The organism is Duganella sp. GW821-FHT07G03 (assembly GCF_059418605.1).
In genome coordinates, this window is the sequence record NZ_JBWKQE010000007.1 from 223453 (window position 1) to 264690 (window position 41238).

44 protein-coding genes (1 of these 44 only partly in view) are annotated in these 41238 nt (G+C 64.8%); 22 read left to right on the forward strand and 22 right to left on the reverse strand.

Translation table 11 applies throughout. The features are described from left to right. The 4 genes in view from modA to AC07OK_RS12240 are tightly spaced (at most 3 nt apart) and all read left to right on the forward strand, a layout consistent with a single transcriptional unit that may run on beyond the window. Positions 1-81 carry the 3' end of a molybdate ABC transporter substrate-binding protein gene (gene modA, locus AC07OK_RS12225; RefSeq protein WP_494690556.1) on the forward strand. 669 nt of this gene lie to the left of the window's left edge, so 81 of the gene's 750 nt are visible here — the last part of the coding sequence; its start codon lies beyond the left edge, outside the window; it ends in the stop codon at positions 79-81. 3 nt (positions 82-84) lie between these two features. Beyond that, positions 85-771 (forward strand): molybdate ABC transporter permease subunit, encoded by a 687-nt coding sequence (gene modB, locus AC07OK_RS12230; RefSeq protein ID WP_494690557.1) that lies wholly within the window; start codon positions 85-87, stop codon positions 769-771. A 2-nt stretch (positions 772-773) separates the two neighbouring features. Continuing rightward, positions 774-1475, forward strand: coding sequence for an ABC transporter ATP-binding protein (locus tag AC07OK_RS12235; RefSeq protein WP_494690558.1), 702 nt, complete (start codon positions 774-776; stop codon positions 1473-1475). Further along, the gene (locus tag AC07OK_RS12240; RefSeq protein ID WP_494690559.1) at positions 1465-2277 is read left to right on the forward strand and encodes a TOBE domain-containing protein; all 813 of its coding nucleotides are present in this window, start codon (positions 1465-1467) and stop codon (positions 2275-2277) included. The genes AC07OK_RS12235 and AC07OK_RS12240 overlap by 11 nt, the downstream gene beginning before the upstream one ends. Here the strand turns inward: AC07OK_RS12240 and AC07OK_RS12245 are convergent, their stop codons facing one another. Further along, the gene (locus AC07OK_RS12245; RefSeq protein ID WP_494690560.1) at positions 2278-3075 is read right to left on the reverse strand and encodes a helix-turn-helix domain-containing protein; all 798 of its coding nucleotides are present in this window, start codon (positions 3073-3075) and stop codon (positions 2278-2280) included. Between the two features lie 97 nt (positions 3076-3172). Between AC07OK_RS12245 and AC07OK_RS12250 the strand changes: the two genes are divergently transcribed. Then, positions 3173-3997: an inositol monophosphatase family protein gene (locus tag AC07OK_RS12250; RefSeq protein WP_494690561.1), complete on the forward strand. Its 825-nt coding sequence runs from the start codon at positions 3173-3175 to the stop codon at positions 3995-3997. A 48-nt stretch (positions 3998-4045) separates the two neighbouring features. On the opposite strand, the gene AC07OK_RS12255 is transcribed toward AC07OK_RS12250, so the two are convergent. From AC07OK_RS12255 to AC07OK_RS12265, 3 genes are all read right to left on the reverse strand, one after another. Further along, positions 4046-4408, reverse strand: a complete 363-nt coding sequence (locus AC07OK_RS12255; protein ID WP_494690562.1) for a KGG domain-containing protein — start codon at positions 4406-4408, stop codon at positions 4046-4048. Positions 4409-4527: 119 nt separating this feature from the next. After that, the gene (phaP, locus tag AC07OK_RS12260) at positions 4528-4971 is read right to left on the reverse strand and encodes a TIGR01841 family phasin (RefSeq protein ID WP_494690563.1); all 444 of its coding nucleotides are present in this window, start codon (positions 4969-4971) and stop codon (positions 4528-4530) included. Between the two features lie 106 nt (positions 4972-5077). After that, complete coding sequence (locus tag AC07OK_RS12265) at positions 5078-6106, reverse strand: NADP-dependent oxidoreductase (protein ID WP_494690564.1); 1029 nt, start codon at positions 6104-6106, stop codon at positions 5078-5080. A 125-nt stretch (positions 6107-6231) separates the two neighbouring features. On the opposite strand from AC07OK_RS12265, the gene purU reads away from it, so the two are divergent. From purU to AC07OK_RS12285, 4 genes are read left to right on the forward strand one after another with little or no spacing between them, the layout of a single operon-like run. Beyond that, entirely contained in the window at positions 6232-7101 is an 870-nt protein-coding gene (gene purU / locus AC07OK_RS12270) for a formyltetrahydrofolate deformylase (RefSeq protein ID WP_494690565.1), read from the forward strand. A gap of 31 nt (positions 7102-7132) precedes the next feature. Then, positions 7133-7675, forward strand: coding sequence for a YaeQ family protein (locus AC07OK_RS12275; protein ID WP_020705887.1), 543 nt, complete (start codon positions 7133-7135; stop codon positions 7673-7675). Between the two features lie 12 nt (positions 7676-7687). After that, on the forward strand, positions 7688-8134 hold the full coding sequence (locus tag AC07OK_RS12280; RefSeq protein ID WP_494690566.1) for a copper chaperone PCu(A)C: 447 nt from the start codon (positions 7688-7690) through the stop codon (positions 8132-8134). Then, entirely contained in the window at positions 8134-8625 is a 492-nt protein-coding gene (locus AC07OK_RS12285) for a YcnI family copper-binding membrane protein (protein ID WP_494690567.1), read from the forward strand. Before AC07OK_RS12280 ends, AC07OK_RS12285 begins: the two co-directional genes overlap by 1 nt. Positions 8626-8642: 17 nt before the next feature. Here the strand turns inward: AC07OK_RS12285 and AC07OK_RS12290 are convergent, their stop codons facing one another. Beyond that, the gene (locus AC07OK_RS12290; RefSeq protein ID WP_494690568.1) at positions 8643-9929 is read right to left on the reverse strand and encodes a Xaa-Pro dipeptidase; all 1287 of its coding nucleotides are present in this window, start codon (positions 9927-9929) and stop codon (positions 8643-8645) included. 217 nt (positions 9930-10146) lie between these two features. On the opposite strand from AC07OK_RS12290, the gene AC07OK_RS12295 reads away from it, so the two are divergent. Next, entirely contained in the window at positions 10147-10530 is a 384-nt protein-coding gene (locus tag AC07OK_RS12295; protein WP_494690569.1) for a hypothetical protein, read from the forward strand. Between the two features lie 14 nt (positions 10531-10544). Here AC07OK_RS12295 and AC07OK_RS12300 read toward each other — a convergent pair whose 3' ends face one another. Next, positions 10545-11324 carry a head GIN domain-containing protein gene (locus tag AC07OK_RS12300; RefSeq protein WP_494690570.1) on the reverse strand — a complete coding sequence of 260 codons (780 nt, stop codon included), beginning with the start codon at positions 11322-11324 and terminating at the stop codon, positions 10545-10547. A gap of 220 nt (positions 11325-11544) precedes the next feature. Between AC07OK_RS12300 and AC07OK_RS12305 the strand changes: the two genes are divergently transcribed. From AC07OK_RS12305 to AC07OK_RS12325, 5 genes are all read left to right on the forward strand, one after another. Then, a complete protein-coding gene (locus AC07OK_RS12305; RefSeq protein WP_494690571.1) occupies positions 11545-12189 on the forward strand; it encodes a class I SAM-dependent rRNA methyltransferase in 645 nt (214 codons plus the stop codon). Positions 12190-12265: 76 nt separating this feature from the next. Then, positions 12266-13387, forward strand: a complete 1122-nt coding sequence (locus AC07OK_RS12310; protein WP_494690572.1) for a type IV pilus twitching motility protein PilT — start codon at positions 12266-12268, stop codon at positions 13385-13387. A gap of 20 nt (positions 13388-13407) precedes the next feature. Then, entirely contained in the window at positions 13408-13797 is a 390-nt protein-coding gene (locus AC07OK_RS12315; RefSeq protein WP_494690573.1) for a VOC family protein, read from the forward strand. Between the two features lie 22 nt (positions 13798-13819). Beyond that, a complete protein-coding gene (locus AC07OK_RS12320) occupies positions 13820-14533 on the forward strand; it encodes a YjjG family noncanonical pyrimidine nucleotidase (protein WP_494690574.1) in 714 nt (237 codons plus the stop codon). Further along, positions 14530-15270 (forward strand): hypothetical protein, encoded by a 741-nt coding sequence (locus AC07OK_RS12325; protein ID WP_494690575.1) that lies wholly within the window; start codon positions 14530-14532, stop codon positions 15268-15270. The genes AC07OK_RS12320 and AC07OK_RS12325 overlap by 4 nt, the downstream gene beginning before the upstream one ends. Positions 15271-15338: 68 nt before the next feature. Here AC07OK_RS12325 and arr read toward each other — a convergent pair whose 3' ends face one another. Genes arr through AC07OK_RS12350 form a run of 5 tightly spaced genes read right to left on the reverse strand, consistent with a single transcriptional unit; the run spans position 15339 to position 18983 of the window. Next, the gene (gene arr, locus AC07OK_RS12330) at positions 15339-15755 is read right to left on the reverse strand and encodes an NAD(+)--rifampin ADP-ribosyltransferase (RefSeq protein WP_494690576.1); all 417 of its coding nucleotides are present in this window, start codon (positions 15753-15755) and stop codon (positions 15339-15341) included. Positions 15756-15770: 15 nt separating this feature from the next. Continuing rightward, entirely contained in the window at positions 15771-17045 is a 1275-nt protein-coding gene (locus AC07OK_RS12335; protein ID WP_494690577.1) for a cytochrome c, read from the reverse strand. 10 nt (positions 17046-17055) lie between these two features. After that, positions 17056-17778: a c-type cytochrome gene (locus AC07OK_RS12340; protein ID WP_494690578.1), complete on the reverse strand. Its 723-nt coding sequence runs from the start codon at positions 17776-17778 to the stop codon at positions 17056-17058. A gap of 49 nt (positions 17779-17827) precedes the next feature. Next, the gene (locus AC07OK_RS12345) at positions 17828-18484 is read right to left on the reverse strand and encodes a 3'-5' exonuclease (RefSeq protein ID WP_494690579.1); all 657 of its coding nucleotides are present in this window, start codon (positions 18482-18484) and stop codon (positions 17828-17830) included. Between the two features lie 19 nt (positions 18485-18503). Further along, positions 18504-18983 (reverse strand): ProQ/FINO family protein, encoded by a 480-nt coding sequence (locus tag AC07OK_RS12350; protein WP_494690580.1) that lies wholly within the window; start codon positions 18981-18983, stop codon positions 18504-18506. 471 nt (positions 18984-19454) lie between these two features. Here AC07OK_RS12350 and rpoD point away from each other — a divergent pair, with 471 nt between their 5' ends. Both rpoD and AC07OK_RS12360 read left to right on the forward strand, forming a co-directional pair. Further along, on the forward strand, positions 19455-21947 hold the full coding sequence (rpoD, locus tag AC07OK_RS12355; RefSeq protein ID WP_494690581.1) for an RNA polymerase sigma factor RpoD: 2493 nt from the start codon (positions 19455-19457) through the stop codon (positions 21945-21947). A gap of 118 nt (positions 21948-22065) precedes the next feature. After that, positions 22066-22542, forward strand: a complete 477-nt coding sequence (locus AC07OK_RS12360; protein ID WP_494690582.1) for a hypothetical protein — start codon at positions 22066-22068, stop codon at positions 22540-22542. 14 nt (positions 22543-22556) lie between these two features. Here AC07OK_RS12360 and AC07OK_RS12365 read toward each other — a convergent pair whose 3' ends face one another. Further along, positions 22557-23336: a 3-hydroxybutyrate dehydrogenase gene (locus tag AC07OK_RS12365; protein WP_494690583.1), complete on the reverse strand. Its 780-nt coding sequence runs from the start codon at positions 23334-23336 to the stop codon at positions 22557-22559. A 119-nt stretch (positions 23337-23455) separates the two neighbouring features. Between AC07OK_RS12365 and AC07OK_RS12370 the strand changes: the two genes are divergently transcribed. Then, positions 23456-24502 carry an RNA-guided endonuclease InsQ/TnpB family protein gene (locus AC07OK_RS12370; protein ID WP_494690584.1) on the forward strand — a complete coding sequence of 349 codons (1047 nt, stop codon included), beginning with the start codon at positions 23456-23458 and terminating at the stop codon, positions 24500-24502. 81 nt (positions 24503-24583) lie between these two features. On the opposite strand, the gene AC07OK_RS12375 is transcribed toward AC07OK_RS12370, so the two are convergent. The 7 genes from AC07OK_RS12375 to ppc all read right to left on the reverse strand — a co-directional run bounded on the left by AC07OK_RS12375 (position 24584) and on the right by ppc (position 35427). Then, entirely contained in the window at positions 24584-27544 is a 2961-nt protein-coding gene (locus tag AC07OK_RS12375) for a sensor histidine kinase (RefSeq protein ID WP_494690585.1), read from the reverse strand. Between the two features lie 39 nt (positions 27545-27583). Continuing rightward, complete coding sequence (locus AC07OK_RS12380; protein ID WP_494690586.1) at positions 27584-28660, reverse strand: PAS domain-containing sensor histidine kinase; 1077 nt, start codon at positions 28658-28660, stop codon at positions 27584-27586. Positions 28661-28809: 149 nt separating this feature from the next. Continuing rightward, on the reverse strand, positions 28810-29535 hold the full coding sequence (locus AC07OK_RS12385; RefSeq protein WP_494690587.1) for a DsbC family protein: 726 nt from the start codon (positions 29533-29535) through the stop codon (positions 28810-28812). Positions 29536-29559: 24 nt separating this feature from the next. Continuing rightward, positions 29560-30513, reverse strand: coding sequence for a hypothetical protein (locus AC07OK_RS12390; protein WP_494690588.1), 954 nt, complete (start codon positions 30511-30513; stop codon positions 29560-29562). Positions 30514-30521: 8 nt separating this feature from the next. Next, entirely contained in the window at positions 30522-31037 is a 516-nt protein-coding gene (locus tag AC07OK_RS12395; protein WP_494690589.1) for a nuclear transport factor 2 family protein, read from the reverse strand. Between the two features lie 78 nt (positions 31038-31115). Then, complete coding sequence (locus AC07OK_RS12400) at positions 31116-32048, reverse strand: hypothetical protein (RefSeq protein ID WP_494690590.1); 933 nt, start codon at positions 32046-32048, stop codon at positions 31116-31118. A 562-nt stretch (positions 32049-32610) separates the two neighbouring features. Next, entirely contained in the window at positions 32611-35427 is a 2817-nt protein-coding gene (gene ppc, locus AC07OK_RS12405; protein WP_494690591.1) for a phosphoenolpyruvate carboxylase, read from the reverse strand. Between the two features lie 148 nt (positions 35428-35575). On the opposite strand from ppc, the gene hemC reads away from it, so the two are divergent. Genes hemC through AC07OK_RS12425 form a run of 4 tightly spaced genes read left to right on the forward strand, consistent with a single transcriptional unit; the run spans position 35576 to position 39765 of the window. After that, positions 35576-36613, forward strand: a complete 1038-nt coding sequence (hemC, locus tag AC07OK_RS12410; RefSeq protein ID WP_494690592.1) for a hydroxymethylbilane synthase — start codon at positions 35576-35578, stop codon at positions 36611-36613. A gap of 7 nt (positions 36614-36620) precedes the next feature. Beyond that, entirely contained in the window at positions 36621-37424 is an 804-nt protein-coding gene (locus tag AC07OK_RS12415; protein ID WP_494690593.1) for a uroporphyrinogen-III synthase, read from the forward strand. Beyond that, positions 37421-38566: a uroporphyrinogen-III C-methyltransferase gene (locus AC07OK_RS12420; RefSeq protein WP_494690594.1), complete on the forward strand. Its 1146-nt coding sequence runs from the start codon at positions 37421-37423 to the stop codon at positions 38564-38566. The genes AC07OK_RS12415 and AC07OK_RS12420 overlap by 4 nt, the downstream gene beginning before the upstream one ends. Positions 38567-38568: 2 nt before the next feature. Then, positions 38569-39765 carry a heme biosynthesis protein HemY gene (locus AC07OK_RS12425; protein WP_494690595.1) on the forward strand — a complete coding sequence of 399 codons (1197 nt, stop codon included), beginning with the start codon at positions 38569-38571 and terminating at the stop codon, positions 39763-39765. Between the two features lie 28 nt (positions 39766-39793). Here AC07OK_RS12425 and AC07OK_RS12430 read toward each other — a convergent pair whose 3' ends face one another. The 3 genes from AC07OK_RS12430 to AC07OK_RS12440 all read right to left on the reverse strand — a co-directional run. Further along, positions 39794-40063, reverse strand: coding sequence for a hypothetical protein (locus AC07OK_RS12430; protein WP_494690596.1), 270 nt, complete (start codon positions 40061-40063; stop codon positions 39794-39796). Then, complete coding sequence (locus AC07OK_RS12435; RefSeq protein WP_494690597.1) at positions 40050-40814, reverse strand: DUF899 domain-containing protein; 765 nt, start codon at positions 40812-40814, stop codon at positions 40050-40052. Before AC07OK_RS12435 ends, AC07OK_RS12430 begins: the two co-directional genes overlap by 14 nt. Before the next feature lie 217 nt (positions 40815-41031). Further along, positions 41032-41238: hypothetical protein (locus AC07OK_RS12440; protein ID WP_494690598.1), on the reverse strand; the 207-nt coding region annotated here is incomplete at its 5' end.

Sequence of the window (41238 nt, forward strand, 5' to 3'; positions counted from 1 at the left end):
GCCGGCCAGCAGTTCGCCGATTACGTGCGCTCGTCCAGCGGCCAGGCGATTTTGGCCAAGTACGGTTTCGGCCGTCCGTAAGCGGTGGACGTGCTGCTCGCCGAGCCGGCCTGGATCGCGCTGCGACTGTCGCTGAAGGTGGCGTGCTGGGCGACCTTGGTGGACCTGGTGTTCGGCGTGGCGCTGGGCTATCTGCTGGCGCGCAAGCGCTTTCCGGGGCGCGAGCTGCTGGATGCGCTGCTGACCTTGCCGATGGTGATGCCGCCCACCGTGCTCGGCTATTACCTGCTGGTGCTGATCGGCCGCCACGGCGTGCTCGGCGCGTGGTTGCAGCAGGCGTTCGGCATCAACCTGATTTTCACCTGGCAGGCGGCGGTGATCGCGGCGGCCGTGGTGGCGTTTCCGCTGGTGCTCAAGGGCGCGCGGGCGGCGTTTGAAACGGTCGACACGCAGCTGGAGCAGGCCGCCAGGGTGCTGGGCATAGCGCCGTTCGGCGTGTTCCTGCGCGTGACCTTGCCGCTGGCCTGGCGCGGCGTGCTGGGCGGCACCTTGCTGGCGTTCGCGCGCTCGATGGGCGAGTTCGGCGCGACGCTGATGGTGGCCGGCAGCATCCCCGGCAAGACGCAGACGCTGTCGATCGCCGTGTACGAAGCCGTGCAGGCCGGACAGGACGACAGCGCCAACCTGCTGGTGATCATCACTTCCGTGGTCTGCATCGTGGTGCTGATCGCGGCGAACAAACTGACGCCCAACCGCAATCCGCAGGCCTGACCATGCAAATCAATATCGACATCGCCAAGACCCTGCGTTCCGGCGCGCGCACGTTCGAGTTGCGCGCGCGGCTGGCGTCGGACAGCCGGCGCATCGTCGTCTACGGCCCGTCGGGCGCGGGCAAGAGCTTGCTGCTGAAGGCGGTGGCCGGATTGATGACGCCAGACAGCGGCCACATCGAGGTGGCCGGCCGCAGCCTGTTCGACAGCGGCAACGGTATCGACCTGCCGGCGCAGCGGCGGCAGCTGGCCTATCTGTTCCAGGATTACGCGCTGTTCCCGCATCTGAATGTGCGGCAGAACATCGCCTTCGGCTTGCAGCGCGGCTGGCGCAATCCGCTGGCCGGCGTGGATGGCGCGGCGGTCCGCTACTGGCTGCAGGCGTTCGAGCTGGAGCATGTGGCGCAGCAGTTTCCGCATCAACTGTCCGGCGGCCAGCGGCAGCGGGTGGCGCTGGCGCGCGCGCTGGCGCCGGAGCCGGCGGCGTTGCTGCTGGACGAGCCGTTCGCCGCGCTCGACCCCGGCCTGCGCGAGCGCATGCGCGCCGAATTGGACGCGCTGCAACGCCGCCTCGACATTCCGATGATACTGATCACCCATGATCCCGAGGATGTGCGCGCTTTCGGCGAGCATGTGCTGCGCATGGAAAATGGTAGCATGGCCGACGTCAAGGACCTGGAGCTAGTGGAGCGCGATGAAGCCTGAAGAACACGCAATGGCATTGCAGGGCAATGTATGGCTGACCGTCGGCGGCCAGAAGCTGGGCGGGCAGGACCGGATGGCGCTGCTGGCGGCCATCGCCGAACAGGGCTCGATCACGGCCGCGGCCAAGGTGGTCGGCATGAGCTACAAGGGCGCATGGGACGCCATCGAGGCGATGAACAACCTGGCCGGCGAGCCGCTGCTGGAACGCGTGGCGGGCGGCAAGGGCGGCGGCGGCACACGGCTGACCACGCGCGGCGCGCAGCTGGTGCAGAATTTCCGTAAAATCGACGAGGAGCACCGCAAGTTCGTGGCGCATCTGAGCAGCCAGTCGCACGCGCTGGCCGACGATTTTTTGCTGTTACAAAGGATGAAGATGAAGACCAGCGCGCGCAATCAGTTCAGCGGCATAGTGGTGGCGTTGAAGGAGGGCGCGGTGAACGACGAGGTGACGCTGGAAATCGTCGGCGGCGAGCACATCGTCGCCACCATCACGCGCGACAGTTGCGACAGCCTGAGCCTGGTCATCGGCGCCGAAGCCTTCGCGCTGATCAAGGCCTCGGCGGTGATCGTGGTGACGGACATGGGCGGGGCCAAATTCTCCGCGCGCAACCGCCTGAGCGGCAAGATCACGCGGGTGCAGGTGGGCGCCGTCAACACCGAGGTCAGCATCGAGCTGCCGGGCGGCGGCGCGATCGCCGCCATCGTCACCCGCGACAGCGGCGAAACGCTGGCGCTGGAGGTCGGCATGGCCGCCACCGCCATCTTCAAGGCCTCCAGCGTCATCCTCGGCACGCCGGCCTGATCACGTATCGAACTGGGCGAAGCGCGCCGGCGTGACGCCCAGGATGCGGCGGAACAGCGCGATGAAGCTGCTGACGCTGTCGTAACCCAGGCTGAGCGCCACCGTCGTCACCGAGGCGCCGCTGTTCAGCAACTCCATGCCCTTTTGCAGCCGCGCCACCTGGCGCCACTCGACCAGCGACATGCCGGTCTGGTGGCGGAAGTGGCGCGTCAGGCTGCGGCGCGACCAGCCCAGTTTGGCGGCCCATTCGTCGAGGTCGGTCTCGTCGGCCGGATTGTCGGCGATCGCCGCCGCCATCGCCTGCAGGCGCGGATGGCTGGGCATGGTCAGGTGCAGCGGCTCTTCGTCGGCCGCGCGGACTTCGTCCAGGAACACCGTCATCAGCCGCCGTCCGGCGGCGTCGGCCGGCATGCCGCCGGGCCAGGCGACCATGCGCTCCAACAGCGACGCCGCCAGCGGCGACATGCGCATCACCCGCGATCGCGGCGGCAGCTCGGCGCACAGCGAGGGCGCCAGATGGATGGTGTAGCCGGCCAGGCCCGGCTTGAAGGTGCTGGCGTAGGCGGTGGCGCCGTGCGGCATGTTCGGCGGTATCCAGCCCAGCCGGCCGCGCGGCAGCACTTGCCGCACGTCGCCGGCCTCGACCACGATCACGCCTTGCAGCGGAATGTAGAGCTGGCCTTCCGGGTGGTGATGCGCATGCTTGATGTTGCTGGTGGCGTGGTCGGCGTGCTGCGCGGCCACCATGATCGGCATCTCGTCCGTCAGCCGCTTGTCGCCATAGTAGTTGCTACCCATATTTTGGCCCGATTGCGATATTACTTGTCTGTCGCCAGTTAGTCAGGAGTTGAGTTCTCTGGCAATCTAGGACTTTAGTTTATAGCAAGGAATCGGCATGACTGCAATCGATACGGAAGAAGTGCTGGCGCTGCTGCGCGAGGCTGGCGCCGGTCTGTGCGCAACCTTTTGGCGCCATGAGCCGCTGATGGAAGTGGACGAGATGATGACGGCGTTCCGGCGCATAGCCGGCGCCGCCAACGCCGGGCTGAAGCGGGCCCTGGGCCGGCGCTATCCCGCCATCGGCTGGCTGGAGGACGAGCTGGGCGACACCGTGGCCGAGGATGCGGAAACGGCCGCCCTGGCCGAACGCGGCGAGTACTGGATTTGCGACGCCATCGACGGCGCGGCGCAGTTCCTGCGCGCGATACCGAGCTGGTCCATGTCACTGACGCTGATGCGCGAGGGCGTGCCGGTATTCTGCGCCATCTTCGACGCCGTGCATGACGAGCTGTTCCATGCGGTCTGGGGCCACGGCGCCTATCGCAACGGCGAGCGCATCCGCGTGAACGGCCGCGCCAGCCATTACCAGGGCATCGTCGCCACCAGCCAGCCGCCGTTTGCCGGCCGCGACCGGCGCGCGGTGCGCCAGGCCGGCGCCGCGCTGAGCGTCATGTTGCCCGACGTGGCGGCGGTGCGCAGCCCGGGCGCGAGCTCGCTGCAACTGGCTTATGTCGCATGCGGCCGCCTCGACGGCTACTGGCAATTCGGCGATGACGGCTTCCATTGCATCGGCGGCGCGCTGCTGGTGCGCGAGGCCGGCGGCCAGACGACCCAGGTCGATGGCAAACCCTACGGCCTGGGTGCGCTCAGCATGGCCGCCGCGGCGCCCGGTGCCCATGCCTCCATGCTGCTGCGCTTGCAGCAAGCGCTGGAGGCCTAGGCGGAAGGGCGCCGCCGCGCCCGCCTGCCTGCCGTCGCGCCATTTGGTTTAGCGCTCGGCGACTTTGCCGCCTTGCTGGCTGCCTCCCTTGGAAGATTGTTCGGACGCGGCGCCGCGCGTGCCGTTGGCGGCGTTTTTCTCGGCGTTGGCGCGGGCCGCGGACTGCCGGCTTTCCCCACCTTTGCGGCCGATCTGCGCCATGTGTTCGCGGTCGCGGCTGACCGCCTCGCCGCCTTTCTGGCCGGCCCGGCGCGCTTCTTCCGAATCGAATTCATGGGCCGTGCCTTTTTGGTGGGCCGCCTGTCCGCCCTTGCTGGCAATGGCGCGTTGGGTTGCTTCGTCCATTGCCGCAAAGCCGCGTTTGGCCGTGCCTTTCGGCTTGGTTTGATCGTTACCTGAATTACTGGCCATAAGACCTCCTCATGAGTGTTATGAAATGTCGTCAGGGTTCCCCGAGCCGCCAGCCCTGAAGCCGGCTGCTCTGCATGGTTAGAGATTCAACGTTGACGAAAGTTCCATAAAGAAGGCGATTAATGGCGCAGTTCGCTGGCCATCTGGTATTTGGACATCTGCTCGGCGGTGCGCGCGGTCTGTTCCGAGGCCTGGTGCATGATTTCCTCGGCGACGTCGGTGGCGGCGCGGCGTACGGCCGGCATGTGGGTGGCGGCGGTTTGCGCCAGGCTGGAATTGGCACGGCTGAGGATCTCGACCAAATGTTGCTGGTAGTTTTGCAGCGCGCCCCAGCCTGGCGTCAGCTGGGCGCCGACGGCGGCACCCAGTTGCGCCGCGTCCTTGCTGGCCATCACCCGTTGGGTGTTGGCGCCGAACTCGGTGATCAGGTCGCGGTTCAGCTGCATGTTCAGTTCGCTCAGGCTTTGCAGGGCTTCCAGCGTGCGCTGGGTCATGTCGGTGGTCAGCGTGATCAGGATGTCGATGTGCGATTTGATCGCGGGTGGGATGGTTTGGGGGAACATGATGCGTCCTCGTCGTGGTCCTTCAATGAAAAACGCCGGGCTTGCGGCCCGGCGGTGTGTGCAGCCGAAGGATAGACGCGGCCAACGCTAATAAAGTTCCCCGAATTTATTCGGCGGCCACTTGCAGCACCAGCTTGCCGAAGTTCTTCCCTTCGAACAGCATGTTCAGTGCTTGCGGGAAGTGCTCCAGGCCTTGCACGATGTCTTCCTTGCTCTTGACCTTGCCTTCCTTCATCCACTGGCCCAGCGCGGCGATGCCCAGGTGGTAGCGCTCGGCGTAGTCGAACACGACGATGCCTTCCATGCGCGCGCGGTTCACCAGCAATGACATGTAGTTGGCCGGGCCTTTGACGGGCGTGGTGTTGTTGTACTGCGAGATGGCGCCGCAGATGACGATGCGCGCCTTCATGTTGATGCGGGTCAGCACGGTGTCGAGGATGTCGCCGCCGACGTTGTCGAAGTAAACGTCGACGCCGTTCGGGCAGTGTTCCTTCAGGCCGTCCTTGACCGAGCCGCCCTTGTAGTCGATGCAGGCGTCGAAGCCCAGTTGATTGACCACGAAATCGCACTTGTCCTTGCCGCCGGCGATGCCGACCACGCGGCAGCCCAGCTGCTTGGCCACCTGGCCGACGGTCTGGCCGACCGCGCCGGCCGCGCCCGACACCACCACCGTCTCGCCGGCCTTGGGCTGGCCCGATTCGATCAGGCCGAAGTAGGCCGTCATGCCGGGCATGCCCAGTGTGTTGAGGTAGGTGGGCAACGGCGCCAGCTTGGCGTCGACCTTGCGGAAGCCGTGGCGCTTGTCGCCGGCCGGGCCGACCCAGTAGCGCTGCACGCCGGTGCCGCCCTGCACATGGTCGCCGACCGCGAAGTCGGGCGATTTCGACGCCACCACCACGCCGACGCCGCCGGCGCGCATCACCTCGCCGATGCCGACCGGCGGGATGTAGGATTTGCCTTCGTTCATCCAGCCGCGCATGGCCGGATCGAGCGACAGGTACAGCACTTTGACCACGACTTCGCCGTCGGCCGGCTCGCGCACCGGTTCGCTGACTTGCTGCCAGTCGCTGTCCTTGACCATGCCGACCGGACGGGCCGCCAGGCGGAATTGAAGATTTGTCTCGTTGATAGTCATTTTTGTATCCTCAAAGTGGAGTGTGACGATGAATATACCGCAAATTGAACGATCGTGCTATTTTTACGGTCTGCGCCCAGCCGTGCGACAATACCGGCCTTGTTAGACCTATAACGATGGTGGATATGAGCAATCCCGAATACATTTTGACACTCTCTTGCCTGGACCAGCGCGGTATTGTTCATCGCGTGTCGGGCTTCCTGGCCGACCACGGCTGCAACATCATCGACTCGGCCCAGTTCGGCGATAGCGAGTCGAAGCTGTTCTTCATGCGCGTGCACTTCGCGCTGGAAGACCGCAACGTCAACGACGACCTGCTGCGCGCCGATTTCGGCTTGCTGGGCGCGGAGATGAAGCTGGACTGGGAACTGCGCGACGCCCACTACAAGCCGCGCGTGATGCTGATGGTGTCGAAGATCGGCCATTGCCTCAACGATTTGCTGTTCCGCTACAAGAGCGGCTTGCTGCCGGTGGAAATTCCTGCCATCGTGTCCAACCACATGGACTTTTACCAGCTGGCGGCCAGCTACAATATTCCGTTCCACCACCTGCCGCTGGCGGCCGGTGCGTCGCAGGAAGCCAAGCTGGCGCAAGAGTCCAAGATCATCGAACTGATGAACTCGCACAGCGTCGACCTGGTGGTGCTGGCGCGCTACATGCAGATCCTGTCGCCCGGCCTGTGCACGGCGTTGAAGGGGAAGGCGATCAATATTCACCATTCCTTCCTGCCGAGCTTCAAGGGCGCCAAGCCGTATGCGCAGGCGCACCACCGCGGCGTCAAGCTGATCGGCGCGACCGCGCACTTCGTCACCGGCGACCTGGACGAAGGTCCGATCATCGAGCAGGACGTCGAGCGCGTCGACCATTCGATGGACGCGGACACGCTGTCGGCCATCGGCCGCGACGTCGAGTGTGTGGTGCTGGCGCGCGCCGTCAAATGGTTTGTCGAACACCGCATTTTGCAGAACGGCGACAAGACTGTCGTGTTCAAATAACTGAATAAAATAGAAACGAAGAGATTCACCGATGGCCCTCAAAGCAACAATTTACAAAGCCGACTTGCAGATCGCGGACATGGACCGCAATTTCTACGAGACCCAGTCGCTGACCCTGGCGCGCCACCCGTCCGAAACCGACGAGCGCATGATGGTGCGCCTGATCGCCTTCGCGATCCATGCCAACGAAGCGCTGACCTTCACCAAGGGCCTGTTCGACGTCGAAGAGCCGGACCTGTGGCAGAAGGACCTGACCGGCGCGATCCAGTTGTGGATCGAAGTGGGGCAGCCGGACGAGAAGGTGATCCTGAAGGCCAGCGGCCGTTCGGAGCACGTTGTCGTCTACAGCTACGCCGCCACCAGCCACATCTGGTGGAAGGCGCTGGCCAACAAGGTCGAGCGCTGCAAGAACCTGACCGTGATCAACCTCGACGCCGACGCCGCCGAGCAGCTGTCCAAGATGGCCCAGCGCAGCATGCAGCTGCAATGCACGATCCAGGACGGCCAGATCTGGCTGACCGACGGCGTCACCACGGTTGAAGTCGGCCGCGAGACCTTCAAGGGCGAGCGTTGATATAATCGCTAGATGAAAAAAATCCTCACCGCATTGCTGCTGGCGGCCGCCAGCCCGCTGGCCCTGGCCCAGGTCGAAGTACGCGACGCTTGGATACGCGCCACCGTGCCGTCGGCCAAGTCGACCGGCGTGTTCATGCAGCTCAAGTCCAAACAGGGCGGGCAGCTGGTGGAAGTGCGCTCCGACGTGGCGGGCGTGGCGGAGATCCATCACATGGAGATGGACGGCCAGATGATGAAGATGCACGCCGTGCCGTCGCTGGACTTGCCGGCCGGGCAGAACGTCGACCTGGCGTCCGGCGGCTATCATGTGATGCTGATGGATTTGAAGCGGCAATTGAAGCAAGGCGAGACCGTGCCGGTCACGCTGGTGATCCGTAAGAAGGGCAAGCCGACCGAAACCGTCGTCGTCGACGTGACGGTCAAACCGCTGACGTACACACCACCGAAAGGGCAGTGATGAAAACGACTTCCACCATGCTGGCGCTGGCTTTCTCTGCTGCGATGCTGGCGCCTGCGGCGCAGGCGCACGTAACGCTGGAACAAACCACCGGCCTGGCCGGCAGTTTCCAGAAGCTGACCTTTCGCGTCGGCCACGGTTGCGACGGCAGCGCCACCACGGGCTTGACCGTGTCGCTGCCCGAAGGCGCCACCAGTGCCAAGCCGATGCCCAAGGCGGGCTGGAAGATCAACGTCGGCGCCAACGGCGGCGTGCAGGAGATCAGCTGGAAGGGCGGCCCGCTGCCGGACGCTTATTTCGACGAGTTCGTGGTGCAGGTCAAGCTGAGCGCGCAGCCGGGCAAGCTGTACTTCCGCATCGTGCAGCAGTGCGACAAGGTCAACGTGGCCTGGGATGAGATTCCAGCCGACAGCACCGTCAAACTGAAGGCGCCGGCGCCGGTGCTGGAAGTGTTGCCGGCGCCGGCCGGCACGGCGCAGCACCAGCATTGACCTGGGGCCGCGCGGTTTTACTTCACCACCGCGCCGCCCTTCATCACCCACTGGACGCTTTCCAGCGTCTTCACATCTTTCAGCGGCTCGCCGTCGACCGCGATCAGGTCGGCGAACTTGCCGGCTTCGATCGTGCCCACCTTGTCGGTCCAGCCCAGCAGCTCGCTGGCGTTGAGCGTGGCCGCGCGGATCGCCTGGATCGGCGTCATGCCCAGCTTGACCAGCGTGCCGAACTCGCGCGCGTTCAGGCCGTGCGGATAAACGCCGGCGTCGGTGCCGAAGGCGACCGGCACGCCGGCCTTGATGGCGCGGGCGATGTTCAGGCGCGCGGTCGGCAACACCACCTTGGCTTTTTCCAGCAGCGGCGGCGGCAGCTTGATGGCCTCGGCGTTGTCGATCAGCCAGTCGCCCAGGTAGACCGTCGGCACCAGCCAGGTCTTGTGTTCCTTCATCAGCTTGATGCCTTCATCGTCGATGTAGGAACCGTGCTCGATCGAGTCGATGCCGGCCAGCACCGCCAGCTTGATGCCGTCGCCGCCGTGCGCGTGGGCGGCGGCTTTGCGGCCGAGGCGGTGGGCGTCGCTGACGATGGCCTTCAATTCTTCCAGCGTGTATTGCGAGGTGCGCGGATCGTCGCCGAAGGACAGCACGCCGCCGGTGGCGCAGATCTTGATGACGTCGGCGCCGTACTTGATGTTGCGGCGCGTGACCTTGAGCGCTTCGGCGACGCCGTCGGCCACGCCGAGGCTGGTGATCTTGTATTCGGGGGCGTGCATGGTGTCGTCGCAGTGGCCGCCGGTGATGCTCAGCGCCGGGCCGGAGGCGGCCATGCGCGGGCCGGGCACGTCGCCGTCGTTGATGGCGTCGCGCAGGCCGATGTCGGTATAGGCGTCGGCGCCGACGTCGCGCACGGTGGTGAAGCCGGCCTGCAGCGTCAGTCGGGCGTTCTTGGCGCCGGTCAGCGTCACGCGCGGCACCGATTTGGCGACGATGGCGTAGCCGGAATCCTGCGGATCCATGGACAGGTGGGTATGCATGTCGATCAGGCCGGGCAGCAGGGTCTTGTTGCCGAGGTCGATGACCTGGGCGCCGTCCGGGATCGCCAGCTTGCTGCCGGCGGCGGTGATGCGTTCGCCGCTGACCAGCACCACGGCGTTGTCGACCAGCGCGCCGCTGCGCACGTCGAGCATGTGGGCGGCCTTGATGGCGGTGACGGCGGGCGGGGCGGCGGAGGCGGCGGAGCAGGCCAGCAGCAACAGCGGCAGCGCAAAGGCGCGGCGGACGGACATGGCGATAACGTTCAAGCGGATCTCCTTATGTGAGTTTCTTAGACGCGTAGGATTGATGCGGGCCAAACGGCGCCCGCCTAGCGTACCCGCGTCTTCAAGCGGGCGCTACAATTTTTTGGGTGAATACCCGTAGCGACGCGTTGGTTTGACGCGTTGGAATCTGTCGACCTTGCAGTCGGAATTCCCTGCGACTAGGATGGATTTTGGGAGCCGCTTCGAGGAGGTAAGAGTCATGCCGTCTGACAAACAATTTAAAACGGTGGAAGAACTCTGGGATCACGAGGAAAACGAGCGCATTAGAGAAAGCAGCGAAAAGATCGCCAAGAAGTTTGGGCTTCAGGATAGAGAGAAAAAGATACTGCACGAGGAGTTGAGGAGCGCCCGATACAGCGGAATGCATGATGCGCTATACACTGGCCGGATGAAGGGATATTACGAAGGCAGTCTGGAGGGCCGACAAGTGCTGGTAGAGATGCTGTACTGGCTACTTGAGAAATCCGGTGTAGATCTTCCACGGGAAACCTATAAAACGATTGCCCTAGCCGAACTTTTCGAATTGAGTGACTGGGTCCGGCAATTGATGACAGGCGCCGAACCCAACGAGATATTTGACTGAGCTAGAATGAGCTGTTACTGCGGCGAGCCACCGAGCCGCTTGATGGTGCCCGAACCCATCACGCTCTTGCTCAGCTGCGGATCGCCGTAGTAGGTGATGTCGCCCGAACCGGCCACGCTCAGGTTCAGCGTCTGCTTGGCCCACACCGTCGCCTGGCCCGAGCCGCCGATGCTGACCGTGACGTCGCGCGCCGCCAGCTGCCCGGCCTGCACCCTTCCCGAGCCGCCGATCGACACCTGCAAACGCTCGACGTTGCCGCTGGCCTTCAGGTTGCCGCTGCCGCCCAGCGCGATCGCCACCGATTCGCTCTCCAGGTTGCGCACATTGATCGAGCCGGAACCGCCCACATCAAACGTCAGGCTCTCGCCGTGCAGCTTCTCGGCCTCGACCGAGCCGGAACCGGCCACGGCGATTTTCTCGATCGAACGCGCCTGCACCACGATCTTCATCGTATGCGACTCCAGATTGACGTCCTTGCGCGTCGGTCGGATGCGCAGCGTGCCGTTGTCGACCACGGTCTCGATCAGCGCCTGCAGATTGTCGTCGGTCTCGATGCTGATGCCTTCGGTGTTGCCGATGCGGAGCTCGACATTGCCGCCGAGACTGGTCGCCAGCGAGGTGAAATGGCCGATCTCGCGGTTCTGCTTGACGATCTTGCCGCTGCCCTGCACGCGCTCGCCATGGAACCAGCTGAGCGGACCGGCCACGGCCACGCCGACCGGCGCGGCGACGGCCAGCAGGCCGGCGGCCAGGAACAGGGTGCGCAGCGCGCTACGGACGGATGGATTTGCCATGATGATCTCCTCTTGATTGTGGGTACGGCTCTTGAGGTTGGATACTACGGACTCGCTCCCGCGCACGAAACCCGGCTGCGACAGAGTGCAGCCAGCGCGGCACAGAATGCAGCAGCCGGGGAACAGACCGCGTCCGGCGGCGGTGGCGGGGCCGGCATGAGGTATCATTCGGGCTATCCCGCAACACCGTACGCTGCAACGCAGCACTTATTGGACTTACATGCTTATCATCACCATCAAACAGGGCAAGGAAAAGAGCCTGCTGGCCGGCGACCCCTGGATCTATGCCTCCGCGGTAGAAAAAATCGAGGGCAAGCCGCAGGAAAAGAACAAGCCGGGCGCCACCGCCACGGTGCAGACCTCGTCGCGCCAGTTCATCGGCCGCGCCGCCTACAACGCCAAGTCGCAGATCTGCGCCCGCATCTGGACCTACAAGGAAGACGAGCCGGTCGACCACGCGCTGATCAAGCGCCGCGTCAAGGCCGCCATCGCCAAGCGCGCCGCCAGCGTGCGCGCGGCCGGCCCCAACGACCTGGTGCCGGTGGTGCGCGGCGACGAGGACGGCCTGTCCGGCCTGCTGGTCGACAGCTGGGGCGGCGTCAAGGGCTATTTGATCTGCCAGTTCCAGTCGGCCGGCGTCGAAGCCTGGAAAATAGCCATCGTGCAGGCGCTGCTGGCGGAAACCGGTTGTCCGAATGTCTACGAACGCTGCGACGACCTGATCCGCAAGGGCGAGGGCTTGCCGATCTTCTACCGCGCGCTGGCCGGCGAGGAACCGCCCGACCACGTGGTGGTCACCGAGGGCAAACAACGCTACAGCATGGACTTGCGCACCGGCTTCAAATATCCGAAGGTCCGCAGCTGAAAAAATTTCGATGCTGCAATTTTTCTCTTATAATCGTTCGCGGAGCAACACCGACCCCACGGAGATCAGAGTACAGATGGAAAATTACCAGTCGTCGCAAATTCGCACCCTGACTTACATCGAAAACGAAGACCACCCGGTCTTCGGCACGCTAGTCGAGCAGATCCTGCATCTGCTGAATTCCAAGCTGATCTTCAGCGACATCCTGATCCATCAGAACAGTCCGCTGTTGCTGCGCCAGCCGAAAGGGCTGGTGGCGGTGACCGATTCGCCGATCACGCGCGAGGAACTGCAAGAGTTCTTCGAGGTGGTCGAGCCGAACTGGTCCGAACGCATCCAGGACCGCGCCTTCGACCGCGCGGTGGACCTGCATACGGCGCGCATCCGCGCCAACTGCTTCAGCTTCCAGGGCAAGAAGCGGCTGGGCTGTGTGATCCGCCGCTTCCCGAAGGAGCCGATGGTGCTCAGCCAGCTGGGCCTGCGCCAGGCCGAGCAGAACTTCGCCAAGCTCACCAGCGGGCTGGTGCTGATCATCGGCGACACCTGCCAGGGCAAGTCGACCACCATCGCCGCCATGCTCGACGAGATCAACAAGCACCGTTCCGGCCACATCATCACGATTGAAGATCCGGTGGAGACGCTGATCCCGCAGCGCCAGTGCGTCATCACCCAGCGCGAAGTGGGCTTCGACGGCGACGTCGAGAGCTTCTACCTGGGCGCGCTGGACGCGCTGCGCGAGCGGCCGGACGTGATCGTCATCGGCGAGATCCGCGACGCCCAGACGGCGCAGGAAGCGCTGGCGCTGGCCGAATCGGGCCCGCTGGTGCTGGCCTCGCTGCACGCGCGCTCGACCGAGCTGGGCTTGCAGAAGATGGTGCGCCTGCTGGGCAACGCCGAGCCGCAGTCGCAGGCGCTGGCGCATGCGCTGCGCGGCGTGCTGTGCCAGGCGCTGCTGCCGTCGGTGGAAGGCGACCGCTACCACCTGGCGACCGAGTGCCTGACCTCGAACCCGGACGTGGTGGCCATGATCGCCACCGGCCAGGTGTCGGCGCTGCGCAACTGGATGGAAAACAAGCCGGGCGAGGGCTGCCACACGATGAACGCCTCGCTGCGCGCGCTGCTGGCCGCAGGCAAGGTCAGCGTGGAAGACGCGCGCAACGCGACGACCGACCGCATCGGTTTCGCTGAACACTACTAGCAGATTCTTGGGAGGGCGACATGAAACGGACATGGACCATCATTGGCGTTGCCGATGTCGCCCGAAGTTTTCAGTGGTACCAGTCGCTGTTTGGTCAAGCGGCGACAGCTCCCGCGCACGAGTATTTCGGGCAGCTGGTGGATGTTGATGGAACGGTCCTGCTATGCCTTCATCAGTGGGGCGCCCACGATCATCCGACACTGACCAGTCCTGAACATGCGCAGCCTGGCAATGGCTTGCTGCTGTTCTTCCGGGTGGATGACTTCGATGAGGCGCTGCTGCGCGCACGCGGGCTGGCCGCCGGGCTGGCGGAGGAGCCGCATCTGAACCCGGCCACAGGTACCAGGGAATTCGCGCTGCGCGACCTTGATGGCTATTACGTGATGGTCAGCGAGCTCGCCTCGGCTTGACGCACAATTTTACTGAGAAGTTATGAAGCACAAATTATTCCTTTTTGACTTGGACGATACGCTGTTGGATTTTAAAGCGTCCGAAAAGCTTTCTTTCGTCCGCACCATGCGGGAACTGGGGTTGCACGATGGCGTGGATGGGATTTTCCACCAATACCAGGCGATCAATGTGGAACTGTGGCGGCGCTTCGAGACGGGCGCTGTCACCAAGGATTTTTTGAAGGTGGAGCGCTTTCGCAAGACCTTCGAGGCGAACGGTATCGAGCTCGACCCGGAGCTGGCAAGCAGCCTTTATCTTGAGTCGCTGCCGGATACCGTGGTCCTCATCGATGGCGCCAAACTGATTTGCGAGACGCTATCCGCGATTGGCGAGGTGGGCATCATCACCAACGGCGTTGAATCTATCCAGAATCGTCGCATCGCCAGCTCGGGGCTGGCCGAGCACATTTCCTTCGTCGCCACGTCCGAGGCGTGCGGCTACGCCAAGCCGGATGTGCGTTTCTTCGAATATGCCGCCAGGATGGCCACCGCCTCCGTCGCCAAGGACGCGACGATCATCGTCGGCGACCGGCTGGATGCGGATATTCTCGGCGCGAATCGATACGGCATCGAAAGCTGCTGGTTCAATCCTGCTCGGCTGCTCAATGAATCAGCGGCAATGCCAACCTATGAGGTCGCAAGCCTGAGCGAAGTCGCGCCATCACTGAGTGGGCTGGCGATCGGTGAGTTTCGTTGAAATCCCTACTGTTCAGACTATTTTTAAATTTTCTCCTGCTGACTTTGCCGGGAAATGCTGCATTCGCAGCGGAAAATGCACATCTCGAAACACGATATGGCAACATAGACACACACTCGACATCTGACGCCACGGTCATTCGCTATCGAGGCGAAGGTATTCTGACGCTGAAGGCGGACTGGGCGTCACTTCATCGAATTGCCACAAGCGCAGGGCATGAATATGTCATAGTAAGGGCGTGGCATCCAGCGTTGAACTGTCACTACTTTTTCCACCTTATAGACTTGGCGGAAAATGGTGCTGCTCGTGTATCCAAAGACTTCGGCGAATGTTCAGAGCTGAGCGGCGCCAGCGTCGCCGGGGGAAATCCCGTAGTTCACCTCATCAGTTCGGTTACTGCTACGGCTCCCGTGGCAGCGAGCTATGTCTGGCGGAATGGCGAAATACGCCAGCTTGAAGCCGCCGACATATGTGGTTCATTAGCTTTGGCTGTTAAAACAAAATCGAAGAAAATTCGTCTTCAGAATCTGGAAAGATTCGTCATAGGGGAGGGGCGATTGCAGTTCTTCACGGCTCCTAGCGAAGCGTGTGCGAACAAGGGGGTATTTGTAGTTCCTGGCGACAAACTCGTCCCATCGTTGATGCACGAGAATTTCATTTTTGTTACTTATACCAATCCTCAAAATGGTCATCGTGTCGATGGTTGGGTAATTGGCGGACGCCTTTCTGACCAGTAGTCCGCGCGACAATGCGGATAGGAGTTAGCTAAGCTGCGCAGGAAGCGGCAAGCAGGCACCGCACCAACTCAATCGTCGACCGCCTCAATCCCTTGCAGCCTGAGTTTTTCGATGTGGTCCTTCATCGCCTGGAGCACTTCGGGCGCGTGGCCTTGCCAATCCTTGACTTCGCCGATGACCCGCAGCGCCTCGCGCGAGCGGTATGACTTGGTTGGATTGCCGGGGAATTTTTTATCGGTCAGGTTCGGGTCATCCGCAATCGTGCCGGTCGGCTCCACGATGTAGATCCTGCCGGGCGCGTCGCCGAGCGCCAGTTCCGCGCCCCATGTCGCAGCCTCCAGGGTCGCGCTCAGGTAGACGTGGTTGGCCTTGCGCCGGCTGCCGTAGTTGGAGGAATAGCCAGGCTCGATCAAGTCGCCTGTTGTCAGGTCGGCCCGCGTGCCGTGATAGAGCTGTTGAGCGGTCAAATCTTTTTCAGTCGTCATGCCTGCCTCTTTTCATCAATCCAACGGAATCGCGCGGTAACGATTGACGTCGTTGCCGTTGACCGGTGGCGCGTTGTTGCCCCAGGCGCTGCGCAGATACGATACGACCTGCGCCACTTCGGTATCGTTCAACACGTGGCCGAACGGCGGCATGCCGTAGGGACGTGGATTGCCTTCCGTGCCTGGCGCGAAGCCGCCGTTCAGGACGATGCGGATCGGGTTGACCGCCTGTTCCATCGTCAACGCGCGGTTGCCGGCCAGCGGCGGGTAGCCGGGCGGCAGTCCGGCGCCGCCGGCGCCGTGGCAATCCGCGCAGTGCTTCTCGTACAGCTTGGCGCCGGCTGACAGGTAGGCCATCGCCTCGGCGCCTTTGTCGCGCTCGAACTCGGATTTCTTGCCGTCGCCCGGCAGCGCTTTCAGGTAGACAGCCATGGCGTTGATGTCGCCGTCGCTCAGGTGTTGCAGGCTTTGCTGCACCACTTCCGCCATCGGCCCGAACACGGTCGCGCGCGGCGACACGCCGGTCTTCAGCAGTTGCGCGATGTGCGGCTGCATCCATTCCCCCAGCCCCGCCTCGGCGCCGGCATTGAGCGAGGGCGCATACCAGCCCAGCACCGGAATCAGGCCGCCGGACAAGCCTTCGCCATCGGTCGCGCCCAGCGTGTTGCGCGCGCTGTGGCAGGCGCTGCAATGGCCCAGGCCTTGCACCAGGTAGGCGCCCCGATTCCAGTCCACCGATTGCTTGCTGTCTGCGCGGAACACGGCCGGCTTGAAGTACAGCGCGCGCCACGCGGCCAGCATGAATTGCTGGTTGTACGGGAAGCGCAGCTCATGCGGCCGGTTGGCCTGCGCCACCGCCGGCACCGACTGCAAGTAGGCGTACAGCACATCCGCATCGTCGCGCGTGATGCGGGTGTAGTTGGTGTAAGGGAAGGCAGGGTAGAGCAGGCGGCCATCCTTGGATTTGCCGTTGTGTAGCGCACGCCAGAAATCGTCCGCGCTCCAGCTGCCGATGCCGCTCACTTTGTCGGAGGTGATGTTGGGCGAGACGACGCTGCCGAACGGCGTTTGCAGCGCGCGCCCGCCTGCGTATTGCGCGCCGCCGCGCACGGTGTGGCAAGCCATGCAGTCGCCGGCCTTGGCCAGATAGGCGCCGCGCGCGATCTTCTCGGCCGGCGCCAGGACTGCGGTGACGGTCGGCGCCGGTCCCGCGTCGTCCGAGCCGCTGAACAGCACGAACAGGATGCCGGCCAGCAGCAGTGCGATAACGGTATAAATAATTTTCTTCATGTGCGTACCCTCAAGGTGCTGGCACGCTGCCGCAGCTCAGCGGCAGGGGCATGGCGATGCTGTCGGCGGCGCCGGGGCGGGCGGCGGCGTCCGGCGTTTGCTTGCTGAGCCAGCCGGAGACGGCGGCGATGTCGGTCTCGGACAGCCGGTTGGCGATCTCCGCCATGCAGTCCGGCGCGGCGGCGCGGCGCACCGTGTTCTTCCATGCGCCGAACTGGGCGTTGACGTAGTCGCTGGGCAGGCCGATCAGGCCGGGGATCGCCGGCGCCACGCCGGTCAGCGCGCTGCCGTGGCAGGCCACGCAGGCCGGGATCTTCCTGGCCGGATCGCCATGCTGGACCAGCGCCTGGCCGCGCGCCAGGGCGGCCTCGCTGGCGCTGGCGCCGCTGCCGGCCTGCGCCGGCGGGTAGGGCGGATGCTGCTGCGAGTAGTAGTCGGCGATCTCGCGCAGGTAGGCGTCCGGCAGGTGGTCGACCATATAGGTCATCATCGGATAATGGCGCCGGCCTTCGCGGAAATTCACCAGCTGGTTGTACAGATAGCCGGCCGGCTTGCCGGCGATGCGCGGGAAGAAGGCGTCGCCGCGTTCCTTGACGGCGTGGCAGGCGGTGCAGGCGGCCACGCGTTGTTCCAGCGTGTCGGGCAGGGTGGCGGGCGCGGCGGCCAGCGACGGCAGGCCGCAGCCGGCCAAAGCCAGCGCGGCGCACGCGCGCACGACGTATGAGGTAGACATGCCATTCCTTGAGGTCGTAGCTATCCGGCAAGGATACCAGATCGCAGGGCTAAAGCGGCTTGGGCGGGCGGGGAAGTTTTGCCGCTTTCACCGGCGGCAGCTTGTTGCCGGCCGCGATGTAGTGGCGGTAGACGCGCAAAGCCACCTGGGCGTCGTCGGCCGCGTACAGGATCTGCTTGTCGTTCAGGCGCGGCAGCGCCCAGTTGGTGGTGGAGATCTTCTTGGATTTCTGCAGCTTCTGGCCGAAGAACTTGGCGACGGCGGTCTTGGCGCCGAGGTCGTTGCGCTGTCCCGGCGTGCGCAGCGCCACCGACAGGTCGACCACGCCGGCCGCCCGGATCGCCAGCTTGGCATGCAGGCGCTTGACGTCGTCGGACAGGCCGAAGCCCAGCTTCAGCAAGGCCGGCGTTTCCAGCACCGCCTGCAGCACCTCGAGGATGGCCGCGGGCGTGCTGTGGCCGATCTGGAACAGATAGGCCTGGTGATCGGTGGCGAACTGGATCAGGTGCGGACCGGTCGAGGTCTCGCCCTTGGTGAAGGTCGGCTTCGATTCGGTATCGAAGCCGATGGCGTCGGTGGCCAGCAGGGCGTCGCGCGCGGCGAGGGCTTGCTCGGCCGTGGTGACCAGCCGCACATCGGCGATGCGTATCCCCACGTAGGGCGGAAGCTCGGCCTCCGCCTGTGCCGCAAGCTGCTGAGTGTTCAACTGAGCCAACTGAGTCAACTCAGCCCTTGCGCGAGAACTTCGCGGTCAGCTGGTTCAGCTTGTCGGCGCGCACGCGGGCCGCTTCTTCGGCCGCGGCCGCGTCGCGTTCCGCCTTCTTGCGTTCGGCTTCCTTCTTGAAGCGGTCCTGCAACACCTGGGTGGCGTGGGCGCGGTGGGTGTCGGTCACTTCGGCGCCGGGGGTGCCGTCCAGATCGTGGCGCAGCTTGGCTTTTTCCATGACTTTCAGGTAGCGCAGCGAGCCGGTATGGATGCCGAGCGCGGTACGCATGGTTTTGCGGTCCAGTTCAGGCATGATCGCGAGGATCTGCTTGTCGATACCGATCGACAAAGGCAGGAAATCGCGGAAGGCCGGGAATTGGGTTTGCAATTGTTTCAGCAAGCTGCGCGGGGTCAGAGCCGCAGGTGCTGCGGTGGCGGCGGAGGCTGCGGGCTCGATTGCCGGCGCCTGAGGGGTGAGGCTAGTGTTCATCGACTTCATAGTTTAAGCAAGAGGCGTCAGCATATCATGGGCACTACGGGATTGCAGTGCCTTTTAGGCCATGATGCAAATATGACCATATCGACATCATACGCCGCTTGGGCGCGGAAGGTGCGCTCGCACGCCAAAACATGTATAATGCGAGACGCACCTTTGCAGGACGGTGCGTTTCAGTTTGGTACAGGATGCGATTTGGACGGTCTGACAAGAGTGTGTAGCCCTTGTTATATGGTTTTAAGATGTCGGATATAGGTACTATCAATTATCCTGATGTCTCGCTATACGGCATACTTTGCCCTCTCCCTATTCTTCACTGAAAAGAGAAACAAGCCCGTTGTTGAACGCGGGCTTTTTTTATTCCGCAGATAATCGTCAGCTAAATTACAACATTTCCATCTGTGCGCACTGGCAACGGTCGGCGCTGGCTATGGCAATTGTATTTTCTGGCGAATACGCATTGAGAGATATTTAATGACAAAAACGCCGAAAACTTTAACGTTGTCCGTCAAGGCCGCCCGTACCAGCTCCGCTCCGCTGGTGGTGCCCAAGACGACTCTATCTTATGTGATCGATAATGCGCAAGAGGCAGCGAGCAAAGTAACGGTAGTCAAAAAGAAAACCCGCCTGAGCGCCGCGGCCGATGCGGCCCAGGCGGAAGCGCAGGTGGCGGTGCAGCACGCCGACGCGTCCGACACCCCGATCAAGACCGTCAAGGTGGCGCGCAAGAGCGCCGTGCTGCCGGCCGCCGAGACCGGCGCGCCCGTGGTGGTGGTCAAGGCCGCGCCGAAATCCAAGCTGGTCAAGTCCGCCAAGGCCGAGCCTGCCCCAGTCGTCATCGTGACCGCCGGCCCGGCCGTCAGCCAGGTGACCGACGCCGCCACGCTGGCCTCGATCGACACTTCCGGCTACCTGCTGCCTAGCGTCAAGGTGCCGGGCCGCCGCGGCCGCAAGCCGTCCGAATTCACGCCGGAAAACGACGAAGTGGCGGCACTGAACGCGGTCGAACGCGCCGAACTGAAGGCCGTCTCCAAGGCCCGCGAGCGCAAAGCCAAGGGCGGCGCCGCCGACATGCTGGGCGTCGATTCGAAGAGCACGGCCGAGGAACTGGAACGCCGCCGCACCCAGATCAAGAACCTGATCAACATGGGCAAGGAGCGCGGCTTCCTGACCTACGCCGAGATCAACGACCAACTGCCGGAAAACATTGTCGACCCGGAAGCGATCGAAGGCATCATCGCGACCTTCAACGACATGGGCATCGCCATCTACGAGCGCGCGCCGGAAGCCGATTCGCTGCTGCTGACCGACAGCGTCGCCACCGTGACCTCCGACGACGAAGTGGAAGCGGCCGCCGCGACCGCGCTGTCGACGGTCGACTCCGACTTCGGCCGCACCACCGACCCGGTCCGCATGTACATGCGTGAGATGGGCGCCGTGGCGCTGCTGACGCGCGAAGGCGAGATCGAGATCGCCAAGCGTATCGAAGGCGGCCTGAAGGACATGATCCAGGCCATCTCCGCTTGCCCGACCACGATCGCCGAGATCGTCGCGCTGGCCACCAAGATCGAAGCCGACGAGCTGAAAGTCGATGAAGTGGTGGACGGCTTCGTCGACCTGAACGAATCGAGCAACACGCCGGCCGTTGCGGCCGCGCCTGCCGCCGCGTCGGACGACGACGAGGAAGAGGAGGAGGAAGTCGAGGAAGAAGACGGCGACGCCAACGGCGGCGCGGCGGGCTTCTCGACCGAGCAACTGGCGCAGCTGAAGAAAGCCGCGCTGGAAAAGTTCGACGTCATCTCGACCCAGTACGACAAGATGCGCAAGGCCGCCGGCGGCTACGGCTCCAAGGCGTATGTGTCGGCGCAGGAAACGATTTCGGCCGAGCTGCTGGGCATCCGCTTCACCGCCAAGGTGGTCGAGAAGCTGTGCGACACGCTGCGTGGCCAGATGGAAGAAGTGCGCCACATCGAGCGCGCCGTGCTGGAGCTGTGCGTGAACAAATGCGGCATGCCGCGCGCCCACTTCATCAAGGTCTTCCCTGGCAATGAATGCGACCTGGACTGGGTCGACGGCGAAGTCGACAGCGCCTATCCGTACAGCGCCATCCTGGGCCGCAACGTGCCGGCGGTGAAAGAGCTGCAAAAGAAAATGATCGACCTGCAAGCCCGCGTGGCCTTGCCGCTGGCCGACCTGCGCAAGATTAACAAGCAGATGGCCGCCGGCGAAAAGCGCGCGCGCCAGGCCAAGCGTGAAATGACGGTCGCCAACTTGCGCCTGGTGATTTCGATCGCCAAGAAGTACATCAACCGCGGCCTGCAGTTCCTGGACTTGATCCAGGAGGGCAATATCGGCCTGCTGAAGGCGGTCGACAAGTTCGAATACCGTCGCGGCTACAAGTTCTCGACCTATGCGACCTGGTGGATCCGCCAGGCCATCACCCGTTCGATCGCCGACATGGCCCGCACCATCCGCGTGCCGGTGCACATGATCGAGACGATCAACAAGATGAACCGCATCTCGCGCCAGATCATGCAGGAAACCGGCAGCGAGCCGGACCTGGCGACGCTGGCGGTCAAGATGGAAATGCCGGAAAACAAAGTCCGCGAAATCATGAAGATCGCCAAAGAGCCGATCTCGATGGAAACGCCGATGGGCGAGGACGGCGATTCGCAGCTGGGCGACTTCATCGAAGACAACACCACGCTGGCGCCGCTGGACGCCGCGCTGCACGCCTCGATGCGCAACGTCATCAAGGAAGTGCTGGACTCGCTGACCCCGCGCGAAGCCAAGGTGCTGCGCATGCGCTACGGCGTGGAAATGTCGAACGACCACACGCTGGAAGAAGTGGGCAAGCAGTTCGACGTGACCCGCGAGCGTATCCGTCAGATCGAAGCGAAGGCCATGAGCAAGCTGCGCCAGCCGTCGCGCTCGGACAAGCTGAAGACTTTCCTGACGCAGAACTAAGCGTCGGCGGGATAAAAAAAGGAGGCCATGTGCCTCCTTTTTTTTCGCGGTGTGTGGCGGGATTGCAATACACTCTCGATATTGCAAAAAGACGGCCTGCGTTGTGATGATGAAAGCGATGATCAAATCAATTTTCCTCGGACTGGCCCTGGCCGGCGTATCCGTGACGGCCGGCGCGGAGACGGTCGATGTCGCTGCCGGCATTCAGTTGGCGCAGATCGACTTCGATGCGTATCACGCGTTGTTGCTTGAACGGTGCAAGGCGCTGGCGCCGGAAGCGGTCGATACGTTGTCGGTCGCGATGGCGCAATGGAAGGAGCGGAACGCCGATGCGCTGGTGATCCTGCGCCAACTGTACAAGGCGCAGTTGATACAGCTGAAGCGCGCGCAGCAGCCGGATGCGACCGAAGCCGACATCGATGCGCATGTCGCCGCCGTGCTGGGGATATTCAATGCGAATCTGAAGGAAAAAGTGGCCGGCGTACCGGCCGACGAGGCCAGGGCGTCCTGCGAGGGCGAGTACGCCAACAACCTATTGAACCGGCCCGCCATGGACTTCAACGTTTTACTGAAACGGATGACGCTGGGGCGTTGAGCGGGCCGGGTCCTTTACTGCATGAACCAGCCGTGGCTGACCACCAGCGATTGCCCGGTCAGCGCGTTCGACGGGAAGCTGGCGAACAGCAGCGCCACTTCGGCCACGTCTTCCACCGTGGTGAACTTGCCGTCCACGGTATCGGCCAGCATCACTTTCTTGATGACGTCTTCCTCGGAGATGCCCAGCGTCTTGGCCTGCTCGGGGATCTGCTTGTCCACCAGCGGCGTGCGCACGAAGCCGGGGCAGATCACGTTGGCGCGCACGCCATGCTCCGCGCCTTCCTTCGACACCGCCTTGGCCAGCCCGATCAGGCCGTGCTTGGCCGTCACATAGGCCGACTTGAGCTTGGACGCTTCCTTCGAATGCACCGAACCCATGTAGATCACGCTGCCGCTGCCGGCCTTGTACATATGCGGCAGGCAGGCCTTGGTGGTCAGGAAGGCGCCGTCCAGGTGGATGGACAGCAGCTTCTTCCAGTCCTCGAACGGGAAGTCCTCGACCGGATGGATGATCTGGATGCCGGCATTGCTGACCAGGACGTCGATCTGGCCCCAGGCCTCGATCACGCTGGCGATGCCGGCGTTGACCTGGGCTTCGTCGACCACGTTCATTGCGATCGCCATGGCCTGGTGGCCAGCGCCCTTGAGTTCCTCGGCGGTGGCTTGCGCCGCCTCCAGGTTCAGGTCGGCGATGACGATCTTGCCGCCTTCGCGCGCATACACCAGGGCGATTTCCTTGCCGATGCCGCTGGCGGCACCGGTGACGATACAGACTTTGTCTTTCAGTTTCATGAGAATTGCTCCGAGAAATCTCGTCCTTCAGGGCGAGGAGTGAAAGGAACCGACTCCGCAGGAGTCGATGCGAGGGAAGAAAACATGGAACTTATGAGTTTCGCAGTGGTCAAATAAACATGAAACTGGTCTACCGATATCGCGTCAAATCCTTGACCGGCCTGCTGAACCAGCATGCACGGACGGTCAATTTCGTCTGGAACTACTGCAACGACCGGCAAAAGGATGCGTTGCGCTTCGGCCGGCGCTGGCACACAGGATTTGACCTGATCAAGCTGACCACCGGTTGCTCCAAAGAGCTTGGTCTGCATTCGGGCACGGTCAACGACATCTGCCAGCGCTACGCCAATTCGCGCGCCATGTCGCACCGGCCTTACCTGCGCTATCGCGGCCGCAAAGCGATGGGCTGGGTGCCGTTGAAGGGACGTGAACTCAAGCGTGAAGGCAACGCCTTCCGGTTCGCTGGCCGCACGTTTCGTGTGTTTTACTCGCGCCCTCTGCCGGACGGGAAAATCCTCGATGGAACCAACTTTTCGCGCGACCGGCGCGGCAACTGGTTTCTCAATATTGTCGTCGAGGTGGAACCGGCAGCGGTCCGCGCCCCTGTGCGCGGGGTCGGTATCGATCTCGGCCTGAAGATGCTGGCGACTTTGAGCGACGGCAGCACCATCGAAGCGCCACGCTTTTACCGGGAGACCGAGGCGGCGCTGGCGTGTGCCCAGCGCGCGCGCAAGACGCGGCGGATCAAGGCCATCCATGCCAAGATCGCCAACCGCAGGCTCAATTTTCTGCACACCTGTACCAGCGCGATCATCGCCGCCTTCGACTATATCGTGGTCGGCAACGTCAACGCACAGGGCCTCGCCAAAACCAGCATGGCGAAGTCGGTCTACGATGTCGGCTGGTCGTCCTTCCGTACACAACTGGCGTACAAGGCTGTTAAGCATGGCGCTTGGTTCGAGGAAGTCGACGAACGTTTCACCACCCAGGTCTGCTCGCATTGTGGCGCTTTGCCCGATACGAGGCCTAAGGGTATCGCAGACCTTGGAGTAAGAGAGTGGAGCTGTAGCGATTGCGGTGCCGTACATGATCGTGATCTCAATGCTGCGGTCAATATTCTCCGTCGCGGACGTGCGACGCTAGCGGTAGGAATCTCCGCTCTTTAGGGCGGAGGGGGCGTCAAGTAGTTCGCTCCTCGTTGGATGGGAATGCAACTTTGTGATTACAACAATCCTGCGCCGCGCCGTCTATGCGCTGGCGTACATAGCGGACAAGGACAGGCGCAGAAACGCGCCGCCCTGGTCCTGGTTGCCCATCTCCAGCACCGCGCCGATGCGCGCCGCCCGCTCGCGCATGCCGACCAGGCCCCAATGGCCGCTGCGCCCGCCTTGCGCCAGCGTGTCCGCCGCGATGCCCTTGCCGTTGTCGCGCACCAGCAAGGTCAGCCGCCTGGCGCCGTAGTCCAGCTCGACCACGATCTCGCTCGCCTGCGCGTGGCGGAAGGCGTTGCAGATGGCTTCGCGGCCGATGGAAAACACTTCGTCGCCGGTGATGACGGGCAGGGCGTAGGGTGCGCCTGTTTGCTCCAGCCGGAAACTGGCCGAAAGTCCAGCCGCCAGCCGCTGGCCGAAGCGCTCCAGCGATTGCCCCAGCGTTTCATCGTCGCGCAGCGGCGAGCGCAGGCCGCGCACTTCGTCGCGGCCCTCGATCAGCGCCTGCTCGATGTAGCCGATGCCGCGCTCCATGGCGGCGCGCGCCGGCAGCGCCGGCGGCACCTGCTCCATCGCCAGCTGCATCATCAGGATGGTGCCTTGCGCCTCTTGCAGGAAGGTGTCGTGCAGCGCGCGGGCGATGCGCTCGCGCTCGCCCAGGCGTTCGACGTGGCGCGCTTCGATCAGGCGCGCCATCTGCGCCAGCCGCCAGCGCCAGGCCAGCCCCAGCGCCGCCGCCAGCGCCAGCGCGCAGAGCAGCTTGAACCACAGGCTCTGCACAAAGGTCGGCGGGATCGTCACGTCCAGCGTGGCGCCCTCGTTGTTCCACACGCCGTCCTTGTTGGCGGCGATCACCTGGAAGCGGTACTGGCCCGGCCCCAGGTTGGTGTAGAAGGCTTCGCGCCGGCCGCCGGCCGCCTGCCAGTCGCGGTCCAGGCCTTGCAGCCGGTAGCGGAAGGCGATCCTGCCCGGCATGGCCAGGCCGAGCGCGCTGAAGCTCAGGTGCAGATTGTTCGCGCCTTGCGGCAGCGTCAGCGGCGCGTCCACCGGATAGGCCCGGCCGTTGCTTTCCACGGCGCGCAGCTCCACCGGCGGCGGCGTGGCGTCGCGGGGGATCTGGCCGGGCGAGATCAGCGCGGCGCCGCTGTGGCTCGACAGCCAGAGCTTGCCGTCGCTCGCTTCCACCATCGACGGAAACGGTCCGGTCGGCTGGACCGCGCCGGTCAGGCCGTCGTCGACGCCCAGCAGTTCGTAGCCGGCCGCGGCGCCGCTGCGCAGGAAGCCGGCCAGCTGCGCGGCCGGGATGCGGAAGGCGCCCTCATGGCCGTGCAGCCACAGCTCGCCGCCCGCCGTTTCCACCAGGCCGCTGATGCCGCGCAGCTCGTGGCCGTCGGCCAGGCGCAGCGGCACGAAGCGCTGGCCGTCGTACAGCGCGGCGCCCAGTTCGCCCGCCACCCACAGGTGGCCGTTGCGCTCGAACAGGCTCTGCACGTTGCCGATGGCCAGGCCCTGGGCCGGCCCCAGCACGCGGATGTCGGCGCCGTCGACCAGCGCGATGCGGTTGCCCACATAGCCTATCCACACCCGGCCGCGCCGGTCGGCCCGCATGGTCAGCACCCGCGCGGCCGGCAGCCGGGCATCGCTGACCTGGCGCCAGTTGCCGTCGTGGAGGCGGTAGACGCCCAGGTTCACGTAGCTGGCCCACCAGTCGCCGCCGCCGTCCTGGGCCAGCGCGCGCATCGCCAAGGCGTCGCGCAGCGCGGCCGGCGGCGGGGCGATCAGCTGGCCGCCGCCCGGGCCGGGCAGCCAGATACCGTGGTCGGTGCCGTACGCCGGACGGCCGTCGCGGGCGGTGGCGGCCGTGGCGTAGGCATGCGGCGCATGGTCGTATTGCCGGCCGTCGGCGTCCAGCAGCCAGGCGTCGGCGTTGTCGTTGCTGGCCCGGACCTTGCCGTCGCGCTCGGCATTCAGCGCCGGCGTGGCCATCTCCAGGCGGCTGGGCAGCGGCGTCACGCGGTTGCGGCGGAACTGGTCGAGGCCGTTGATGGTGCCGATCCAGATGGTGCCGTCGCGGTCCTCGAAAAAGGTTTGAGGGTTCATGCCGCTCAGGCCCTGCTCCTGCGTGACGCGCTGGCGCGGATCGGGAAACACGTCCGGCAGCATGCGCTCGACCCGGTCCTCGCTCAGCAGCCACATGGTGCCGGCGCGGTCGAACCACATGCCGCTGCCGGGCAGCTGGGGCCGGGGCGGCGGACCGGCGGCCGGCGCGGCCTGCGACATTTTGTAGTGGGCGTCGTTGCCGTTGGAGGCCCAGACGGTGCCGTCCGGCGCCGCCGCCAGCGATGCCACCCGGACGTTGGCGGGGCTGGCGACGTGGTAGCGGCGCTCGCCCTGGCGGCGGTAGTAGACCGCCTGGGCGGTCGACACCCACTGCGTGCCGGCGCGGTCGAACAGCACGTGCCAGACCGCCTTGGGGCCGGGATCGAAGCCGCTGTCGGCGCCCACCCGCACCCAGCGCCCGCCGTTCAGCCAGGCCAGGCCGTTGGCGGTGGCGACCCACATGGTGCCGTCCGGCGCGCGCCGGAAACAGTAGGTGGCGCCGGGCGGGAAGCCGTCGGCGGCGCCGTAGTGGCGCACCCGGCCGTCCTTGAACACGCTGGCGCCGCCGAAGCGGTAGCCGACCCACAAGGCGCCGTCCGGCGCGCTGTACAAGGGCAGCACGATGGTCGACAGCAGTTTGTGGCCGCCGACCTGGTCGCGCCGTTCGAAGTTGAGGCCGTCAAAGCGGTACAAGCCGGTCGGCGTCGACAGCCACAGCCAGCCGTCGCGGGTCTGGGTGATGGCCTGGATTTGCGCCGGCGCGCCCTGGGCGGCGGTCCAGGCGCGATGGCTGTAATCGCTCAGCAGGCGGGCATGTTCGGCCGCGGCGGCCGGGCGCCACAGCGCCAGCAGCAAGGCGCCGGCCAGCAGCCAGCGGCTGCGCAGGGTAAAAGTCATGGGCGCAGCATAGCATCGCGCGGCCGTAGCGCGCATCGGCTAGCCGGCAGAGGGCTTGCCCGGCAAGTTCATGCGCAGCACGGTGCCGGCGCCGGGCAGCTGCGCCACCGCCAGCTCGCCGCCGAAGTCGGCCAGGCGGGCGCGGATGGCGCCCAGGTCGAGCGCGTCGCGCGCCGCATGCTGCTCGGGCTGGCCGTCGCCGCTGACCACGATGGACAGCTGCTCCTGCCGCAGGTTCAGCGTGGCTTGCAGGCTGCGTGTGCCGCTCTGGCCGCACAGATAGCTCAGCGCCGACAGCGTGATGCGGTAGATCGCCGCGACCTGGCGCTGGTCCAGCGTGGCGCTGTCTTCGATCAGCTCCACCCGGCACTGCAGGCCGAGGCGGCGCTCCAGTTGCTGCATCTGCCACTCGATGGCGGCCGACAGGCCCAGCTCCAGCGTGCTGGGATGCAGTTCGTTGATCAGTTCGCGCACCGCGAGGATGCTGGCGTCGAGCGTATGCAGCGCCTGCGCGGCGCGCTGGTGCAGCAGCGGTTGCCGCTCGGTGGTGCGCTTGTACAGGGTGGTCACGTCCAGCTTGAGCGCGAGCAGGTTTTGCGCCAGGTCGTCGTGGATCTCCTGGGCGATGCGGCGGCGCTCGCTTTCCTTGGTGGTGTGGTGGTGCTCGGACAGGGTGCGCAGCTCTTGCAGCGAGCTCTGCAGAGCCGATTCCGTCTGTTTGCGCTCGCTGATGTCGACACACATGGCGATCAGCAGCTTGGGCTGGCCGAATTCGTCGTAGGTGGGTTGCTTGTGGGTTTGCACCCAGCGGTTTTCGGCCCGGCCGGCATGCCACAGCTGTTCTTCGTACACGGTGTTCTGGCCGCTGTCGAAGGCGATGCGGTCGTGCTTGAGGAAGTAGTCCATTTGATCGGCCGGGAAAAAGGTGGCGCCATCGGTGCCTTGGATGTCGGCGAAGGCGATGCCCCACAGGGCCTCGCAGGCCGGATTCATCAGTACGACCCGGGATTGCGCATCCTTGATGAACAGGGCCAGCGGCATGACCGCGATGAGGTTGAGCAGTTCGCCGGTGGCCGGCGCGGCGCCGCTGATGCCGGCTTGAAGGAGGGAAACCACACTGTCGATTTCCGATTTGCCCAGCGAGTCAATCAAGCTTTTCATATGTGTGGACAATAGTAGTTTTTTGACATTCTAATGCCAAAATAACCAACTTGACCAATCTTTAAGGAAATAAAAAATACGCCCCTGCCGGGCGCCGCCCGCCGCTACCTGACCGTTGCATTCAGCTTCGCTTCCAGCGCCTGGCGGTCGAACGCGGTGCCGGTGCGCGAGCCGTCGCTGAAGTAGACGGTCGGCGTGCCGGCCACGTGCAGTTTCTTGCCCAGCGCCAGTACCTGCTCGTTCGGTGTCGGGCAGGCGGCCGGCGCGGCCGGCGCGGCTTTGGCGTTGACGATCCACTCGTGCCATGCCTTGGCGCGGTCGGCGGCGCACCAGATGTCCCTGGATTTGAGCGCCGAGTCGTCCGACAGGATATTCAGCAGGAAGGTGTAGATGGTGACGTTGTCGATTCCTTCCAGCGTCTGGTGCAGCTTGCGGCAGTAAGGGCAGTTCGGATCTTCGAACACCGCCATCACGCGTTTGCCATCGCCCCTGACGGTCTTGATCGCAGCCGCCAGCGGCAGGTCGGCAAAACGGATCGCGGCCAGCTGGTCGGCTCGGGCCCGGGTCAGGTCCTGGTAGTTGTCGCTGGTGTCGACCACTTTGCCGATGAACAGATAGCGCGCGCTTTCATCGGTGTAGAAGATGTCGCCGTTGGTGCTGATTTCATACAGTCCGCCATACGGCGTCCTGGTCACCGCATCGACCTTGATGTTGACGCCCAGGCGGGGCGTGATCAGGGCCTTGATGCGGGCTTCCGCCGGTGTTTCAGCGTTGGCGGCGGGCAGCGCCAGAAGGCTGGCTGCCAGCAGCAGCGCGGTGCTTTGTTTCATGTGGTGGGTTCCTGTCGGATGAGCTTATTCGATGCCGCTGGCGCGCGCGCGGATGCGCTCGCGCTCGGTGGGGAAAAGCCGTGCCTGCAGTGCGTCCAGCTGCAGCCGGCGCGCTTCGCTGCCGGGGGCGGCGGACAGCCGGGCGGCGTCGGCCCGATAGCGCAGATAGTGCGCGCGCCATTGGCGCTCTTCGCCGGCGGCCGCTTCATAGCTCAGTGTGGCGGCGGCCAGCAGTTCGCTGTTGTCGTTGTCGCGCGCCGCGTCCCGCGTGGCGCCGTGCAGGCGGCGTTCGCGCAGCGTGTTGGAATCGGGCTCGGCCTCGTTGCCGTCGGCGGCGGCCGGGCCGGCGGCCGGCGCGGCGCGCTCGCGCAGTCCGGCCAGCGCCTGCGCCAGTTCGGCGTCGTCGGCGCCGAACCACAGCGCGGCCAAGGCCGGCCCGAAGCTGCTCTGGCGCAGGCGCGCGCGCTGTTGCTGCCACGTCGCCAGCTGTTCCAGCTGCTGCGCGCTGGGGGCGGCGCCGGCGGCCAGTGCGATGCGCTGGCCGGCCAGCAGCTCGTCATGCGCGCGCACATAGGCCGCGTAGCGGCTGGCCAGCGTCTTGGCTTGGGCGCCGGCGGCGCCGCTGACTTGCCGGTCCAGATAGGCGCGCAATTGGTCGGCGCGCGCATTCAGGTCGGCGCCATCGGCGCGTACCAGAAAGAATTCGAACAGCATGCGCAGCGGCGGATCGACCACCAGCTTGCCGGCGGCGTCGGTCGCCAGCGCGGACGGGGCGAGTTGATCGTCGAGCGCCAGTTCGCTCGGCTGTGGCAGGCCGCTGCCCGCGGTGCTGGCGCCGATGCGGTCATACCACGCCGGTGCGGCGGCGGGCCGCGCCGCTGTCGGGCTGTCGGCGGATGGCCAGTAGCACGCCAGCGCCACGCCGGCCAGGGCGGCGGCGCCTAGCCAGTAGCGGCCCTGGTGCTGGGAAGTCGTCATGGCCGGCTTCAGTATTTTTTATTGATGGCCGGCGCCGCCAGGTCGGAACCCGGCACCGCCTTGCTGGCGCCGTCCACGGTGGCGGCGTAGCGGGCCACCGCCTTCCAGCCGCCTTCGATCTGCTTCCAGGTATCGACCACGAACACCTGGGTGGGCAGGGTGTTGTTCTTCGGCGCGGCGATCTTCCACATGAAGCTGACGACCGCCAGCTCGCCATATTCGTGCACCGCCATTTGCTCGATGCTCGATTCCAGCGCGGGCGCGGCGAACGCCTGCTGCTGCCATTCGGCGCGCGCGGTGGGGCGGCCGGGAACGCTGGCGCTGCGCAGTTCAAATTCGTCCGCGACGATTTTTTTCAGGGCCACGGCGTCGCGCTGGTGCACCGCGTCCAGCCAGTCGCCTTCCAAGGTGCTGAACAGTTGCACCGTGCGGGTGACGGTCGGCACGGTGCGCGGCGGCGCGGCTTGCGCCGAGCTCATTGCCAGGGCCAGCAGCGCCGGCCCGATCAAAGCAGTCTTTTGCATGAACATTCCAAGGAGTGGGCGGCCGCCGCGCTGCGCTGCGGCGGCCTGGATCAGTTCAGATAGATTGTACTAGCCCGCTCAAGGATAGTGCTGCGCGCACGCCTGGGAAGGCTGCAGCACCCAGTTTTGCTGGATCAGATAGTTCATGGCGCCGAAGGTCTGGTTGTACTTGGCGCCGTTCGATGCGGTGGCGGTGGTGCCGAAGTTCCAGGCGCACTTGTCGCCGTTTTCCATGCCGTTCGACAGCGCGTACCAGGCGTTGCCGTCCGGATCGGTCACCGCTTCTTCCAGTTCATGCGAGAAGATGCTGGCCATGGCGTCCGCGCCCGGCGTGTTGTTCGGGCTCGGCGTGGTGGCGCCGCATGCCGACGCGCACTGGGTTTCCGGATTGCCGACAAAGGCGTACTTGATGTTCTGGCCGTTGAAGTTGGTGTTGGTGTGCCAGCCGCAGTACTGGGTGCAGAAGCCCGAGGTGGCGGTGGTGTTCTTGTCGGTCATCACGAAATAGACGGCGTTGGCGTCCAGCGGCAGTGCGCCGGAGCTGATGGCGTTGGTCACCACGGTCTGGATGTTGGCGTCGGTCAGCTTGGTACCCAGCGTGCCGGAGTTGACGGTGCTGCCGGCGTAGGTCACCTGGTTCACCACGTGGGTATTGCTGGCGTTGTAGTAGGTGGTGTTGATGTTGAAATAAGGCGAACCGCCGATGTGCGAGGCGATATTGGTCAGCACATTTTGCGATGCGCTATCCCAGGCCGAGCCGTACCAGATGTAGTACACCTTGGTCGGCGCCACCATCACCGGGCCGCCCTGGTAAGTCAGGTTGGCGCTGCGTTGCGCCCGCAGCGTGGCGGCGCGTTCCGGGCGGCTCATGGTGTCGAGGTCGAGCTCGCCCCAGCCTTTGCCGGTCGGTTTGAACAGGGAGTCCTTGTCTTCCTTGATGGCGCCGGCGTGAGCGGCGGATATACAGGCCAGGCAGGCTGCCAGCATGGTCAGTTTACGGCTGAATGTCATGTTGATCTCTCCAAAAGGTGTGTCGTAAGGTTCAACTGAATGAAGTCGTCCTGGGGACGATCTGTTTTGTGCGTCGCAGCGCAGGTCTGCAGCCAGGCGCGGCGCGCACGCTTCCAACGCCCGCCATGCTGGCGAGCGTCAAAAAAGGGGGGGCGGAGTGGGGAGGGGCTCTAGAGCAAGAGCGCTTGGCGTGTGACGGCGGGGCTATCCGTGTGCAGCAGGCGACGGGTACTCAACTTCATGTGAACTCTCCGGGTCAGATGTTGCCGTTCCGCTCCGCGTAGCGCTTTTGGCGCCGGCGGAAATATTATTTATATCGTTATGATGGTTCGAGCAGCTGGGTTTAATTCTACTGAAATGGTTTATGTTGTCAGCGTTTTTCGTGCTGGGTGTCTGCAAATCCATACACTTTTTTGATATGACAGCAAATAATGTAGTGCTATAAACCATCACTAATTGGCAATGTTGTTACTGGCGGTAGGTTTTTTTTCGGTTTATAACAAACGTGCAAAAAAAACACCCCGGGCCTTGCGGCGCGGGGTGTGCTTGGCTGCGCAGCGGCTCAGCCGGTGTTGCGCAGGCCGGCGGCGACGCCGTTGATCGACAGGTGGATGCCGCGGTGGACCCGCTCGTCAGCCTTGCCCGGCTCGCTCGACAGCGCGCGGTGGCGCTTGATCAGCTCCACCTGCAAGTGGTTCAGCGGATCGAGGTAGGCGAAGCGGTTCTGGATCGAACGCGCCAGCAGCGGATTGCCGGCCAGGCGCTCGGTGGCGCCGGTGATGCTTTGCAGGATGGCCAGCGTGCTTGCGTGCTCGTCGGTGATGCGCTTGAAGATGCGTTCGCGCAGCTCCTTGTCCTGCACCAGCTCGGCGTAGCGCGAGGCGATCGCCAGGTCGGTCTTGGCCAGCACCATGTCCATGTTCGACAGCAGGGTGGCGAAGAACGGCCATTGCTGGAACATGGCTTGCAGCTGGGCCAGGCGGTCGGCCTGCTTGCCGTCGGCGATCCAGGCGCCGATGGCGCTGCCGAAGCCGTACCAGCCCGGCAGCAGCAGGCGGCACTGGCCCCATGAGAAGCCCCAGGGAATCGCCCGCAGGTCCTCGATGCGTTTGGTCGACTTGCGCGAGGCCGGGCGCGAACCGAGGTTCAGCTCGGCGATCTCGGCGATCGGCGTGGCGGCGAAGAAGTAGTCGGTGAAGCCCGGGGTTTCATAGACCAGGTTGCGGTAGGCCTGGTAGGCGCGGTCGGAGATCTCGGCCATCACGGCCTCGAACTGACGCAGCTGGGCCAGGTGCGCGCCGTCGGCCGACTGCGGCATCAGGCTCGCCTCCAGCGTGGCGGCGACCAGCAGCTCCAGGTTGCGGCGGCCGATGTCCTTGTTGGAGAACTTGGAGGCGATGATCTCGCCCTGTTCGGTCAGGCGGATCTGGCCGTTGACGGTGCCGTGCGGCTGCGCCAGGATGGCCTCGTACGACGGACCGCCGCCGCGGCCGACGGTGCCGCCGCGGCCGTGGAACAGGCGCAGCTTGACGCCGGCTGTTTCAAACACGGTCACCAGGTGGGTCTCGGCCTTGTACAGCTCCCAGTTGGAGGTCAGGAAGCCGCCGTCCTTGTTGGAGTCCGAGTAGCCCAGCATGACTTCCTGGATCTGGCCTTGTTTGGCGATCAGCGCCTTGACCAGCGGGATCGCCATCACGGCCTCCATGATGCCGGCCGCGCGCTGCAGGTCGGGGATGGTTTCGAACAGCGGGATCACCATCAGGTCGAGTTCCTGCTCGGCGATGCGCAGCAAGCCCATTTCCTTTTGCAGCAGCAGCACTTCCAGCAGGTCGGACACGGTTTCGGTGTGCGAGATGATGTAGTTGCGGATGGCGCGGGCGCCGTACAGCGCGCGGATCTGGCGCGCCGCGCGCAGCACGCCCAGCTCGGAGTCGGTCTCGGCCGAGTAGGCGATGTACGGCGAATACAGCAGGCGCGGTTGCGACAGCTCGCTCAGCAGCAGCGCCACTTTGGCGTCCTCGTCCAGCGACGGGTAGTCCGGCTGGCCGCCGGCCTTGACGAACAGCTCGGCCAGCACGCGCTCGTGGATGTCCGACGATTGGCGCATGTCCAGCGAGGCCAGGTGGAAGCCGAAGATGTCGGCCGCGCGCTTCAAGGTCGACAGGCGCGGCTGCACCAGCACGGCGCCGTGGTTGGCGTTGAGCGAGTCGATCAGCACTTGCAGGTCGGCCGAGAACTCGGCCGCCGCCGCGTACGGCTCGGCGTGGCCCACTTCCTTGCGCAGGATGTTGGTCGCGCCCAGCGCGCGGGCGCTGCTGGCCAGGCGGGCGTAGATGCCGATCAGGGCGCGGCGGTAAGGCTCGTCGGCGCGGTGGTCGGACAGGTCCGGCGACTGGTCGGCCAGCGCCTGCAACTGCGGGCTGCAGGCGATCATCAGCGTCGACACCGACAGCTCGGCGCCCAGCGTGTGCGTCTCTTCCAGGTAGAAGTCGAGGATGGTGGTGGCCTGGCGTGTCAGCGCGTGCTGCATGGTGCCGCCGTTGACGTTGGGGTTGCCGTCGCGGTCGCCGCCGATCCAGCTGCCCATCTGCACGTAGGGGGCGTCGATGGCCTTGGCTTCGCCATAATGGGCGGCGATGTCGGACTCGATGTCGTCGTACAGGCCCGGCAGCTCGCGCAGGAAGGTGATGCGGTAGTAGGACAGGGCGTTTTCGATCTCGTCGGCCACGGTCAGCTTGGAGTAGCGCAGCATGCGGGTCTGCCACAGCGTGGCGACGCGGGCGCGCAGCAGGTGCATGTTGGCGGCCTGTTCCTTCGGCGTCAGCGGCAGGTCGCGCTCGGCCAGCAGGCGGGCGATATCGTGTTCCGCATCAAGAATCGACTTGCGCTGCACTTCGGTCGGGTGGGCCGTCAGCACCGGGGCGATCAGCGCGTCCTGGAAGAAGGTGGCCACGGTTTCCTGGCTGACGCCGGCTTCCTTGAGCTTGCACAGGGCGAAGTTGACGCTGCCTTGCTGCGGCCGGGAACCGGCCAGCAGGTGGGCCCGGCGGCGGCGGATGTGGTGCTGGTCTTCCGCGATATTGGCCAGGTGCGAGAAGTACGAGAACGCGCGCACCACGGAAATGGTCTGCTCGCGCGTCAGGATCTTCAGCATGCCGTCCAGTTCCTTGGCGGCGCCGGCGTCGGCTTCGCGGCGGAACCGCACCGCCGTCTGGCGGATGGTCTCGACCACGGCGTAGACTTCTTCGCCCTCCTGGTCGCGCAGCACGTCGCCCAGCAGGCGGCCTAGCAGGCGGATGTCTTCTTTAAGTGGCGCGTCTTTGTCTGCGCCAGGTTGTTCAGCCGTTTGATCGTTCGTTGCACTAGATTGGTTTGCCATGAGATAAGCCGCAAAGATGTGAAAAGTCGGTGCAAAGGCTTGTGGCCCGGTTCTGCAAGAAGGTGAGCGTGATAAAATTTGTGATCTTAAACACGCGCGTGAGACTGGCCTGCGCCGGTTAGCGCCCGCTACAGCGAAAGAACTGGTTTTGAAAATATCGGAATTACTACAAAATCCTCCGTCCACCTTGGTGATCGCGTCGCGTGAAAGTCGGCTTGCCATGTGGCAGGCCGAGCATGTACGGGCGCGCTTGGCATTATTATATCCGCAGTGCGATATTAAAATTGTAGGAATGTCGACAAAAGGCGACCAAATTCTTGATCGCACCCTGTCCAAGGTGGGTGGCAAGGGCCTGTTTGTCAAGGAACTCGAGGTCGCCATGGCCGAAGGCCGCGCCGACCTGGCCGTGCACTCGCTCAAGGACGTGCCGATGGAGTTGCCGGAGGGATTCGCCCTGGCCGCCGTGCTGGAGCGCGAGGACCCGCGCGATGCCTTCGTCTCCAACGACTACGCCTCGCTGGGCGAGTTGCCGGCCGGCGCCGTGGTCGGCACCAGCAGCCTGCGCCGCCAGTCGCTGATCGCGGCGCGCTACCCGCAGCTGGTGATCAAACCGTTGCGCGGCAACCTAGACACCCGCCTGGGCAAGCTCGATCGCGGCGACTACGCGGCCATCATCCTGGCCGCCGCCGGCCTCAAGCGCCTGGGACTGCCGCAGCGCATCCGCGCCTTGCTGGACCCGGCCGACAGCCTGCCGGCCGCCGGCCAGGGCGCGATGGCGATCGAGATCGCCGTTCGCGACGATGGCATCGACCTGATGGCGCTGCTGGCGCCGCTGAACCATGAAGCCACCGCCCAGGCCGTCACGGCCGAGCGCAAGGTGTCCAAGGTGTTCGGCGGCAGCTGCCAGGTGCCGCTGGCGGCCTTCGCCACGGTGGCGGACGGCCAGATGCACCTGCGCGCCATGGTCGCCACGCCGGACGGCGCCCGCATGGCCAGCGCCGAGGTGCGCGGCGCCGCCGCCGACCCGGAAGCGCTGGGCCAGCAGGTCGCCGAGCTGCTGCGCGCGCAGGACGCGGTCGGCATCCTGGCGTCCTGCCTGAGCGAAGCCGCCCAGGCCGACGCCGACGCCCGTTCGGCCACGCTGGCCGACGCTGCGTCGTCCGCCGCGCCGTCCTCCGGCACTTGATCAGCGGATGACCGGCGCCGTCGTCATCACCCGTCCCCTGGCGCAAGCCTTGCCGTTGGCGGCCCGTGTTAGCGCGCTGGGCCGCCGGGTGGCGTTGTTGCCGCTGTTGGAAATCGAGCCCTTGCCCGAGCCGGCCGCCTTGCTGGCCGCGCTGGCCAAGCTGTGCGCGCCGCAGCCGGGCTACAAGCTGGTGGCCTTCGTCTCGCCCAACGCCATCGACGCCGCCTTCGCCCATATCCAGCAGTGGCCGGCCGGCGTCAAGCTGGCGGTGCTGGGGGAGGGTAGCCGCGCCGCCCTGGCCGCGCACGGCGTGACGCCGCAGACGGTCGATATCGTCAGCCCGGCCGACAGCGCCCACAGCGATTCCGAACACCTGCTGCAAACGCTGGACCTGGCCGCGCTGCGCGGCCAGCCGGTGCTGATCGTGCGCGGCGAAAGCGGCCGCGAGCTGATGGCCGACGGCCTGCGCGCGGCCGGCGCCGTGGTCGACGTGGTGCCGGCCTACCGCCGTTCGGTGCCGCGCCTGACGCCGCAGTTGGCGGCCACGCTGCGCGATTTGCTGGCGCAGCAAAATGACTGGATCATCACCAGTTCCGAAGCGCTGCGCGGACTGTGCGAGCTGCTGGCGCAACTGGACGCGCAGCACGCCGATGCGACGCAGCAGAGCTGTGTTGTGTTGATGCAACAACAGCATTTGATCATCCCGCATGCCCGAATTGCCGAAACGGCAAACAATTTAGGGTTTTCCCGACTGACGCTCACCGGATCAGGCGACGAACGCCTGCTGGCCGCGTTACAATCACGCCTATGAACGATTTGCCTACCTTACCCGATCCTGTCGTCTCCGCCGGCGACGCCGCTGAGACCCCGCCTGCGGCCAAGCCGCAGCCTGAACCGAGCCTGCTCGAAACCGTGCAACAGCCGCAAATGCTGCTGGTCGGTATCGTCGTGCTGGCCATTTTGCTGGCCGGCCAGACCTGGTCTTCGCACAACCAGGTGCGCAACCTGCGCGAAGAAATGGCGCGCCGCCTGCAAAAGGGCGACGCCAGCAATGCCGAAACCGGCACCTTGGCGCGCGCCGTGCAGGAGACCAGCAAGGAGCTGCAAGGCAAGGTCGCCCTGTTGGAAAACAAGCAGCAGGAAGCGCAGAGCCAGCAACTGGCGCTGGAGCAGCTGTACCAGGACCTGTCCAAGAACCGCGACGAGTGGGCGCTGACCGAGATCGAGCAAGTGCTGTCGACCGCCAGCCAGCAGCTGCAACTGGCCGGCAACGTGCCGGGCGCGCTGATCGCGCTGCAAAACGCCGACCGCAGCCTGTCGCGTTCGGACAAGCCGCAATTCATCACCATCCGCCGCGCCATCGCCAAGGATACGGAAAAGCTGAAGGCCTTGCCGAGCGTCGATTCGGTGGGCATGGCGCTGCGTCTGGACAATGTGATCGCGCAGATCGATACGCTGCCGATGCTGTCGGACGAAAAGCCGACGCTGCCGGCGCCGCCGGAAAAGAAGGCCAAGGCCAAGCCGGCCGTGGGCAAGGGCGGCAAGCCTGAGCCGGTCGAGCAGACCAGCCCGTGGCTGCAAGCGCTGCAAGACACCTGGAACGGCTGGAGCAGCGAAATGTGGACCGACGTGCGCCAGCTAATCCGCGTGCGCAGCGTGACCACGCCGGATGCGCTGATGCTGTCGCCGACCCAGGCCTACTTCCTGCGCGAGAACCTGAAGCTGCGTTTGCTGAACGCGCGCATGGCCCTGCTGTCGCGCAACGAGACGGCCTTCCGCGCCGACCTGATCGCGGCGCAGGAAGCGCTGGTCAAGTATTTCGACGTCCGCGCCAAATCGACGCAGACCGTGCAGACGCTGCTGCGCCAGGTGCAGACCAGCAATCTGGCGATTGAAATGCCGACCCTGTCGGACAGCCTGAACGCTGTGCGCAACTACAAAGCGAAGCCATAGTCATGCGTTTATTTCTCTGGATAGTCGCTTTGATGGCTGCGGCCATCGGTATCGCCGTGACGGCGCGTTTTAATCCGGGCAATGTGGTGTTGTTCTACCCGCCGCACCGGATCGACCTGTCGCTGAACTTCTTCGTGGTGCTGGAAGTGGCGCTGTTCGCCTTCCTGTACATCGTGCTGCGCGCCTTCCGCGCGACGGTCAGCATGCCGCGCAAAGTGGCGGCTTACCGCCAGCGCAAGCGTGAGCGTGACGGCAACAAGGGCTTGCGCGAAGCGCTGAAGGCGCTGTTTGAAGGCCGCTTCGGCCACGCCGAAAAAGCCGCCTTGCGCGCCTCGGAACTGGAGGAAAACGCCGGCGTGGCCGCGCTGATCGGCGCCCGCGCCGCGCACCGCATGCGCCAGGGCGCGCGCCGCGACAGCTGGCTGGCCAAGCTCAGCGACGACAATGCGATGAAGACCGCGCGCCTGATGACGATGACCGAACTGCTGGTCGACGACCATCAGCCGGAGCAGGCATTGGCGGCGGTGCGCGAACTCAACGCCAGCGGCACCCGCCACATCCACGCCTTGCAATGGTCGCTGAAGGCGCAGCAGCAAGCCAAGAACTGGCCGGAAGTGCTGCGCCTGGTGCGTTCGCTGGACAAGCACCGCGCGCTGCATCCGGCGCTGTCGTCGCGCCTGCGCGAGCTGGCCTACGACGACATGCTGTCCGACAGCGGCCACGATGCGGAATCGCTGCAACGGGTCTGGTCGACCGTGCCGGGCGCCGACCGCATCAAGCCTTACGTTGCCAGCCGCGCCGCCACCGCGCTCAATGCGCGCGGGCTGCACGACGAGGCGCGCCTGGTGGCGGAGGAATCGCTGGCCGCCGACTGGGACGAGCGCGTGGTGCGGGCCTACCGCGAAGCGGCCGCGCCGGCCGGCTCGGCCGCCTTGCTGATGCAGATCGAGCACTGCGAAAACTGGATACACACCCGTCCGACCGACGCCGAGCTGGCCTTGACCTTGGGTTCGCTGTGCCTGAAGCAGAAATTGTGGGGCAAGGCGCAGCGCTACCTGGAGCAAGCCCTGTCCGACGCCGCCGACCCGCGCATGGTGCGCGAATCCCACCTGAAGCTGGCGCAAATGCACGAAGCGCTGGCCCAGCCGGAAGACGCCGCCAACCACTACCGCCAGTGCGCGCTGGCCACCATCCTGTAAAACGAACCCGTCCTTGCGACGGGTTTTTTTACGTCGCGTAGTACCGTTTCAGCAGCGCGTTGACGGCGGCGGTCATGCCCAGCATCGCCGCCGCGTGCATGGCGGACGCCGCCAGCAGCAGCGTCTGCGAACCCGCCACCGCCACCTCGCGCACGGTGCCGTCGCTGCTGCACAGCGGAACCAGCATCGGCGCCAGCATCATGCCGGCGCCGTGCACGGCCGTCATCAAGGCGGCCGAGGCGGCGTGGCCGGCCGCGATCGGCGCCATGACCTGCAGCGCCGGCTTAGGCGGCTGCATGACAGCACGTGGCCGCAGCGGGCGCGGCCTCGTAACGGTCGTGGTGGCGCACCCATGCCATCGTATAGGGCAGCTCTTCCTCGTGGCGGCCCAGCGGGGTCAGGTCGAGGAAGTTATAGGTGTGCATCATCACCTCCACGCCGCGCCCGTAGGTCGAGTAGCTGTGGTAGACCACGCCGTCGTCATCCTTGTAGAACACGCTGACGCCGGGCATGTCGGGGTTGTTGATGGGCTGGCGCTGGTAGTTGTAGTTGACCTCGCCGCTGGCCAGTTCCTCGGGCCGGAAGCTGACGTGGAAGTCGTAGTTGAAATCGCCATCCCCTGACGAGACCCAATGGAAGCGCCAGCCCATGCGCTGGCGGAAGCGCTCGATGTCGGCCAGCGCCGCGCGCGAGACGGCGACGAAGGTCACGTCGCGCTGCGCCAGGTGGGCGAGGGCGCCGTCGGTATGGTCGGCCATAAACGAACAGTGGCTGCATCCCTGTTCATTGCCGGGCGTGAACATGAAGTGCTGGACCACCAGTTGGCGCCGGCCGTCGAACAGGTCGGCCAACGTGCGCTTGCCTTGCGGCGTGTCGAACACATAGTTTTTTTCAACCCGCACCCACGGCAGCGCCCGGCGTTCGCGCGCGACCTGGTCCTGCATGCAGGTCAATTCCTTCTCGCGCGCCAGCAGGTTCTGGCGTTGCCGCAGCCATAGTGCGGGCGCGACGACGGTGTGGTTCAAAGTTTCGGTGGTGGTATTGGTCATAGTTGCCTCCTGTAGTAGCGCCTCGGATCGGCGCTGCAGGACAACTTTATGCCTTCGGCGGTGGCGCAGTGAGTAACAAGATTGTCGTGAATTCGGCGAGGCCGAGGCCGAGGCCAGTGCAGCGAATCCAACCTAAAGCTGGCGCAAATGCACGAAGTGCTGGCCTAGCCGGCAGACGCCTCCAAACAATACCGCGCGGTGCTCGCTGGCGACGATCTTATAATTCCTCGGAACCCAGCATGAGCGACGCACGCCGCACATACATAATCTGGATAACGTTCGCTTGCAGGCTGACCAGATCCGCAGAGCGGGCAAGCCTGCGAAGTATCCGTTGGCTTTGCGCCAGGCTGAGGGTGTAAATAATATTGTGTAAACGGTCATTTGGCAGGACACTGCCGCCATCAAGGAGATTTAATGACCGTTG

Coding starts and splice junctions, on each gene's coding strand:
- AC07OK_RS12235 (WP_494690558.1), top strand. CDS start 774: ATGCAAATCAATATCGACATCGCCAAGACCCTGCGTTCCGGCGCGCGC.
- AC07OK_RS12240 (WP_494690559.1), top strand. CDS start 1,465: ATGAAGCCTGAAGAACACGCAATGGCATTGCAGGGCAATGTATGGCTG.
- AC07OK_RS12245 (WP_494690560.1), bottom strand. CDS start 3,075: ATGGGTAGCAACTACTATGGCGACAAGCGGCTGACGGACGAGATGCCG.
- AC07OK_RS12250 (WP_494690561.1), top strand. CDS start 3,173: ATGACTGCAATCGATACGGAAGAAGTGCTGGCGCTGCTGCGCGAGGCT.
- AC07OK_RS12255 (WP_494690562.1), bottom strand. CDS start 4,408: ATGGCCAGTAATTCAGGTAACGATCAAACCAAGCCGAAAGGCACGGCC.
- phaP (WP_494690563.1), bottom strand. CDS start 4,971: ATGTTCCCCCAAACCATCCCACCCGCGATCAAATCGCACATCGACATC.
- AC07OK_RS12265 (WP_494690564.1), bottom strand. CDS start 6,106: ATGACTATCAACGAGACAAATCTTCAATTCCGCCTGGCGGCCCGTCCG.
- purU (WP_494690565.1), top strand. CDS start 6,232: ATGAGCAATCCCGAATACATTTTGACACTCTCTTGCCTGGACCAGCGC.
- AC07OK_RS12275 (WP_020705887.1), top strand. CDS start 7,133: ATGGCCCTCAAAGCAACAATTTACAAAGCCGACTTGCAGATCGCGGAC.
- AC07OK_RS12280 (WP_494690566.1), top strand. CDS start 7,688: ATGAAAAAAATCCTCACCGCATTGCTGCTGGCGGCCGCCAGCCCGCTG.
- AC07OK_RS12285 (WP_494690567.1), top strand. CDS start 8,134: ATGAAAACGACTTCCACCATGCTGGCGCTGGCTTTCTCTGCTGCGATG.
- AC07OK_RS12295 (WP_494690569.1), top strand. CDS start 10,147: ATGCCGTCTGACAAACAATTTAAAACGGTGGAAGAACTCTGGGATCAC.
- AC07OK_RS12300 (WP_494690570.1), bottom strand. CDS start 11,324: ATGGCAAATCCATCCGTCCGTAGCGCGCTGCGCACCCTGTTCCTGGCC.
- AC07OK_RS12305 (WP_494690571.1), top strand. CDS start 11,545: ATGCTTATCATCACCATCAAACAGGGCAAGGAAAAGAGCCTGCTGGCC.
- AC07OK_RS12310 (WP_494690572.1), top strand. CDS start 12,266: ATGGAAAATTACCAGTCGTCGCAAATTCGCACCCTGACTTACATCGAA.
- AC07OK_RS12315 (WP_494690573.1), top strand. CDS start 13,408: ATGAAACGGACATGGACCATCATTGGCGTTGCCGATGTCGCCCGAAGT.
- AC07OK_RS12320 (WP_494690574.1), top strand. CDS start 13,820: ATGAAGCACAAATTATTCCTTTTTGACTTGGACGATACGCTGTTGGAT.
- arr (WP_494690576.1), bottom strand. CDS start 15,755: ATGACGACTGAAAAAGATTTGACCGCTCAACAGCTCTATCACGGCACG.
- AC07OK_RS12335 (WP_494690577.1), bottom strand. CDS start 17,045: ATGAAGAAAATTATTTATACCGTTATCGCACTGCTGCTGGCCGGCATC.
- AC07OK_RS12340 (WP_494690578.1), bottom strand. CDS start 17,778: ATGTCTACCTCATACGTCGTGCGCGCGTGCGCCGCGCTGGCTTTGGCC.
- AC07OK_RS12350 (WP_494690580.1), bottom strand. CDS start 18,983: ATGAAGTCGATGAACACTAGCCTCACCCCTCAGGCGCCGGCAATCGAG.
- rpoD (WP_494690581.1), top strand. CDS start 19,455: ATGACAAAAACGCCGAAAACTTTAACGTTGTCCGTCAAGGCCGCCCGT.
- AC07OK_RS12360 (WP_494690582.1), top strand. CDS start 22,066: ATGATCAAATCAATTTTCCTCGGACTGGCCCTGGCCGGCGTATCCGTG.
- AC07OK_RS12365 (WP_494690583.1), bottom strand. CDS start 23,336: ATGAAACTGAAAGACAAAGTCTGTATCGTCACCGGTGCCGCCAGCGGC.
- AC07OK_RS12370 (WP_494690584.1), top strand. CDS start 23,456: ATGAAACTGGTCTACCGATATCGCGTCAAATCCTTGACCGGCCTGCTG.
- AC07OK_RS12375 (WP_494690585.1), bottom strand. CDS start 27,544: ATGACTTTTACCCTGCGCAGCCGCTGGCTGCTGGCCGGCGCCTTGCTG.
- AC07OK_RS12385 (WP_494690587.1), bottom strand. CDS start 29,535: ATGAAACAAAGCACCGCGCTGCTGCTGGCAGCCAGCCTTCTGGCGCTG.
- AC07OK_RS12390 (WP_494690588.1), bottom strand. CDS start 30,513: ATGACGACTTCCCAGCACCAGGGCCGCTACTGGCTAGGCGCCGCCGCC.
- AC07OK_RS12395 (WP_494690589.1), bottom strand. CDS start 31,037: ATGCAAAAGACTGCTTTGATCGGGCCGGCGCTGCTGGCCCTGGCAATG.
- AC07OK_RS12400 (WP_494690590.1), bottom strand. CDS start 32,048: ATGACATTCAGCCGTAAACTGACCATGCTGGCAGCCTGCCTGGCCTGT.
- ppc (WP_494690591.1), bottom strand. CDS start 35,427: ATGGCAAACCAATCTAGTGCAACGAACGATCAAACGGCTGAACAACCT.
- AC07OK_RS12415 (WP_494690593.1), top strand. CDS start 36,621: ATGACCGGCGCCGTCGTCATCACCCGTCCCCTGGCGCAAGCCTTGCCG.
- AC07OK_RS12420 (WP_494690594.1), top strand. CDS start 37,421: ATGAACGATTTGCCTACCTTACCCGATCCTGTCGTCTCCGCCGGCGAC.
- AC07OK_RS12425 (WP_494690595.1), top strand. CDS start 38,569: ATGCGTTTATTTCTCTGGATAGTCGCTTTGATGGCTGCGGCCATCGGT.
- AC07OK_RS12430 (WP_494690596.1), bottom strand. CDS start 40,063: ATGCAGCCGCCTAAGCCGGCGCTGCAGGTCATGGCGCCGATCGCGGCC.
- AC07OK_RS12435 (WP_494690597.1), bottom strand. CDS start 40,814: ATGACCAATACCACCACCGAAACTTTGAACCACACCGTCGTCGCGCCC.